Annotated in this window: 52 protein-coding genes and 1 pseudogene (2 of these 53 cut by a window edge); 30 read left to right on the plus strand and 23 right to left on the minus strand. The window is 46.1% G+C overall.

Annotation, left to right across the window (positions count from 1 at the left end):
- Both MHH89_RS00325 and MHH89_RS00330 read right to left on the minus strand, forming a co-directional pair.
- Nucleotides 1–665 carry the 5' portion of a carbohydrate ABC transporter permease gene (locus MHH89_RS00325; RefSeq protein WP_036684045.1) on the minus strand. Its footprint begins 169 nt before the window's first position, so 665 of the gene's 834 nt are visible here — the first part of the coding sequence; its start codon is at nt 663–665; its stop codon lies off the left edge, out of view.
- Nucleotides 665–1555 (minus strand): carbohydrate ABC transporter permease, encoded by an 891-nt coding sequence (locus tag MHH89_RS00330; protein ID WP_036684044.1) that lies wholly within the window; start codon nt 1553–1555, stop codon nt 665–667. The genes MHH89_RS00325 and MHH89_RS00330 overlap by 1 nt, the downstream gene beginning before the upstream one ends.
- Before the next feature lie 197 nt (nt 1556–1752).
- Here MHH89_RS00330 and MHH89_RS00335 point away from each other — a divergent pair, with 197 nt between their 5' ends.
- The 6 genes from MHH89_RS00335 to MHH89_RS00360 all read left to right on the plus strand — a co-directional run bounded on the left by MHH89_RS00335 (nt 1753) and on the right by MHH89_RS00360 (nt 10492).
- Nucleotides 1753–3615 (plus strand): cache domain-containing sensor histidine kinase, encoded by a 1863-nt coding sequence (locus tag MHH89_RS00335; protein ID WP_076278642.1) that lies wholly within the window; start codon nt 1753–1755, stop codon nt 3613–3615.
- Complete coding sequence (locus tag MHH89_RS00340) at nt 3608–5254, plus strand: response regulator (RefSeq protein ID WP_076124842.1); 1647 nt, start codon at nt 3608–3610, stop codon at nt 5252–5254. Before MHH89_RS00335 ends, MHH89_RS00340 begins: the two co-directional genes overlap by 8 nt.
- Before the next feature lie 122 nt (nt 5255–5376).
- Entirely contained in the window at nt 5377–6687 is a 1311-nt protein-coding gene (locus tag MHH89_RS00345; RefSeq protein ID WP_076124844.1) for an ABC transporter substrate-binding protein, read from the plus strand.
- A gap of 130 nt (nt 6688–6817) precedes the next feature.
- Nucleotides 6818–8899: a glycoside hydrolase family 36 protein gene (locus tag MHH89_RS00350; protein ID WP_312150883.1), complete on the plus strand. Its 2082-nt coding sequence runs from the start codon at nt 6818–6820 to the stop codon at nt 8897–8899.
- Between the two features lie 190 nt (nt 8900–9089).
- Nucleotides 9090–9731: a DUF6033 family protein gene (locus tag MHH89_RS00355; protein WP_312150872.1), complete on the plus strand. Its 642-nt coding sequence runs from the start codon at nt 9090–9092 to the stop codon at nt 9729–9731.
- A 503-nt stretch (nt 9732–10234) separates the two neighbouring features.
- Entirely contained in the window at nt 10235–10492 is a 258-nt protein-coding gene (locus MHH89_RS00360) for an AbrB/MazE/SpoVT family DNA-binding domain-containing protein (RefSeq protein ID WP_036684015.1), read from the plus strand.
- A 104-nt stretch (nt 10493–10596) separates the two neighbouring features.
- On the opposite strand, the gene MHH89_RS00365 is transcribed toward MHH89_RS00360, so the two are convergent.
- Nucleotides 10597–11106 carry a PadR family transcriptional regulator gene (locus MHH89_RS00365; RefSeq protein ID WP_036684013.1) on the minus strand — a complete coding sequence of 170 codons (510 nt, stop codon included), beginning with the start codon at nt 11104–11106 and terminating at the stop codon, nt 10597–10599.
- Nucleotides 11107–11202: 96 nt separating this feature from the next.
- Nucleotides 11203–12366: a YhgE/Pip domain-containing protein gene (locus tag MHH89_RS00370; protein WP_076304367.1), complete on the minus strand. Its 1164-nt coding sequence runs from the start codon at nt 12364–12366 to the stop codon at nt 11203–11205.
- A gap of 193 nt (nt 12367–12559) precedes the next feature.
- On the opposite strand from MHH89_RS00370, the gene MHH89_RS00375 reads away from it, so the two are divergent.
- Nucleotides 12560–13285, plus strand: coding sequence for an HAD family hydrolase (locus MHH89_RS00375; RefSeq protein ID WP_076184256.1), 726 nt, complete (start codon nt 12560–12562; stop codon nt 13283–13285).
- Nucleotides 13286–14010: 725 nt separating this feature from the next.
- Here the strand turns inward: MHH89_RS00375 and MHH89_RS00380 are convergent.
- From MHH89_RS00380 to MHH89_RS00400, 5 genes and pseudogenes are all read right to left on the minus strand, one after another.
- Nucleotides 14011–14457, minus strand: a pseudogene (locus MHH89_RS00380) (glutathione peroxidase); the annotation flags it as partial.
- Nucleotides 14458–14825: 368 nt separating this feature from the next.
- Nucleotides 14826–16358 carry a DUF3502 domain-containing protein gene (locus tag MHH89_RS00385; RefSeq protein WP_312150868.1) on the minus strand — a complete coding sequence of 511 codons (1533 nt, stop codon included), beginning with the start codon at nt 16356–16358 and terminating at the stop codon, nt 14826–14828.
- 141 nt (nt 16359–16499) lie between these two features.
- On the minus strand, nt 16500–17384 hold the full coding sequence (locus tag MHH89_RS00390; protein WP_038569639.1) for a carbohydrate ABC transporter permease: 885 nt from the start codon (nt 17382–17384) through the stop codon (nt 16500–16502).
- 12 nt (nt 17385–17396) lie between these two features.
- Nucleotides 17397–18377 carry an ABC transporter permease gene (locus MHH89_RS00395; protein ID WP_081383729.1) on the minus strand — a complete coding sequence of 327 codons (981 nt, stop codon included), beginning with the start codon at nt 18375–18377 and terminating at the stop codon, nt 17397–17399.
- Between the two features lie 320 nt (nt 18378–18697).
- Nucleotides 18698–20941, minus strand: coding sequence for an AraC family transcriptional regulator (locus MHH89_RS00400; protein WP_312150866.1), 2244 nt, complete (start codon nt 20939–20941; stop codon nt 18698–18700).
- Between the two features lie 202 nt (nt 20942–21143).
- Here MHH89_RS00400 and MHH89_RS00405 point away from each other — a divergent pair, with 202 nt between their 5' ends.
- Together MHH89_RS00405 and MHH89_RS00410 are read left to right on the plus strand one after the other, a co-directional pair.
- On the plus strand, nt 21144–22709 hold the full coding sequence (locus tag MHH89_RS00405; protein ID WP_076124862.1) for a glycoside hydrolase family 43 protein: 1566 nt from the start codon (nt 21144–21146) through the stop codon (nt 22707–22709).
- Between the two features lie 19 nt (nt 22710–22728).
- A complete protein-coding gene (locus MHH89_RS00410) occupies nt 22729–24183 on the plus strand; it encodes a glycoside hydrolase family 28 protein (protein WP_076281030.1) in 1455 nt (484 codons plus the stop codon).
- 7 nt (nt 24184–24190) lie between these two features.
- On the opposite strand, the gene MHH89_RS00415 is transcribed toward MHH89_RS00410, so the two are convergent.
- Nucleotides 24191–25072, minus strand: coding sequence for a helix-turn-helix transcriptional regulator (locus MHH89_RS00415; RefSeq protein WP_076281029.1), 882 nt, complete (start codon nt 25070–25072; stop codon nt 24191–24193).
- Nucleotides 25073–25145: 73 nt separating this feature from the next.
- On the opposite strand from MHH89_RS00415, the gene MHH89_RS00420 reads away from it, so the two are divergent.
- From MHH89_RS00420 to MHH89_RS00430, 3 genes are read left to right on the plus strand one after another with little or no spacing between them, the layout of a single operon-like run.
- The gene (locus MHH89_RS00420) at nt 25146–26036 is read left to right on the plus strand and encodes a pectinesterase family protein (protein ID WP_076191130.1); all 891 of its coding nucleotides are present in this window, start codon (nt 25146–25148) and stop codon (nt 26034–26036) included.
- The gene (locus tag MHH89_RS00425; protein WP_254848713.1) at nt 26011–27075 is read left to right on the plus strand and encodes an alpha/beta hydrolase family protein; all 1065 of its coding nucleotides are present in this window, start codon (nt 26011–26013) and stop codon (nt 27073–27075) included. The genes MHH89_RS00420 and MHH89_RS00425 overlap by 26 nt, the downstream gene beginning before the upstream one ends.
- Nucleotides 27076–27122: 47 nt before the next feature.
- On the plus strand, nt 27123–28250 hold the full coding sequence (locus MHH89_RS00430; RefSeq protein ID WP_076278570.1) for a glycoside hydrolase family 88/105 protein: 1128 nt from the start codon (nt 27123–27125) through the stop codon (nt 28248–28250).
- Between the two features lie 67 nt (nt 28251–28317).
- Here the strand turns inward: MHH89_RS00430 and MHH89_RS00435 are convergent, their stop codons facing one another.
- Nucleotides 28318–28638 (minus strand): cupin domain-containing protein, encoded by a 321-nt coding sequence (locus MHH89_RS00435; RefSeq protein WP_036683993.1) that lies wholly within the window; start codon nt 28636–28638, stop codon nt 28318–28320.
- 26 nt (nt 28639–28664) lie between these two features.
- Nucleotides 28665–31205: a heparinase II/III domain-containing protein gene (locus tag MHH89_RS00440; RefSeq protein WP_340034231.1), complete on the minus strand. Its 2541-nt coding sequence runs from the start codon at nt 31203–31205 to the stop codon at nt 28665–28667.
- A gap of 236 nt (nt 31206–31441) precedes the next feature.
- On the opposite strand from MHH89_RS00440, the gene MHH89_RS00445 reads away from it, so the two are divergent.
- From MHH89_RS00445 to MHH89_RS00465, 5 genes are all read left to right on the plus strand, one after another.
- Nucleotides 31442–32338: a carbohydrate ABC transporter permease gene (locus MHH89_RS00445; protein WP_038569654.1), complete on the plus strand. Its 897-nt coding sequence runs from the start codon at nt 31442–31444 to the stop codon at nt 32336–32338.
- 90 nt (nt 32339–32428) lie between these two features.
- Entirely contained in the window at nt 32429–33247 is an 819-nt protein-coding gene (locus MHH89_RS00450) for a carbohydrate ABC transporter permease (RefSeq protein ID WP_076125141.1), read from the plus strand.
- Nucleotides 33248–33292: 45 nt separating this feature from the next.
- Nucleotides 33293–35062 (plus strand): cache domain-containing sensor histidine kinase, encoded by a 1770-nt coding sequence (locus tag MHH89_RS00455; protein ID WP_340034232.1) that lies wholly within the window; start codon nt 33293–33295, stop codon nt 35060–35062.
- Nucleotides 35063–35069: 7 nt separating this feature from the next.
- Nucleotides 35070–36686 carry a response regulator gene (locus MHH89_RS00460; protein ID WP_256717495.1) on the plus strand — a complete coding sequence of 539 codons (1617 nt, stop codon included), beginning with the start codon at nt 35070–35072 and terminating at the stop codon, nt 36684–36686.
- Between the two features lie 93 nt (nt 36687–36779).
- On the plus strand, nt 36780–38165 hold the full coding sequence (locus tag MHH89_RS00465) for an ABC transporter substrate-binding protein (protein WP_038569657.1): 1386 nt from the start codon (nt 36780–36782) through the stop codon (nt 38163–38165).
- A gap of 78 nt (nt 38166–38243) precedes the next feature.
- On the opposite strand, the gene MHH89_RS00470 is transcribed toward MHH89_RS00465, so the two are convergent.
- From MHH89_RS00470 to MHH89_RS00495, 6 genes are read right to left on the minus strand one after another with little or no spacing between them, the layout of a single operon-like run.
- A complete protein-coding gene (locus MHH89_RS00470; RefSeq protein ID WP_076124880.1) occupies nt 38244–39374 on the minus strand; it encodes a YheC/YheD family endospore coat-associated protein in 1131 nt (376 codons plus the stop codon).
- Entirely contained in the window at nt 39356–39874 is a 519-nt protein-coding gene (locus MHH89_RS00475) for an N-acetyltransferase (protein ID WP_341086006.1), read from the minus strand. The genes MHH89_RS00470 and MHH89_RS00475 overlap by 19 nt, the downstream gene beginning before the upstream one ends.
- Before the next feature lie 26 nt (nt 39875–39900).
- Nucleotides 39901–41013 (minus strand): YheC/YheD family endospore coat-associated protein, encoded by a 1113-nt coding sequence (locus MHH89_RS00480; RefSeq protein WP_076124884.1) that lies wholly within the window; start codon nt 41011–41013, stop codon nt 39901–39903.
- A complete protein-coding gene (locus MHH89_RS00485) occupies nt 41010–42383 on the minus strand; it encodes a YheC/YheD family endospore coat-associated protein (protein ID WP_036683976.1) in 1374 nt (457 codons plus the stop codon). Before MHH89_RS00485 ends, MHH89_RS00480 begins: the two co-directional genes overlap by 4 nt.
- Nucleotides 42384–43550: a YheC/YheD family endospore coat-associated protein gene (locus MHH89_RS00490; protein WP_076278574.1), complete on the minus strand. Its 1167-nt coding sequence runs from the start codon at nt 43548–43550 to the stop codon at nt 42384–42386. It lies immediately after the preceding gene.
- A 10-nt stretch (nt 43551–43560) separates the two neighbouring features.
- A complete protein-coding gene (locus MHH89_RS00495; protein ID WP_076124889.1) occupies nt 43561–44928 on the minus strand; it encodes a YheC/YheD family endospore coat-associated protein in 1368 nt (455 codons plus the stop codon).
- A 435-nt stretch (nt 44929–45363) separates the two neighbouring features.
- Here MHH89_RS00495 and MHH89_RS00500 point away from each other — a divergent pair, with 435 nt between their 5' ends.
- Nucleotides 45364–45702: a YlbF family regulator gene (locus MHH89_RS00500; protein ID WP_036683973.1), complete on the plus strand. Its 339-nt coding sequence runs from the start codon at nt 45364–45366 to the stop codon at nt 45700–45702.
- 146 nt (nt 45703–45848) lie between these two features.
- On the opposite strand, the gene MHH89_RS00505 is transcribed toward MHH89_RS00500, so the two are convergent.
- Complete coding sequence (locus MHH89_RS00505; RefSeq protein ID WP_076124891.1) at nt 45849–46424, minus strand: hypothetical protein; 576 nt, start codon at nt 46422–46424, stop codon at nt 45849–45851.
- Nucleotides 46425–46619: 195 nt separating this feature from the next.
- On the opposite strand from MHH89_RS00505, the gene MHH89_RS00510 reads away from it, so the two are divergent.
- A complete protein-coding gene (locus tag MHH89_RS00510; RefSeq protein ID WP_076281023.1) occupies nt 46620–46901 on the plus strand; it encodes a hypothetical protein in 282 nt (93 codons plus the stop codon).
- A 1202-nt stretch (nt 46902–48103) separates the two neighbouring features.
- Here MHH89_RS00510 and MHH89_RS00515 read toward each other — a convergent pair.
- The 4 genes from MHH89_RS00515 to MHH89_RS00530 all read right to left on the minus strand — a co-directional run bounded on the left by MHH89_RS00515 (nt 48104) and on the right by MHH89_RS00530 (nt 51902).
- Nucleotides 48104–48934, minus strand: coding sequence for a hypothetical protein (locus MHH89_RS00515; RefSeq protein ID WP_076309826.1), 831 nt, complete (start codon nt 48932–48934; stop codon nt 48104–48106).
- A gap of 373 nt (nt 48935–49307) precedes the next feature.
- Nucleotides 49308–50507, minus strand: a complete 1200-nt coding sequence (locus MHH89_RS00520) for a tyrosine-type recombinase/integrase (RefSeq protein ID WP_341086007.1) — start codon at nt 50505–50507, stop codon at nt 49308–49310.
- Between the two features lie 18 nt (nt 50508–50525).
- Nucleotides 50526–51413, minus strand: coding sequence for an ImmA/IrrE family metallo-endopeptidase (locus MHH89_RS00525; protein WP_341086008.1), 888 nt, complete (start codon nt 51411–51413; stop codon nt 50526–50528).
- A gap of 78 nt (nt 51414–51491) precedes the next feature.
- Nucleotides 51492–51902 (minus strand): helix-turn-helix domain-containing protein, encoded by a 411-nt coding sequence (locus MHH89_RS00530; RefSeq protein WP_341086010.1) that lies wholly within the window; start codon nt 51900–51902, stop codon nt 51492–51494.
- Nucleotides 51903–52067: 165 nt separating this feature from the next.
- Between MHH89_RS00530 and MHH89_RS00535 the strand changes: the two genes are divergently transcribed.
- The 11 genes from MHH89_RS00535 to MHH89_RS00585 form a co-directional block, all read left to right on the plus strand.
- On the plus strand, nt 52068–52322 hold the full coding sequence (locus MHH89_RS00535; RefSeq protein ID WP_076316753.1) for a helix-turn-helix domain-containing protein: 255 nt from the start codon (nt 52068–52070) through the stop codon (nt 52320–52322).
- A complete protein-coding gene (locus tag MHH89_RS00540; RefSeq protein ID WP_081384393.1) occupies nt 52323–52622 on the plus strand; it encodes a hypothetical protein in 300 nt (99 codons plus the stop codon). It abuts the gene before it with no gap.
- Between the two features lie 129 nt (nt 52623–52751).
- Nucleotides 52752–53267: a helix-turn-helix domain-containing protein gene (locus MHH89_RS00545; RefSeq protein ID WP_076316754.1), complete on the plus strand. Its 516-nt coding sequence runs from the start codon at nt 52752–52754 to the stop codon at nt 53265–53267.
- A 9-nt stretch (nt 53268–53276) separates the two neighbouring features.
- Nucleotides 53277–53567 (plus strand): hypothetical protein, encoded by a 291-nt coding sequence (locus MHH89_RS00550; RefSeq protein WP_341086013.1) that lies wholly within the window; start codon nt 53277–53279, stop codon nt 53565–53567.
- The gene (locus MHH89_RS00555) at nt 53564–53836 is read left to right on the plus strand and encodes a hypothetical protein (RefSeq protein ID WP_076316756.1); all 273 of its coding nucleotides are present in this window, start codon (nt 53564–53566) and stop codon (nt 53834–53836) included. The genes MHH89_RS00550 and MHH89_RS00555 overlap by 4 nt, the downstream gene beginning before the upstream one ends.
- 115 nt (nt 53837–53951) lie before the next feature.
- Nucleotides 53952–54257, plus strand: coding sequence for a hypothetical protein (locus MHH89_RS00560; RefSeq protein WP_036679401.1), 306 nt, complete (start codon nt 53952–53954; stop codon nt 54255–54257).
- 13 nt (nt 54258–54270) lie between these two features.
- Nucleotides 54271–54459, plus strand: coding sequence for a hypothetical protein (locus tag MHH89_RS00565; RefSeq protein WP_036679404.1), 189 nt, complete (start codon nt 54271–54273; stop codon nt 54457–54459).
- 19 nt (nt 54460–54478) lie between these two features.
- On the plus strand, nt 54479–55504 hold the full coding sequence (locus MHH89_RS00570) for a hypothetical protein (protein ID WP_341086017.1): 1026 nt from the start codon (nt 54479–54481) through the stop codon (nt 55502–55504).
- On the plus strand, nt 55482–55835 hold the full coding sequence (locus tag MHH89_RS00575) for a hypothetical protein (RefSeq protein WP_340395275.1): 354 nt from the start codon (nt 55482–55484) through the stop codon (nt 55833–55835). Before MHH89_RS00570 ends, MHH89_RS00575 begins: the two co-directional genes overlap by 23 nt.
- Nucleotides 55798–57168 (plus strand): replicative DNA helicase, encoded by a 1371-nt coding sequence (gene dnaB / locus MHH89_RS00580; protein ID WP_341086019.1) that lies wholly within the window; start codon nt 55798–55800, stop codon nt 57166–57168. The genes MHH89_RS00575 and dnaB overlap by 38 nt, the downstream gene beginning before the upstream one ends.
- Before the next feature lie 67 nt (nt 57169–57235).
- A protein-coding gene (locus tag MHH89_RS00585) for a DNA cytosine methyltransferase (RefSeq protein WP_341086020.1) crosses the window boundary here: on the plus strand, nt 57236–57671 show its 5' portion. It continues 647 nt past the right edge of the window; only the first 436 of its 1083 coding nucleotides appear in the window; it begins with the start codon at nt 57236–57238; its stop codon lies beyond the right edge, outside the window.

Raw genomic sequence — 57671 nt, forward strand, 5'->3', positions numbered from 1 at the left:
TCTGGGGAGCCGTTGACCATGAGCAGCGGGAGCAGGAAGTCATTCCAGATCCACATTACGTCGATAATGACAATGGTTGTTGTGACCGATTTCAACAGTGGGAAGATGACACTGAAGAACAGGCGGAAGCCGGATGCTCCATCAATCGTGGCACTCTCATCAATTTCAACCGGAATACCCTTGACGAATCCATGGTAGATAAACACGGCGAGTGGAGCACCGAAACCCCAATATAACAACCCAAGTCCCCAAGTACTCTCAGAGAGATTTAAGGTTTTAGCGGTTTGCAGAACGGTCAGCATGATCGATTGGAACGGAATCAGCATCGGCATAATGCAGAGGAAATAAATCACCCCGCTCAGTCTGGATTTCGTCCGTGCCAGCTTGTAGGCTGCTATGGATGAAATGAACACAATACCCAGAAGACCTACACCGGTAATGACAAAGTTGTTCAGGAACAGCTTCGGATAGTTGATAAACTTCCACACGTAGGAATAGTTGCCGAAGACCAGATGTTTCGGCAGGGCGATGACATCCGTCATGACTTCGCTAAAGCTTTTTAACGAGTTGATAATCGTCAGAAATAGCGGATATAGAAACAGAAGAGAGAGGATGACCATAACAACCTCTAGAATAATTCGGCCTGCTTTGCGGTTTGTATTCATTATGCCTCAACCTCTCTTCGTTTGAAGAATGCTAACTGGAGAATGGTTACCACCAAGACGGCTAGGAACAGGATAAGCGCTTTCGCTGTACCGTATCCATACAGATTGTTCTGGAAGGTATCCCGGTAGATATCGTAAGCGATACTGTAGGTAGTTCCGCCAGGTCCGCCCCCGGTTAATGACAGGATGACATCGAACACCTTGATCGAATTGGTCAGTGCCATGAACACAGAAATCGTAATGGATGGAGCGAGCAGTGGCAGTGTAATACTGAAGAATTTTCTCATGGGACCAGCGCCGTCAACTGTGGCTGCTTCTTTGAGGTCCTCAGGTACAGATTGCAGACCAGCAATATAAATGACCAGATAAAAACCAATCGACTGCCAGATGGAGACGGCCAGTATGGAGACGAAAGCAAGTCCCGGCGTCCCTAGCCAACTTAGACCAAATATGGACCAGCCTGTACTTTCTCCGAGTGAGTTGAAACCTTGCATAAAGATAAATTTCCAGATAAAACCGACAATGACAAGACTGAGGATATAAGGAATAAAGAAAGCGGCTCTCAGCCAAGGAGTACTCTTCAGCTTCATGTCCAGAACCAGTGCGAGCAGAATGGCTAGCACGTTAACGAGAACAATGTACAGAATCGCATACTTTATGGTGAACCAGGCTGAATTGGCGAAGTTGGTGTCGCCCATAAAGATTTGTTTGAAATTATCAAGTCCGACAAACTTAGGGTGTTTCGAAATACCGTTCCATTTGGTCATCGAATAGCGGATAGTCATGGCAAACGGAATGTAGAATGCTACAGCGATACAGATTAGGACTGGGAGAGTGAATAATCCGAATTCTGTTTTCTCGCGCCATCTTTTGCCGAGTGATTTTAACATGGATGCACCTCTTCTTGATTTGTTGGGTGGTAATATCGACTAGGCTTGCCACACATAACCATTCCGGTTAGTCTATATTGTGTATTATAGAGCAGTACCCTATACTCAAAAATGGATTTAAGAGTACAGTTAGGGGTAAAAAGGTGAACTGAAATATTTATAATTAAGCCTGTAAATCGTGGAGGAGGTTGCCGGTCATTATTAAAAAGTGGATCATAAAGCGGTTTGAACCCGTGCTGGAGCTTGTCTCACGCAGGTTGGCGAACAAGCTTATTTTGCTGTTTACAATCATCATTATTTTGGTGGTGACCTCACTGACGTTCATTTCATACGGCATGCTGCGAAAAGAATCGGTGGATAACAGCATCGCCAGTACGAGCAACAATCTGTTGCTTGTCGGCCGGAATCTGGAGAGTTATTTGGACGGCATCGAGCAATTATCCCTGCCGCAAATATCGTATGACGAGATCACCTATGCGATTTTGCATGAATCGGAGGATTATGCCTCGAAGATGTATGTGGAGGACTACTTGAAGAACCTGTACTTCTCCCGCAATGATCTGGAAGCTATCTACCTGTATGTGATCAAGGAGCACAAGTATTATTATGTCACCAAAGAGAACTACAATATTACCGTGCGGGTCGCCGAGCATCCGTCGATTGAGAATCTTTCCTGGTATAAAAAAGCGCTGGCCAGCCCGTTTAACCGTTCTTACCAGTCTTTTGTAAAAAACCAAACCTCGATGATCAATAGCTCCGACTACCCTATAAATAAGGATAAAAGCTTCATGGGCTACCATCGATTGCTGCGCTCCATAGTCTCCAGGGAACCGCAGGCGGTGCTCTCCCTTTATTTCAACTCCTCGGTTACGGACGAGATTATGAAGGATATTCCCTTCAGTAAAGGGCAGCACCTAATGTACGTCAGTCCCGATAATGAACCTTTTGTGGTGGATGACCCCGGGTTTTATCAACAGAGTGAACAAGCGGGACTGCTTAAGGAGCTGACACCAGCCTCAGGAGGACGCGTGACGTGGTCGGATAAAGAAGAGAAGTATCTAGTGATTTATGACATCAGCAAAAAAGAAGGCTGGAAGCTGATTAAGCCGATTCCCTACAAAGAAATTTATGAAGCGGCCACGACAACACGCAAATTGAACTATTTCATAGGACTGTTATTTTTAATCGTTTCGGTCATCTTGGTCAGCTTTATTTCGAACAAAATAACAAACCCGCTAAAGAATCTGTCGCTGCAGATGAAACGGTTCAGTACAGGCAGCTTTGACGCTGAAGCACAGGTTGAAGGAAAGGATGAAATTGCCTATCTGTCTCGCCACTTCAATAAGATGGTGGAAAAGACGAATGAGCTGATCAATGAACGGTACAAAATGAAAATTGTCGAGAAAAATGCTGTACTCAAAGCACTGGAAGCTGAGATCAATCCGCATTTCTTATATAATGCCCTGCAAGCCATTTCCACCAAGGCGCTGAAAAACAACAATGATGATATTGTTGATATGGTCGATAATCTTGCTATGACGCTGAGATACTGCATTAGCGGTAAAGATGTGGTCCATGCCAGAGAGGAATTAAAGCATATTGAACGTTATTTAGCGCTGCAGAAGGCCCGTTTCGGAAACAGAATGCAGGTGGCCTACCAGTGGGAAGACCCTTTGCTGGAGCTGGAAATTCCGAAGCTGTCCATTCAGACCTTGGTAGAAAATTGCATCAAACATGCGCTGGAAAAAGTATCCACAACGATCACAATTACCATTGAAGCGCATGTGACGCCTAGCCATACTGTTATTTCAGTGACGGATGATGGGCCGGGGTTTAGCGGGGAGCGGCTGGAGCAAGTGAGAAGTTCTCTTCAAATCCAGTGGGAAGATCAGGGCGGAGAGAACGCTGCTGAAAGTGACACGGAAAGCATCGGACTGAAAAATTTGAACACGCGGCTGAAGCTTTTGTATGGTGAGGCTGCGGGTTTGGCCATTACCAGTGATGCTGGCGGAACAAAGATGGACATGCGGTTACCGCGGGGAGGGATTAACCATGTATAAAGTACTGATTATAGATGATGAGGAACCGTTGCGTGAGGCGATCAACATCCTGGGAGACTGGAAAGGACTAGGTGTCGATCAGGTACTGGAGGCTACGGATGGAAGTATGGGCCTAGCCATGCTGCGGGAGCAAAAGATCGATCTCGTATTGGTCGACATGAAGATGCCGGAGCTGAACGGAAGTGAGCTGCTGCAGATCGTGGAGAAGGAGTTCCCGGAACTGCTGACGATTGTAATCAGCGGCTACAATGATTTTGAATATACCCGCCAGGCTATCCGTTCTAAGGTAGTTGATTATTTATTAAAGCCGGTCAACCGGGGGGATTTGAATGCGGCCTTACGTAAAGCTATCGATGTGCTGGAGGCTAAACGCAAGAAAGAAAGCGAGTTCATCAACAGGAACATTACGCTCAACATGTCTCTGCCGAAGCTAAAGGAGAAAATCTATCTGTCGATCATTGAGCGGAGCTTCAAAAATCAGTCCAACGAGGCTTTTCTGCCGTTGATCGGCGCCGATACAGCTGGGAATTATTTTGCTGCGGGTGTACTGCGGGTGCTCAATTTGGAACAAGTGCGTCGTAATCGCTTCCATGAGGACCGGGATTTGCTGCATTTTGCCGTCACAAATGTGATTAATGAGAATAGCGATGAGCATTTTCAGGCTTTCAGCTTCGCCAGCCATAAGGGAGAACGCGAGTTTATCGCCATCTTCACGATGAAAGGCGGCTATGAGGAGGACGCAACTTTCCGCTCTTTACATCATATGAAGAAGTTAGTCTCGACGCTGAAAGAGCTATTCGGAATTGTTGTTGCCGGAGGAATCGGACAGCCCTATGGTGACATCATGGCGCTTGCTCAATCCTATGAGACTGCCAAAGCCTCTCTCGACGGGATTGACCTCCTGACGCTGAAGGGAGCGATTGTCACAAATAGCAGCAACGATACTTCCCAGGGGAAAGATAATCCTTCCTTGACAGGGCGCATGCCCTTGATTCGCAACGCACTGGAGAGCGGGAATATCAATCATGCCAAAAGTATTTTAAGCGAATTCACGAAGAAATGGGAGGCTTCCGGACGTTTTAATCTGGGCGAGGCTGACCGGCAGATAGAGGAGTTTATTATTTTGCTGAACGATATTGCCACGGAGCTGGATGCGATCCCCGAACGTATTCGCGGCGGTAAAGATAAAGGATTGCGTGGGCTAGGCATCGGGAGCGATTTTGCTTCCTTTGGCGAATTTGAGCGGGTGCTGAGCGGAATTCTAGATTGCTATGGCAATGAAATCAGCAAAAGCCTTGCTGGCAATCGCCCCAGCGTACTGGAAAATATTAAAGCATACATTGATAATCACTATTTTGAGAATATTAAAATATCGATGTTCACGGATAAATATTTCCTGAGCAGAGAATACTTGATGAAACTTTTTAAAGGGCAATATGGTTATGGCATACATGAGTATGTACAAAAGGTAAGAATGGACAAGGCAAAGGAGCTGCTATCCACCCCCGACTTGAAAATCCAAGACATTTCCGAGATGTTGGGGTACAAGGACAAAAATTATTTCAGCAAGGCGTTCCGGAATTATTATGACTGTTCACCTTCTGAATATCGGGTTCTGCTATTGAACGGGGAGGAGTGAAGCGGTTACATGAACACACTTTTTTACCCTAATAAGTTCACTTATGTACATTCTTATCCTTTTTCTTTTTCTTTAGAATTGTCTCAAGACCACTAGATGCATGAGGAAAAGGGGGCAACATCATGTTAAAAAGATTTATGGCTTTATCTGCGAGTCTGCTGCTCGTCGGCGGATTACTGGCGGGCTGCGGCGGAAACAACAATGCCGCTAACAATAGCGGAACAGGGAATACTCCTGCCACAGATTCTGGCAAGCCGGTCACGATTAATATGTTCACCGCATCACCCGAGTACACTGATGCTTTTAACGCTTATATTGCCGAGTACAAGAAAGTTAAACCGAATGTGACGATTAATCTGGAGATTATGCAGGCTGACTACAATACGGTGCTCAAATCGAAGATTGCTGCGGGAAGTACACCTGACGTATTCCAGACCACAGCGGGCGGAGATATTGATACTTTTGCGGAGTATAGTGCTGACCTAACTAATGAGCCACTGGCTGCGGCGATGACCGATGCAGTGCGTTCTAACATGAGTTCTTCGGACGGTAAAGTGCTCGGTCTTCCGGTAAAAGGAAATCTATTCGTCCTGATGTACAATAAGAAACTGTTGGCTGACGCTGGGATTACAGAAGTTCCTAAGACAACAGCCCAAATGGACGATGCGATTACTAAGCTTGAAGCTAAAGGCATTACTCCTTTTGCCAACGCTTATAAAGAGTGGTGGGTATGGAAACACATCTTCCAACACTTCGTAGATGCGGCAGCCCAAGATGCAGGTACGGATGCTAAGACACTAGTAAATGATTTTATTGCCGGAAAAACTACGATCAAGGATCACCCGGTGCTGTACAATAACTTCTTCAGCTTCGTTGATACTACTGTTAAACATGGCACAGACAAACCGCTTGAACGGGACAGCAATGCTGAAGTCAGCGACTTTGCATCCGGCAAAACAGCGTTCATGACGGGTAAAGGCGCATGGGATGAAGAAGCCATTAAGAAAATTACACCGGACTTCGACCTGGGTATTATGGGTTACCCAGTCAGCGACAAGGCTGAACAGTCCCAGATCATTACTGGTGCGGATCAAGCCCTGCGTATCAATAAGGATTCTGCTGTAGCTGCTGAGACTATTGAATTCTTCAACTGGCTGTATACTTCTGAATACGGTAAGAACTGGTTCTCTACAGTAGCTAAGGTTATTCCTCCAATTAAGGATGCTCCTATGCCTGACCTGCAAATGCCAAAAGAAATGGAAGAAATCCTCAAAACAGAGAAATCCGGCGACCTGTCCGTGAACTACTCTCTGGATACCTTCCACCAAAAATTTGGTGAGCTCATGCAGGCTTACATCGGCGGCAGCAAAACTAAGGATCAAGCCATCGATGAAATTCAAAAAGCTTGGATTCAATTCGGATCGGCAGAATAATTAGGTTCAGATCAGGGGCGGGCTCCAAGGTAAGATTCACTTACTGGAGAACCGTCCCTTTTTTACATGTTATATAATCATAAGAAGATACTGAGACAAAGTCAGGAGGTACATTATTGTGAATAGCAAAATGATTGAAATCATTGAAAATGGACTATATCTTACGATTGAAGTTACGGAAGATCAGGATGTTCGGCTGTTGCATTTTGGAGCGGCACCTTTGGAAGCAGCCATAGCGGATAAGAACAAGCAAGGCTTCCGGCTGCTGGAGCTGCAATTATCGGGCGAAGACCGCGCCGAATATCACGGGCGCACACACCGAGCATCCTATCCGGGTCTTCGGATGGTATATGCGGGGCACAGCGATACAGTGAATGCGCTCGGACGTAAACTGGAGTTTAGCTTGGCTGATCCGATTTCGGGAATCCAGGCAATGCAGCATTTTCAGTTCTACAAGGGTGTGCAAATCGTTCGAAGCTGGACAGTGCTAAAGAATGCTGGAGAAGCTGAGGTGGCAGTGGAATACATCTCCTCCTTTGCTCTTACAGGTGTAGACAAAGAGGGGGGCGGGGAGCGCAATGATAAGATTGAAGTAACCCTTGCTCACAGCGGATGGCAGAGTGAACTTCAGTGGCGTACCTACCGCCTGCCTGAGCTTGGGATGTATCATTTGGCAGACCGTGGCTCCAAACGAATTGCCGCAAGCAATACAGGCTCTTGGTCAGCAGCGGAACTTCTGCCGATGGCAGTTTTGCATAATAAGGAGAGCGGGACAAGCCTGTTCTGGCAGATTGAGCATAACGGCTCTTGGCATTGGGAGCTGACGGATCAATACGATCAGCTTACACTGCTGGTCAGCGGACCTACAGAACATGACAACCATTGGTGGCTGAAGCTAGCTCCCGGTGAAGAGTTTACCTCGGTGCTGGTAGCCGTGGGTGCTGTGCAGGGAGGATTCCAGGGCGCGGCTGAACAGCTTACGTCATATCGCCGGATGATCCGCAGACCTAATGAGGATAATGAGCTGTTGCGGATTATTTTTAATGACTATATGAATTGCCTATGGGGAAGCCCAACGACTGAGAAGCTACTGCCTTTAATTGATGCTGCCGCAGAAGTAGGTTGTGAATATTTCTGTATTGATGCTGGCTGGTATGCACCCGGAGAGTGGTGGGATGGTGTAGGCCAGTGGGAGCCTTCCAGCGAACGGTTTCCGGAAGGAATTAAATATGTGCTCGACTATATCCGCAGCAAAGGGATGATTCCCGGACTATGGCTTGAGCTGGAGGTTATGGGCATCAACAGCCCGAAGCTTGCGGAGACTGATGACAGCTGGTTTTTCATGCGGCATGGTAAAAGGGTTAAGGACCGTAGCCGCTATCAGCTAGATTACCGCAACCCGAAAGTCATTGATCATGCAAACGGTGTTATTGCGCGTCTGGTTGAGCAGTACGGTGTAGGATACATTAAAATGGATTACAACATCAATGCAGGCATTGGGACAGAAACGAATGCGGACAGCTTCGGAGATGGGCTGCTACAGCATAACCGCGCTTATCTGGCTTGGTTGGACAGTATCTTTGTTCGTTATCCGAAGCTTGTTATCGAGAACTGTTCCAGCGGGGGAATGCGCATGGATTATGCGATGCTTAGCCGACACAGCATCCAGTCTACTAGCGACCAGGAGGATTATGTACAGTATGCGGCCATTGCTGCAGGTTCTCCGGCAGCACTGACACCGGAGCAGTCCGCAGTTTGGTCTTATCCGCTGCGCGAGGGGGACGATGAGGAAGTCATCTTCAATATGGTTAATGCGCTGTTGCTTCGTGTACACCAGAGCGGTCATTTGGCGGAGCTTGAACCCCACCGCAGAAGTCTAGTTAAAGAAGCGCTGGATTATTACAAAACCATTCGCAGTGATATCCCACACGCCACACCTTTCTGGCCACTCGGCCTGCCGGACAGTGAGGGCGAATGGGTCAGCCTTGGCCTGCGGCGCGGCGAACGACGGTATGTCGCGGTATGGCGGATTGCCGGAGAAGCTGCGAATGTCCAATTGCCGATGGTAGAGCTGAAGGGACTTGATCCGGCGATCACCTGTGCCTATCCTCAGCAGCATAGCTCAACCTGGAATTGGGATAAATCGGCAGGGGTTTTGACGGTGGCGCTCCCACCAGGAAAAACAGCGAGATTGTTTGAGATTACTTCGTAAAGCTTGCAGCGGGCCTGCTCCCCTAGTATCTAATAGTTGGGAGCGGGCTTCTTTGTATTTCAATTGGAGAAAACACTGTAAATACAAATTCAGGAATCCGATATATTAAATGGATGCTTCAACCGCCTAAATCGAACTAATACAATTTGCCGCATTCTACAGGAAAAAAGAAGAAGGGAGTTGGTTTAAGTTGTTGAATGTAGCTTCACTCAGTAGCCTGAATCGTGTGGAAACAACAAAAGTAAGCCCAAAAAATCAGAATTCAGAGATTTCTTTTCAAGATGTCTTATCGACAACCCATGCAGAAGCGGTTTTGACACATTTGGAAGAAAAATTCGACATTAAGATCAACGTGCAAGCTATACCCAAGAGCAAAGAAGCGGTAAAGGGTGTTTACTCCAATTGTGCAGGCAAAGGAAATGTAACCATTGCTCCAAATATACTGAATCAGTCGGCAACAGATCCACAACTGCAAAATAAAGTAGAAGCGATCATACAGGATCATTTTACTTCCAGTGCGAATGATAAACCCGGTGATGTCAGTGGTGTCGTTATACATCCGGATGGAACAGCTACATTTTGGGTGATTGGTGATTACTTGACACCTGCCGAGCGGGAAAAGATTCAAAAAGAAGTAGAGGCAGACAAAAAGAAGCGTGCAGACCAATTGGACTCGTTAAATAAAGTAAGCAGTAATGATCCCATATCACAATTTGGGTTACCCACAGAAATATCCAGTGGCAGCGAAGAAGAAGATAGCATGAATTTAAATAATATCCGTCAAGCTAGTCTAGATTCAATGCTGCGAAAAAAGAACCTGTTAATTAAATGATTAAGAACTTTTTATCATAATTACCGCCTGGGTCAATGCGTTGGTGACCTCTTAGGCGGTTTTTTTTTTCACCAAAAGTCCACATTTAAGTTTGACTTACTAAACATCTGGGTAAATGACGGAGTAGCGTTCTTGCTAGTTTTCGACAATTTCCTACTTACTGTGATTGCAGATAAGCGGAGTGACAAGATTTACAAATAGATTAACGAAGGTATTTTAGGGTAGAATTGTCATCAAGTAGGGTTACATTCTGGGTGAATTTCGACATTCCAGAGAATCCCCTATTTTTTTGTGTTCTGACACGGCTTCAAATCTTGGGGCTCAACAGATATCATACATTGTCGAAATTTTGTCGAATAATATCATATAATGTAGAAAAATAATTGACAGGAAATGAATAGAACTTTAGAATTAGGTAGTAGCGTAATCATTACTATCATATAGAAGCGTACATAGCTTTTAGCAAGAATGATTATAAATGTGACTTCAAGGGAGGATGTACGATGATGAAAGCAACAGGCATAGTAAGAAAAGTGGATGAATTGGGACGTATCGTAATTCCTATTGAACTGCGTAGAACAATGGGAATCGACATAAAAGACCCGCTCGAGATTTTTGTAGACGCTGAAAAGATTATCCTTAGAAAATATGAGCCAACTTGTATCTTCTCCGGAAGCTCAGAAAACCTGATCAATTTCAAAGGTAAAATGGTAAGCAAAGATGTTCTTGATGAACTTATTGCAAGCTTTGATAGAGCATAATCCATATACCACATATGATTTCAAAAAAAAGAACCGGTATTACAAGCACAAGATGTGCATGTAATACCGGTTCTTTTTTTATGGTGTACTTTCGAAAGCCGGTTTTATTTAGACTCTAGCACACTTTGGATTTTTTTGATAAAAGCATCATATTGTACGAGGCCTAGCTCCATGCACAACTTCTGGTAGGAAGATAACTTGTAATCTAGCTGGTTCAACTTCTGTTCCAGATCGTCGTACATTGCCTGCTTTTCTATCAATGCTTGCCGAAGCAGATTATCTATGTTCTCTTTGTCCGTCTTTTCCCCAAAATACAGGTGCATAAAAAAGTCAGAACGCAGAACATCTTTTTCGGCTGGTGATTGTAGATAAGCGTGGAACTGATCCAAGCCGGCAGAGGTAATGGTGAATACATTTTTGTCGGGTTTGCCTTCCTGTCGCACAGATTCTTTAGTGATCAGATTCAGCTTTTCCATCTTGCTTAGGGTAGGATAGATCGTGCCATAGCTGGCATCGAAGAAAAATGAGAAGTATTCCTCGAAATGTCGTTTTATCTCGTAACCAGAATGAGGTTTTTCGCTTAAAATCCCCAGAATAACATCTTGTATGTTCATAAATCATTGCCGCTCCTTTCTTTCACTTCCTACCATATCACAACTGCATATCGCTCTCAATTTGAAATGGCATAGCCGGAGTGGCAAACTGTATAATTACGCATTTACTGGCACGGGCTCTTGTTCTCGTGAGATCCGAGTTTCTTTACGGAGGAAAGTGACAAGTACGCTTAATACAGCAATTGTTGCCCCAATACAGAGTAAATAGAACATATCCTTCCATACCCCGTTACCCCCAATAACCAGGTCGAGCATACCACTAACTGCATAGTAAGCGGGCGAAAAGGGACCGATCCAGTTATAAAAAGGTGAAAGCACATCGCGTGGAATAGTTGCTCCGGACGCTAACATTTGCATGGAGAGAAGCGCAATATTTAGCCAGCCGCCAGCATCCCCGAGGAGCAGCAGACTAAACTGAGCAAGGATCATACAGGAGAGAATTACCGTGAACTCGAACAGCCACATAAGCAGAAAGCCACGATTAGAGTGGATACCGAGTGAGTTAACCATGATAGTTCCCACTAGTGAGATAAGCACAGCCGTTCCACCCATTATGACAAATCGGGCTGCAAAGCGATTCCATTTACTAAATTGTCCAGACAAGTTGGAGGAAGCTTTATGGAGATTCATCGCGAGTAACATAGCACCGGTAAATGAGGCGGTAACGATCATTAAGGGTACCATAGTTTGTGCAAAATTAGTTGTAGGGTTAATGATTTCGACGTTGGCGGAAATGCGGCTGCTTGCAGCACTTTTGATGATCTCCGCTTGTGCCTGCGGCAGATTCATAGCATCCAAGGTGTGGCTTAGTGCTGAATTACTGCTTTGAGTGTTCATTGCAGCCGTGACTTTAAGTGCTACCGACTGCATCACATTGCTGACCATCTGCGGATTAGATTCATTTAAGAAGTAGTGGAGTTCAGTCTTTGCAGATGGATTACTGATCTGTCCAGTGAACCCTTGGGGAATATTGATAATCATGCGGATTTCTCTATGCTCAAGTGCTTCTTTTGCATTTTCTAGTTGGAGATCCTGTCTGGTTACGAACTGAAGTGATCCTGCAATCCCATCGACTATAGGCTGGGCATTTGTACCATCCTCATTAACAATAGCAATGGGCAGCTGATCTACCCGATCCGTTACATGATCGTACCCTGTAATCCAAATTAAGCTGAAAAAAACTTGGAACAACAGTGCAGTTATAATTCCAATGATGGTAGCAGGCTGCTTGAGGAAGCGCATGATTAATTGATTTGACATGGTTATATCTCCTTTATATTTCAAGTTGTAATATTACAGATTGAAATATAGCATAACGAAATATAAACTGCAACAGAAAAAGTTAAGAGCATGGACATTACAAAGCGATTTCATATATCATAGGGCTTGTACTGGAAATATCGCACAGATGAATGTCTTACCTGAAGCTGAACAGAATGGGGAGGAACAACAGATGAGTAACGAAGTACATGGAACGGAACAAAACGTGGTTCATGCGAAACTGAACAAGCCAGAAGCGATTGTATTTGATATGGATGGAACATTGTTCCAGACTGAAAGTCTTTTATTGCCTGCATATCATAAAATGTTCGATATTTTGCGGGAAGAGGGACTATACGTAGGACCTACACCACCAGAAGAACGTATTCTAGGCTGCTTAGGGATGTTGCTGGCAGACATTTGGAAGAATGTTATGCCTGAAGCAGATGAAGCCGTGCACCGCCGGGCGGATGAATTGCTCCTGCAGCTGGAGATTGAAGGGCTTGAAGCCGGAGGCACGCTACTGTATCCACAGGTGGTTGAGACACTGACAGCGCTTAAAGAGCGCGGAGTGAAGCTGTTTGTGGCTAGCAACGGGCTGGAGGATTATATTCACAGCATCGTTGTGGTGCATGAGCTTAAGGCGTTGTTCGAAGGCTTGTATAGTGCGGGAGGTCAAGGCACTGCGACTAAGACCGAGCTGCTACGCATTCTTTTGGATAATCATGGTATCAGCAGTGCCTGGATGGTTGGGGATCGTTCTTCTGATGTTCAGGCAGGTAAAGGAAATGGCCAGACCGTAATCGGCTGCGCCTATGCAGGCTTCGGACGTCAGGATGAGCTGAAGGGCTCTGATGTCATTATTACCTCCTTCGATGAATTGGTTGACTTATACGATAACGCAGCGATTAGTGAATAAGAACTTACGATGGGGAGTTTGCTTAGCTTACAAGCAAGCGCTTGATCACACAAAAGACAACCTTCTTGAAGAAGGTTGTCTTTTTATTGAAGTCAAAAAGATGGTGCTTCAGTTGAAAGAAATCGGTATCGTCGTCAGGCAGCAAAGATATATACATAAATAAAGGGAGTAATCCGATAAAACATGGAGAGGGAAAATGTGGAAAACGAGAAGCGAGCCAAGGGAGCATAAATATGATAATGAGTTTCTTTTTTATTGCTTTAAGTGCTGCGATTGGAGTGGGAATGTGGTTTTTAGTTATAGGTATAGTCTTTTCTATTGGTGGAGGGGGCCTATTTGTAACTCATTATGATTCCTTGTTTTTTTATAGTGCTGTTCTTTTGTTGTGTATTGTAAGTTATCTATGGTTTATAAAACATCTATTTGAAAAAAATTTGGAGCTATTGCTCCTTATCTGTGTGGGTACCACAATGCTCTTTTTTTTCCTTACAGGTTGGCTTAACTAATCGTATGGGGGGAGGACAGGCAATTCTTTATGTACTACTGGTTATTGGCTTATATCTTATCTTATTAATATAATTTATTCTGACTTAATATTATTTAATCAAAGTAAGAAATGAAATTTAAATAACATAAAGGGTTCTAAATGTTTTGCATGCCTAATATGTAAACCCTTTATGTTAAACTATCGTTCTCTGTTTGTTAAAATTACCAATCGGATTCATTTACTTTAAAAGAAGTGATTCAATCAATGGCTCTATGTCAAAGGGTTCAGTCGTGGTTTCGTATCTACCGTATACATGACCGTTTCTATCAATTAAAAACTTTGAAAAATTCCACTTAACCCCATCTCCGGCATATATGTCGGGATACTTTTCCTGCAGAAAATCCTGCATCCATTTACCGCCTGATGTCTCAGTATCGAATCCTTGAAATGGTGCTTGCTGTGTTAGATATTGAAATAAAGGATGGGCAGACGGTCCCCTAACCTCAACTTTCTCAAATAATGGAAACTTAACTCCAAAGTTGCTCTCACAATATTCATGTACTTCTGAGTTGCTTTCTGGCTCCTTCTCGTTGAATTGGTTACAAGGAAAACCAAGTATTTCAAACCCTTGCTCATGGTGGATTTCGTAAAGTTTTTGAAGATCAGGTAATTGGCGAGAGTAATTATTATAAATAACATAATAGCGCTATAGGCATTTATTGGTCTAATATATAATAGAAATAATATTTATAGTATTAACCTATAACGAGTATATCTCCACTATAAAATGCCGCTTAAATTTTTATTTTTGCGCTTTTAACCAATGAGCAGTTTCCCTCTTATCCTTCAGGTTACTTTGAAAATAATTCTAAGAGTATCAGCAACGAAAATTCCCCAAACGTAATCATTTTGATTGAATTATCCTGCTCGCCGTCGTATTGATTCAAGGTTGGCCATTATACCGCTTTCATCACGGTGTTCGAAGGCCAAAAGAAGCGTGCTCCTTAATGGAGACACGCTTCTTGACCGGTATGATAATTGCCGCGGCGGTGCTTACTGCTGCTTAGCGTACCATTCGGAAAATTGTTTCTGGTATTCAGCGATATATTTGTCTATTCCCGCTGCTTTTAGTCTGTCTAGCGCTTTGGGAAAGGCGGTGTCATAATCACTGAAGCCGCTGCCGATCGGAGAGAGGTATTCAGTGAATACGCCGTTCAGCTTCGTTTCTTCATTCTTGACGGGTGTATTGTCAAAGTTGAAGCCGGCACCTTTGGAAATGATGGCTCCATCGTCCCAAGCTTTATATTCTGCAATAAACTCGTCCGGTACCGTGTTGTCGAAACGCATGAAGTTTTTGTTCATCAGCAGCCAGTCAGGGATCAGCGAATCAGTGGTTATTTTGGTCAAACGCCCGTTTTCATCCAGCGTATAGTCTGTTCCTTCTATCCCGTAGGCGAACAAGTCGTACAGCTCCTGGTTTTTTTGCAGCAGATTGAAGAACATAATATAACGTTCAGGGTCTTTAGCTGCGGTGGAGACAAAAAAGGCGGTGCTGTAAGTGCCGCGGCTGATTTTTGGACGGCCGCTGCCGAGGAAATAGTTGACCAGTTTGGCATCAGGCACTGCTTGTGAGATGGTTGCCGCACCTTCGAATGGGCGTGCTGCTGTGCCGGCCCAGAACATCGCTTTTCCGGAGTTCCAGTCAGACTGCAGCTGTGGGACATTGGTGGCGGCATATTTTGGAATGATTCCTTTTTCATACCAGCCGTGCATTAGGTTCGCATAACTCTTGAACTCTTCGGTTTCAAACCAGCTAATAATTTGATCATCCTTCACAGACTCATCCAGGGCAATAAAATCATTTTGCCAATAGAGGTTTTTGTCCGTGTAATCATATTGTAGGAGTCTGCGTGCATCGGTGTTAGCGTACCCGATCAGTTCGGGATGAATGGCATGGACCTTATCATAGAACTGCTCTAATTCTCCCAGTGAAGTGACCTGTGTCATGCCGGCTTCTTCAAGCAAATCCTGTCTAACTAGCGCACTGTAGAATTCCGCAGAATTCGGTTTGTTGCCGACGGGGATCGCATACTGCTTGCCTTCCAGCTGAAAGGCTTTGAAGGAGGCCTCGTCCACATTTTTACTCAAATCAGCGGCTGCATCGGCATACGGAGTGAGGTCGGCATAAAGCCCCTTTGCCACAGATTTTACCATGTAATTGGCATCTGTATAAGTTGCGAAGTCTTCTCCCGTAGACAGCATTAAATCAGTTTTACCGCCGCCATATTCGGTCCAAGGAAGAAACTGAAATTCAACCTCAGCATTGATTTCTTTCTTAATAGTGTCGTAGAACGATGTCTTCGCTAGTTCCTTCATCCGGTTGGACTCATCCCCGTACAGCACAATTTTCAATTTGGCAGGAGCCAAGGCGCTGCCGTCTTTACTACCGCTATCCGTAGAGGAAGAGGTACCTTCATTTCCAGTTCCAGAACTAGGGGGAGCGCTTTCATTGTCGCCCTGAGCACAGCCACTTACCAAGAACACCGCAGCGAGGAGCAAACTTAACCAACCTTTTTTCTTTTTCATGATGAACCCTCCTGAAATAGAATCATAATGTTTGAGGCATCTATTGCAAAGGCCGTGCTCCCTTAAGTCCCATTGTACATCAAGAAGTAGGGGAGCATAAACCCGGTGCAACCGAACATAATATGGCATCCTTGCTGGAAATTAGCCTTTGACTGAACCTACGATAATGCCTTTGACAAAAAAGCGCTGGAGAAAAGGATATAATATGGCGATTGGCAAAACGGTGAGACAGGTCATTGCCATTTTGGCTGTCTCCAGTGGCGGTGCGATGATAGCTCCACCAACTTGAGCAGCATTGCCGGAAGCCAGGAACTGAATGTTCGCCATCATGTTGTACATCAAATATTGGATCGTATAGAGATCCTGATCGGATACCAGCATTAGTGGCAAATAGAAGTCATTCCAGAATTGCAGTGCGTAAAAGAGCGAGATGGTGACCAGTCCGACGCGGCCCAGCGGAATCATAATGCTGAAGAAGATCCGCAGATGTCCGGCACCATCGATTTGCGCAGATTCCACGATTTCATGCGGGATGCTGCGGAAATAGTTAGCCATGAGAAACATCAGAAAGACGCTTAGCACATAAGGGATGAACAGGCCGATGAGCGTATCGCCCAAATGATAATATTTGGTGCTAAGCAGATACCATGGCAGCGTTCCTCCGCTGAACAGCATTGTAAAATAGGCGAAGAAGGCGAAGAAATTTTTGAGCCGGAAGCTTTTAACGGAAATGACATAAGCGTAAGCGGTGGTCACCAATACGGCCGATACGGTACCCAGCACCGTAACGATCACCGACATGGAATACGCCCGCAGAATCTGCTGTGCCTTCGAGCCAAACAGGAATTCATAGGTTTCAAAGGTAAAGCCTCTGGGCCAGAACGAATAGCCTTCCGCGGCGATTCTGGATTCGGTAGATAAGGAGCCGGATACTGCCAGAATAAACGGCGCTAGACAGATTACGGAAAATACGGCAATACAGATGTAAAAGAAAATGAGCAGGCCTTTGTTTTCGGTAGTTTGCATCTTATCAGTCTCCTAAAATAGTTTGCTGTCTTTGTCATACCAGCCGGCTAATTTGTTGGCCACCAGCACCAGAATGAAACCAAAGACGGATTGATAGAGCGTGATGGCTGAAGCAAAGCCGAATTCTCCGGAACGGATGGCTGTGCGGTATACATACACATCGATAATGTCGGTAGTCGGCAGAAGCAACGGATTCAGGAACGTTACCCCCATAATCATACTGAGGTCGCCTTTCAGCATGCCCCCGATGCCCAGCAGCGTCATCAGAATGATCGACGGAATCAGCATTGGCACCGTAATTTTGGTGATAATCTGCCATCTGGAGGCACCATCGATTCTTGCAGCTTCATAATAGGAAGTGTCGATGCCTTGCAGAACCGCATAATAGATGATGGCGCCGTAACCAGCGCTTTTCCAGATATTCGCTAGCACGAGAATGATTACGAACAGCCAAGGGCTGGAATACCAGTCAACCTGGGAGAAGCCGAATGTCTGGAGCAACTGGTTCATAATGCCTTTGTCGTAATCCAGCAGGGAGAACAGAATGGCTCCGATAATAATCCAGGAAATAAAATACGGGAAAAACATGACGCTCTGCGTGATTTTGATAAACCATTTGCTGCGCAGCTCATTTAGAATAATGGCGATGGCCACTGAAAAAAACGTGCCGGTTAGCATATACAGCGCATTTAACATCACCGTGTTGCGTGTAGCCCTAAGAGAATCTTCCATACTAGAGAAGAAAAACTCGAAATTAGAGAAGCCGGCCCACGGGCTGCCGAAGATTCCGTCGTTGAAGTTGTAATTTTTAAAGACGAGAATCAGACCACTCATCGGCAGATAAGCAAAAAGAATTAGAATGATGATTCCCGGAAGAGCGAGCAAATAAAGCGAGCTGTCCTTCCTTAGGGATTTACGGAAGCTCTTGGCTTTGGCCGTCCTGATTCCCGGACTTGGCATTCCTTGTGTCTCCGATGTAGCTTCTTGCATCATTAACAGTCCACTCCTTTATACTAGCGTTGTCATTTCCGTCCCTTGTTTTAGGAGAACGCTTTACATGAAAATCATAAATCCACCCGGAATGTAAACGCTATCATAATAAACGGGAAAAAGTTAAAAAAAGCGGAAAAGGGCAGCTTAAAAAAACGAAAAAGACAGAACTTTTTTGTTTTTAGGGTGCTCAAAAGCCTGATTTAAAGGGGGATTTCATAGTAAGGCCGGCGCGAGGGTTATTCATTGAAAGTCAAAAAGGGGATGTCTCCGGCTATGAAAATGCTGCCGGGACATCCCCTTTGTTCCTTACTTTTAGCGGGTCAATCAGGAAGATTCTGTTTCTGCAAAATATGATTCATTCTCCATTTAGAAGGTGTAACCCCATAACGCTTTTTGAACTGGGTTGTAAAATAGGTGCTGCTGTTGTAGCCCACTTTCTCGGCAATTTCCCGGATATCCAAGCCAAGCTCAGTGACTAATAACATCTGCGCCTGCTCCAGACGCAGCAGGTTAACGAAATCGGGAAAGCTGCAGTTTACTTCGTCGGCAATAAGTCTACTGAGATAAGCGGGACTTAGCGATAGCTTGTCAGCAAGGGCATTAAGGGAGAGCCTGGAGTCATCATAATGATCTCTGATATAACAAATGGCTTCACCAGCAATGCTCTTGGTCTGTACAGCGCTCATGCTGGCAATACGCTCGTGGGCGGTATAACAGCTGTCTACAATCCAATTCCATAGCTTGTCATAGCTTTGGATCTGCCAGATATGCTGGTAATTATCTAGAAAGCCGGAATGCTGGACGTCTGCATTAAGCTCAGCCGTGCGACTGAGCTCAAAGACCAGTCTCGATAAAGCGATGGTGGCAGGCTCGACGCGGTAACTGCAGGCTACTGCCAGCAATCTCTCCACTGCCTGCGGAATATGGTTCGAGAGTTCCGTCTGCTTAACGGCTTGCAGTACCGGTTCAAGGGCACTGTCGGGCATTGGGCTGCTGTTCAGGTGGATCGTATCATCGGCAAAGATGATGTTCTGCTGCACATGAAATTTAATATATTGCAGACTGTCCGCAGCCTCATTGTATTTAGCCCTCAGTAGGTTTAAATCATCCGTCAGCCCGCTGATTCCGAAGGCGCAGCAGGCTCCGGAAAGCTGTAGCTGCGCGGCGGTTTCTTCCCATTTGCCGCGGTACAAAGCGTAATCGCCGAAGCTGCCGCTGTGAAGCTCGCTCAGAATAAGTACAGCAGTGCCTTGATGTGGGCGGAAGGATTGAATGGCTGCAAGTTCACAGAAGGCATGTTCAATCTGTTGTATGTTTTCCTCAAAGGTATGCCGGAAGTCGGAGTCTTCAGGTTGTTCGGGCTCCAGAGTGGTCAGTACGCATACACAATATGCTCCCCCAGAAGCGGCTATGCTCATCAGGGGTGTCCCGCTGTTCTCCGGTGTTCTCTGCGGGGAAAGCAGCCACCGCATCAAGGCGCTATCATCGCTTTCTTTTTTTAGCTGCTCCAGCTTAACGCCAATCTGTTCGAGCTCCTGGCTTACGGTATCGAAATCGCCACCGGTTTTCAGCGCTTCTTCATTGCCAGATAGATGAGCGATATTGCCGAAGAGCCGGCCGATTGGCTTATACATCCGCCGCGAGATCAGGTTGGCGGTTATAGATGCGGCGGCAATCAAGGCCAAGCACAGGCCAGTCATCAGATTACGGGCATTGGAGATATCACGGATGCTATCCTTGTAGGAAGTCTCCGACACAAACCACAGCTTGTCCGCTGCAGAATATACATAGGTAATCAGCTGTGGCTCTTCACCCCCCTTATAGACAAAAGAGCCTCTTTCTGAGGTGGAGGACACCACCTGCTTTAACATGCCCTCTTCCAGAGGGATGTCAGATAATGCACTGTGCATGAGCACAGATGCTTTTCCGTCAAGCACAGCGTAACGGGTGGCTTCGCCTTCTTTTTGCGTAAACAGATTATTCTGCAGCTTTCCCAAATTGACGGTCAGTGCTACCGCACCATTATATTCGCTATTCGCAAACGCCCGGTCATTATAAAACACGGTGAGCAGGGTAATGGGGGTACCGTTATTCAAGGTTGCCTCCCACAGAAACGGTGATTCAACAATGATGTTATCCCGCATTCTCGAGAATAGCTCCAGCTTGGATTCAGGGCTTAGCGGAAGGTTTTCGAACATGGCAACAGGCTCATCCACTCCCATGATATAGGCGTTCTCCATATATTGGTTCACAACCAATGCTCCGCGGATTTGGCTTAAGGCACTGTACAACTGGTCGCTCCAGCTGGTATCGCCATTCATCATGAGCGCGTTGATGTTTGGATTCCTATAGAAGTCCATAGCGTAGTTCTGGACGATCTCTTCATAGTTTGTAAAAACGGTTTCAGTATTCACCAGTACATTTTGGTTCGCCTTGTTGACATTATCTATCGTAATATTCCGGTACCAATAAAAGATCACTACAGCCAGTACTAGAATACAGCAAACTGAAATCGCGGTTAGGCTCATAAAAAAGCGGGAGTACAATTTCTTTCTTTTTCCCAAGCTGCTCACCCCTTCAGGTAAATCCTATTACACCCATTCTAGAGGGAAAGGCTATTCGCTGACAAGGAGTGAAATATGGGCAATATAGCATGAAAGTATAAAAATGAAGAAATAGAACATAGAAAATACAAGAAAGTTAAACTTATACGAACTATAATTGGTGGTGCTTACATTTGAATTGTTTTGAGGAGGATTACTTTTAATGAGAACATTCCACAATCCAGTGCTGCCGGGATTTTATCCTGACCCTTCCGCTATCCGTGTTGGTGAAGATTATTATCTTGTGACTTCAAGCTTTGAATTTTTCCCAGGCGTTCCTATCTTCCACAGCAAGGATCTGGTCAATTGGCGCCAGCTTGGCCATGTACTGGACCGCCCGTCCCAGCTCAATCTGGATCACTCGATTCCCTCCATGGGTATTTGGGCACCGACGCTCCGCTATCATGAGGGAGTTTTCTATATGATTACCACTTTTATTGACAATGACAAGAACCAGCATAATTTTTATGTAACAACAACCGATCCGGCCGGAGACTGGTCTGACCCTGTATGGCTGGAGGATGCACCCGGTATTGACTCCTCTTTGTTCTTCGATGAAGACGGCAAGGTGTATTATACCGGCAACCGTGTTCCGCCGGAAGGGCAGGATTATCCGAAGCATATGGATATCTGGCTGCAGGAGATTGATCTCAGCCAAGGGAAGCTAATCGGTCCGAAGCATAGTATTTGGCAAGGCGCACTCAAGGTAGCTCATGCGCAAGAGGGACCGCATATTTATAAGATCGGCGCTTGGTATTACGTGCTGATTGCCGAGGGCGGAACCGGGCATACTCATGCGATTACGATTGCCAGAAGCAAGAGTGTGACCGGTCCTTATGAGGGCCATAAAGCCAATCCGATTCTGACGCATCGCCATCTTGGCAGAGCGTATCCTATTGTTAATGTGGGTCATGGAGAGCTTGTGGAGACTCAGCATGGTGACTGGTGGATGTTCTGCTTGGCTTCACGAACCAGCGGTGGTTATTACCGCAATCTGGGACGTGAAACCTTCCTGACACCGGTAATCTGGGAGAATGAATGGCCTGTGGTCAATCCCGGTAAAGGGGTGCTGGAATTTGAGACGGAGGCTCCGGATTTGCCAGAGACAAAATGGCCGGAATTGCCTGCGCGCGATGAGTTTATAGGTAATGAGCTGGCACCGATCTGGAATTTCCTGCGGACACCGCGGGGTGAATTCTGGAGTCTCACCGACAAGCCTGGAGTTCTACGGCTTCGCCTGAAGCCAGAACGGCTCTCGGAGATTGCCAATCCATCTTATATCGGTAGACGCCAGCAGCATTTGAGCTTCAGAGCGGCGACTGACATGACGTTTAGTCCCGCTGCAGAAGGGGAAGTAGCTGGTCTTGTTCTCCTCCAAAATGCGGATCACCACTTCCGTTATGAACTGGGGCTAGAGGCAGGCGAACGTGTATTACAGCTGATTCATCGGATGGGTGGCAGCGAGCAGCTGCTGGCGTCAGTGCCCTATCTACAGGATCAGGTACAGCTTAAGGTGGAAGCCAGAGGACAAGAGTATAGCTTCTATTACAGAGCTTCTGAAGCCGCCAAGTGGACAGCCTTCTGTGAACGGACGGATGGCAGAGTGCTCAGCACCGATCTGGCCGGAGGATTCACAGGAGCATACCTCGGGATGTACACAAGCTCTCAAGGCGCAAAGAGCGAAAGCTATGCCGATTTCGACTGGTTTAGCTATGAAGGACTTGAGTAATAGGAGGAGGTGAAATTCAATGAGCAGCAATCTTGTAACTAACACGTATCCGATTCCCGAGCTTCCCCAGATTCCCGAACGGACTTTTGCAATCACGGATTATGGGGCAGAAGAGGGGGGATTAACGCTATGTACCTCTGCTATTCAGGCTGCACTGGATGCCTGCGCTTCGGCGGGAGGCGGAAAGGTTGTTATTCCCGCTGGCATCTGGCGCACAGGACCCCTTACTTTACGTAGTCGAATTAATCTGTATGTAGACAAGGGAGCGTTGGTGCAGTTTGACCCTGATCATACCTTGTATCCGTTACTTTCTTCCCATTATGAGGGGAATGCCGGCTGGCGCTGTCAGGCTCCGCTCGATGGAGAAGCTTTAAGCGATGTGGCAATAACCGGTGAGGGGATATTCGACGGCAGTGGCGAAGGCTGGCGCCCAGTGAAGCGGTTTAAGATGACCGAGAAGCAATGGGAGCGTTTGATCGAATCTGGAGGAGTGCTTGATCCGCAGGGCGAAGTATGGTGGCCTTCCCGGGAAGCCATGGAAGGTGAGGACTTCTGCCGGAAGCTGTGGGACAAGGGAGAAACTAGTATGGAGGCTTATCTGCCTGCTCGTACGTATCTTCGTCCGACGTTGCTTAGCCTGCGCAATTGCCGGCGGGTGCTGCTGGAAGGGCCGACCTTCCAGAATTCACCTGCTTGGTGTCTTCATCCCATTGGCTGCGAGCAGATTACCGTACGAAATGTTCAGGTACGTAATCCTTGGTATTCGCAGAATGGGGATGGCCTTGATTTGGAATCCTGCACGCATGCTCTAGTTGAGCACAGCAGCTTTGATGTGGGTGATGACGCCATCTGTCTCAAGTCAGGCAAGGATGAGGAAGGCCGTAAGTGGGGAATGCCCTGTCAGTATATTACCATCCGGAATTGCACGGTATATCACGGACATGGAGGCGTTGTGATCGGCAGCGAGATGTCCGGAGGTGTCCATGCAGTTCGAGTTAGCGACTGCCTGTTCATCGGCACGGACATTGGCCTGCGGTTCAAAAGCACCCGGGGAAGAGGCGGTGTGGTGGAGGATATTGTAATGGAGAATATCAACATGACTGGCATCATCCATGAAGCTGTATCCTTTCATATGTTCTATGCAGGGGTTGAAGGATCGGAAGGGTATGACGAGCAGTTATTTTCGGTTACAGAGGAAACTCCGCAATTTCGGAAGATTACCCTGAAGAATATTGTGTGCCATGGTGCGGCAACCGCTCTACTGGTTAACGGGCTGCCGGAGATGCCGCTTGCTGATCTAACCATCGAAAAATTCCACGCAGTGAGTGATCGGGGAATTGTGCTGCGGCATGCCACGGGGCTCACGCTGGATCGTATCCGGTTGCAGACTTCGGAAATGCCGAAGATAACAGCGCATAGATGCAGCCACGTCACGCTCACTCATTCCGAAGATTTGACGATTACAGATAGATAAAAAAATTCTATGGATGATGGAAATCCGTCTTGAACTTCCGTGGGTGTGACCTTGCTTCTTTTCGGTATTGGAGCGGGGTCAAACCGGTTGATTTTTTGAATGTTTTATTGAAATGGGAAAGATGTTCAAATCCGACAGCGGAGGCGATCTCCTGGATTTTGCCTGTAGATCCGACAAGCAGCCGTTCGGCTTCCCTTACGCGGACATGAACGATGTATTCCCGAAAGTGAAAACCCGTCAATCGGTGAAATACACGGCTCAAGTATGAAGGACTAATGTAAAAATTACTCGCAGTCTCTTCCAGAGTAAGGGCCTCACGGTAGTGATCACGGATATAGGTGGCTACATCCGTTACTAGATGATGGAGCGGATGTTTCGTCCCTCCAGCTTGTGAGATACTCTCTGAACGCTGGAGGAGAATCATCAGCTCGGAGAATAAAGCGATTACGATGGTTTCGTAATACGGGCGCTGCAACCGGCATTCTTCCAGCATCCGGTTCATTAGAATTTCCGCTTCGTCCTGCTCGCGCAGGGTCAGCTTGAACAAGCGGTACCCGCGGTCATGAAACCAGATGGCTTCATTCTGCAGGGATGGCGGTAGAAGAGCAGGATCATAGTTGATCAGAATCCGCTCGAATTCGGCTACTTCCGAGCTTGCTGTGGAATGAAGCTCCCGGCCGGAGATAAGAATAAGCTCACCCTTATGAACCGTAATGACTCGGTCGTCCACAAAGTATACCCGCTCCCCTTGTATCAGATAGTACAGCTCGGCTAAGTCATGGCTGTGGGGACGTGGCATAGCAGTGATGCCTTTACGTTTCATATGCTGGATGCTGTAGCGGTCTTCTTCAATATGATATTTGTGATTGGGGCTAGTCAGGCTAGTCATAATTCTCCTCTTCTCTTACGAAGCGTTACGGTTATTATAGAATAAACTCAGGTTGATAGGAAAGGAGCCGCAGATGTTAATTACAGTCTCTAAGAGTGTCGACGAAGGATTCAGTAGTTTACAGGCAGCGTTGGATTCAATTCCACAGGAACACAAGGAAGAAGTGACGATTCGGATCAAACCCGGCATTTACGAGGAAAAAATTACAGTGAAACAGGGAACGCCTCCGGTTCTGCTACTGGGGGAAGACACGAATTCCACCATCATTACGTGGTCAGACAACGCGCACACTTTAGGTCCGGACGGAGAGCCGATTGGCACATTCAAATCCGGTACCCTGAATGTATTCGCTGAGCATTTCACCGCTGAAAATCTGACCATTCGAAATGCATCAGGTCCCGGCACTGGCCAGGCGGTGGCTGCTTTTGTTGATGCTGGTCATGCTGTATTCCGGCGTGTACGCCTGCTGGGTGATCAGGATACTTTGTATACAGGGCAAGGAAAGCAATATTATAACGAATGTTACATTGAAGGCGATGTGGATTATATTTTTGGCGCGGCTACGGCTTTGTTTGAACGTTGCCGGCTGCATAACAAACGTTCCAGAGGATATATTACAGCCGCATCAACGCCTGAAGGCGCACCGTTTGGTTATGTATTCCTCGATTGTGAAATTACTGGCGGTCAAGGTGTAAGTGAAGTGTATCTTGGCCGACCTTGGCGCCCTTATGCACATGTGGCTTTTATCCGCACGGTCATAGACAGTTCGATTATCGGCGAAGGCTGGCATAATTGGGGGCAGCCGGACAGGGAGGAAACTAGCCGCTATGAAGAATATGGCAGCAGTGGACCGGGAGCCAATCCCGAAGCCAGAGCTGCATGGTCACGGCAGCTGATTCCACAGGAAGCTGCGGAGTATAGGGTGCTGACCGTGCTTGATGGCTGGCATCCTGAAGGATATTAAGGAAGGAGCACTTCGGATGGAGCCTCTGGAACAATACATGAAAGAACTAGCTGGTTCAGCTCAACGCAACTCGGCTTTCAGCAAAGACATACCCTTTCAGCAATGGCGTGATGAGCTTAGCACAGCATTTACGAAGCGGTTAGGTGGCTTTCCAGAAATAGCTGAGGAGCTGCAACCGGTTCTGCTGGAACGAACCGTCTGCTCCGGGTATACCCGTGAACGTATAGAGATAACTACCTATGAAGGGTTGCGCATGCCGCTGTATCTTTTGATCCCGGATCAGCCGTTCTCTACCCCTGTTCCTGCCGTTCTTGCCATTCATGGACATGGCTATGGAAGCCGGGAGATCGTAGGCTTGAACCCGGACGGATCGGATCGGCAGGGAGATCCAGGGCTGCACAAAGACTTCGCTGTTTCACTGGTAAAACAGGGCTTTGTAGTGGCAGCCCCGGAGCTGCTCGGCTTTGGGGACAGACGATTGGAAGAAGACCTAACAAGCGGGGAGCCTGGACGTAATTCCTGCTTCCGCCTGTCATCCGCATTGTTGATGGTTGGGAAGACAATGGCCGGCTACCGTATCTACGAAACCATGCGGGCACTGGATTATTTGCAGACAAGAAAAGAAGTTAAGGATGAACGAATTGGAATTATGGGTATTTCCGGCGGGGGACTGGTGGCTGGCTTCACAGCTGCACTTGACGAACGAATCGCTTGTGCGGTCGTAAGCGGGTATGCCAATACTTTCGCAGACAGTATTCTGACACGCAATCATTGCCTTGATAATTATATTCCAGGGATTTTGCTGGAAGCGGAGATGCCTGACCTACTGGGCCTCATTGCCCCTCGTGGCCTGTTCCTCGAATCGGGAGATGCTGATCATCTGTTTGGCCCGCGCGGAACAAAATTAGCTTTAACCCAGTTGCAGACGATTTACAGGTCGGCGAATCATATCGGACAGGTAGAAGCGGACTTCTTCACCGGAGGTCATGAGATTCATGGTGAACCAGCCTTTGCCTGGCTGCGCAAGCAGCTCAACTGAGCATAAGATTAGACTTCATATGGATGACAAACGAAGGAGGAATAAGGATGTCTATAACTGAAGCAACAACCGTTCGCTTGTCCAGTAAAATCGCGAGTACGATTCTTGGAGGGTGCAACAAGCAGGGAGAGCATGAATATGTGCTGGAAAGATGGGCTTATGTTCCGGGCATGCTGCTGATGGCAATGGCCCGGGCGGGTGTTCAGCTCGACCAGCCTGAGTATGTCTCCTTTATGGAGCGGCATATGGACACATTTATTGGAGAGGATGGTTCCATCCGTACCTACAGGCTGGAAGAATACAATCTGGACCAGATTAACGAGGGGAAAAACCTGTTCTTGCTATACCAGAAAACCGGAGAAGAACGGTATGCTGAAGCAGCCCATTTGCTGGCCGCACAGCTTATTGGACATCCCCGCACCTCCGAAGGGGGATTCTGGCATAAGAAGGTATACCCTTTCCAGATGTGGCTGGACGGGCTGTACATGGCATCGCCATTCCTAGCGGAATACGGCAAGGTTTTTCAACGACCTGAACTGATTGACGAAGCGGCGCATCAGCTGCTGCTGGTTGAGCGGCGGACCCGTGATCCACGGACCGGTCTGCTCTATCATGGCTGGGATGAATCCAAAGAGCAGGAATGGGCTGACTCGTCTACCGGATTGTCCTCTCATTTTTGGAGCCGGGCGATGGGTTGGTATGCGATGGCTGTGGTTGATTGCCTGGAGCATTTTCCGCTCACTCATCCGCAGCGGGGGACGATCATTGGCATTTTCCAGCGGATGTGCGGCGCGCTTCTGGAGGTTCAAGACAAGGAGACTGGCCTCTGGTACCAGGTGTTAGATCAAGCGGGGAGAAAAGGCAATTATCTTGAAGCTTCCGGCTCGTGCATGTTTGTTTATGCGATGGCTAAGGGACTAAGATTAGGTTATCTGGAATCCTCTTTTATAGAGGCGATGTTGCAAGGGTATGAAGGCATTTTGACGCATTTGACTGAAGAGGATGAACAAGGTGTGCACCTGCACCAGATCTGTCATGGAGCGGGTCTGAGCAAAGACCGTAATGGCTCATACGATTACTATATCTCTGAGGACGTATTGTCGGATGTGCCTATGGGCGTCGCTCCATTGTTATTAGCATCACTTGAGGTGGAACGGTACCAAGCTGAAAAATAACAGAAGCCCAATCATTCCCTCTGAAATGGAATGATTGGGCCTTTTTTTGCTGCCAGATATATATTTATTAGCGTTTCAGCAGATCCTCGCGGATAGGTGTGAAGACATCGAGCAGCGCAGAGTCTGCTTCCAATGCGGTTACACCGTGCTTTGCATCTGGCGGTATGGCAATACTTTGCCCCGCGGTTACCTTATGCTTCTCGCCGTCAATACGAAATTCAAAGCTTCCACGCAGACAGTAGCTCATCTGCTCGTGAGGATGGCTATGCTCATAGCCCTCGGCTCCCTTTTCGAAATGAACCTCCATCATCATCAGACTGGCTGCAGCGTTCAAGATACAGCGTTTAACTCCCGGTTCTGCTGGTTCCCATACTCCAAGATTGCTCATGTTCTAATCTTCCTCCTTGTATATAGTTATCGGGGCATGGCGATGTGAATTCTGCCTGCCTCAATTCTTAATTGGGTTGCTTCAGGTTGCCCGGATGTTGACTCAGATTCTCCGAGCAGCCTAAGCGGTCCGGGACCCGGAACAGTAACAAGGTGTTCCTCCTTGGTGCCGTTGATGGCGGCGATAAACCATTTTCCATCCGTACGGGATATCCTGTACAAGCGTACTCCTTCGACAGCCTCTTCATAATCAAGCTGTTCAAGCTGTAGTGAAGAAGCATCTTCTGTCCGGGGATGAAGCAGAATGACGTAATCGCTTGTACCACCATAAACACGGAAATGTTGCTGCTCTGCCAGCGGATAATTCCCGGCGACAGCGCCTTCTCCCACTGTAATCACTGGAAGTTCTGGTTCGGCGATATAAGCGCTTAGGTGCTTGCCGTTCAGGCAAGCTGCATCAATGGATTGCTCCATTATACTTGCATCAGTACTGAGTGTATGCAGATTCCAGACGCTGTTCGATGCTCCCTCAATTCGATCCCATATCAAGTAGACGTTAAAGCCTGCTTTAATGAACAAGAAATTCCGCTCATATTCTCTGGCGTTAGCCTCTGGAATAAGACTGCTGGCATGATCTAACTCTTCTGAAAAGCGTACTTCCTTGCATGTGCTTTGCAGTGGGCCATTGGCAAAATTTCCGAATGAATCGGTAAATTGAACAACATTATGAGCTGCGCTGGACACATACCAATGCCGATCTCCGTTATAGTAACCTCCCGTTCCAGAATCAAGGGTTACTGGAACACCATCTGCCCAGATGGAGAAGTGCCCTTCATCATGATGAGCGTGATAAGTCAGCGGAGACGCCTCGTAGATTGCATAATGCTGAAGGTTCTGTTCTCCGTTGCGGAAGATGACATAACCGATATCGGGATAATGTACGGAGTCGAGTGCAGGCCTTTGTTCTGTTAAGTCGGGCTGTGGATATAACAGCGCGACCAGAGGCAGAGGAAAAGCGCCGCTATCCTCAATCGGTTCTCCGCCGTGCTTCCACGTCCAGAGCATTTCCCCGGCAAGCTGGGGGTCTTCGTCCATATAGAATGGGGCCGCATATCCAAGCAGGCGAAACCATTTTTCCTGCACATTGGCATCGCCGACCGCTGGTGTAAGCAGGATGGGGGAGCCAGAAGAGCCGCCTTGAATAATATCTGGTGCAGTCACTGTGCCGATTAGGAAACGGTACATGCCCTTTACCTTCTCATGCTTGAAATAATCAATGCCCTTCAAACGCTTTAATAGGACGAAGAAAAGAAAATAGCGATGCAATACTGCGCCATGGTAGCGAATATTTTCTGGCCACGCGCCGTCTGAATCCACCACTTCTGCCAGCTGCCAGTTGATGACAGAGAGGGCATGATCAAGATATGCCTCACTTTGTTTTTCATTGGGAAAGAGGAGGGCATATACACCCAGTCCGGTTGCCCGGTCGGCATTCCAATTACTGCGTTTTCCCCCCTTTTCATCTGGGAAGGTCTCCAGATCAAACCGGTAGTAGTGGGTATCCATCATCATGTCTGCGATATAGCGGAAATGAGCGAGAAGTTCGGTTTCTTCTCCAGTGAGGAATACACTGCTGCCAGCAATCTGATCGTAGATTACCGAAGCAGCAGCGAGCCCCCTCCCGATATGCACCGCGCCGTAAGTATCATCGTCATGCCAGCCGTCTCTACGGAAAATATCCATGCCTACCCGCATATCGGCAAGCATGTACTGGAGCTTTTGCTTGGCTCGAACCGCAAATTCACTTTCACCCGTGATCATATACATATTGGCGTCCGCTCCCGTAGCCTCCAGCAGGTAGGCCCAATTGGTAAGTGTCAGCCGATTAAAAAGCGGGGAGAGCAGCTCAGTTCCTAACGGCTGCCCCGCAGCATTTAGAAAATGGACCCCGATGCAGATTCCTTCGCCCAGAGGAGCTTCCAGACTGAGCGCCGTCTGCACGCTGTAATGATCACCTTCGTATACAGGTATGGTCTCTCCATAATGAAGGATTGTCAATCCTTTCACTTCCTCATTACTGATGCAGATACATTGCAAATCGTCTGCCAGACTAGCGCCAGATGGGGTTACACCAGATGGCTGGAGACCCTGCTGCCAGCTGGCCAATTTCTCTAGATATACTGTGCTTCCGTTTTCTCGGTCTTGACTCCACCCCAGCATCCCAGATTCTAGACCGCCATTCGCTAGTTCAACCGGCAAGCCAAGCTGCGAATGAGTCAGACGCAAGCCCCCGATGCGCGCCGTGCCCTTTCCCCGAATCTGTACAGAAAGCTTGAGGAAGGCCGTTCTGGGAGGGGTTTTAAAAACAAAGGGTTCTACCCGGAACACGCCGAGTTTATGGAGGGGCGCAGCAGCTTCTCGGCTGGCAAATTGTTCAGACAGCTGTTGTTGTCTTTCGTACTCTTGCTGGACCTTGGGAAGCTGTTCGATTCTAAGGCGTATGCCCTCCAGCTCTCCTTCGGTATAACATCCGAAGGGGCGTGTACCGCCACCATATGCTGAAATCATCGGTAGTTCTAACCTCCTTGTAAAGTAGTCATGGTTCGTGGGTGAGCTTTCTCTTAATTAGTATAAACGTGGCTTTACGAAGGACGGGATAGATAAACAAATGAAGGAAAGGGGACAAAGCAACTGAAAAAGTGAAATTCTCCCCCAAGCGCAGTCGCTTTCTCCCTAACCGTTACGAACGGATAGAATTATCATTAAGGACATAAGCTTAGTCCAATGGACAGGAGGAACAATAAATGAATTTATCAAAACGTCAAATTAACGCCTGGACCTTCGTTGCTCCCAGTTTGATTCTGACGCTGGTTTTTGGAGTATATCCGATCTTTTGGGCTCTGAAGTACATGTTCTATGATTACCAGGGTTTCGGCGAACCCTTGTTTATCGGGCTGGAGAATTTCGAGCGCTTATTAAGGGATCAGGAATTCTGGAAGTCAGTGGTCAACACCTTTATCTACGCTGGAGGCAAGCTGCTCATCACCTTGCCATTATCATTTTTACTGGCGGTTGTCCTCAATCGTGCTTTGAAAGGGCGGCAGCTGCTAAGAGCGATTTACTTTATGCCGACCGTAATCAGTGCTTCGGTTATGGCCATCGTATTCTACGTTATCTTTAATTCATACAATGGGATGGTTAACCAGCTATTGGTCGGCTCTGGAATTATTTCCGCTCCGATAGATTGGCTAGGGCCGAAATATGCCTTACTAACAGCTATTATGATTGCGATATGGGGGGCTATCGGTAACTATATGCTGCTCTTTATCGCTGGTTTACAGAACATTCCTGAGGATCTCTATGAGGCGGCATCTATAGATGGAGCTGGACCTTTCAGAAAAATGTGGAACATCACCGTTCCCATGCTCGGACCTGTATTGCAAATGATCATTATGCTCGCTATTACCGCCTCCCTAAAAGGCTACGAGAGTATTATGGTGCTTACCGAAGGCGGTCCTTATGGCAAGACGGAAGTTATGTACCTGTACCTGTATAAGCTGTTCTTCCCTGTATCCAGTGGGGGTACAAGCATTCAGCAATTTGGCTACGGTAGTGCGGTTGGTTTTGCCACAGCAGTTATTGTAGGTCTGATTACCTTAGTCTACTTTTATGTATCTAAAAAGCTAAATGATATCTATTAAAAGAGAGGAGAATGAACAGTGAGTACATTACATGCGGAGACGAAGAACACTTCGGTCCAGCCTGTCCGGTCCTTCAAGACCCGAGCGGTGCTGTCCCGGACCTTGCTGTGGATTTTTCTACTTATAGTGGCGGCTTTTGCGTTGTTTCCGATTATTCTGGCTTTTTTTGGATCCCTTAAGACCAATCTGGAGTTGACGACAGGAACCACCTTGCTGCCTAAGTCATGGCAGATTGGAAACTACGCGCAGGCTTGGAATTCGGCTAACTTTGCCCGCTTTACATGGAACAGTGTGTTTATCAGTATCTTTACCACCTTAGGCACTCTATTCATTGGAACGATGGCCGCATATGCGGTAGCGAGAGTAGATTTTTACGGGAAACGTATATATGTTGTAATTCAGTCCTGCACGCTGTTTATCTCGATCGGTGCTGTGGTGCTTCGGCCGCAATTTGACCTTATGGTAGCGCTTAATCTACAGAAATCGTTATGGGGTGTCATTATTATTCTGATTAGTGCGCATGCCACGGCATTTTTTATGTTGATTGGTTTTGTACGAGCGATTCCGAAGGATCTGGATGAGGCTGCTTTTATTGACGGCTGTAATTTCTATAGCGTATACTTTCGAGTTATCTTACCGCTTCTGACACCCGCCCTTGGAGTCACGGCGCTCTGGACCTTCCGCGGAGCATGGAACGAATATATTCTGCCGCTGGTTTTTACCATGACACAGCCAAAATTACAGACACTCACCGTAGGATTGGCGGGGCTAAAATATGGTATCGGCGATGCGGCGCAACCTCAATTGATGCTCGCGGGTGCATGTCTGTCCATGTTGCCAATGATTGTTGTCTATATTTTCGCTAACAAATCGTTCATGCAGATGACAGCTGGCTCTGTAAAGGGCTAAATTCGGGGCGGGCTTCGGACAGCTATTCAAGAAGGATGTGAATACATGCTGAAGGCCTGGGTTTATCGTACCTCTTTGAAGAAAAGAATATGGCTATCTTTTACCGCACTGACGGTATTCTGTATTTCTGTCACCGGTTTATTGGCTTACTCCATCGCTTCTCGGGCGATGGAGCGTAACTCTGTCGAGTTAAATCAAAATGTGCTGACTCAGTCAATCAATGTCCTGGACCAGAAGTTAAAGCAAATCATTGTGGCTTCCTCCACGATGATGTTGAGCGAAGCTTATCAGCAGACCATCCGGGATATTAAAGCTCATAATATGGAACGTTTTTTTGCCAATTTTTCTATGCTGCAAGCGCCCTTCACGCAGGTAGAGTTGACGGAAAACTCCATTGAATCTATCTTGATCAGTACGCCGGACGGGGATTTCTACTCTACCAGCAATCAGCGCAGAACTTTGACCCCATTTCTAGAATCTTCGCTGTACCAACGGATTAAGGAGAAACCTGAATCCAATTGGGTGGAGAGTCATCGGGACGAGCTATTTGCCGGGAAACACCATGTTATTTCCCTAGTCTTGCAGCCGCTTACAGACAATTATGTCCCTGATCTATTTTTGATTGTTAATGTAAAAGAGGACATTCTTGAAGATACTGTAAGTGGAGGCGGGAGTCTTGGCTCCGCGCGTTTTTTACTGATCAATAAAGAGGGAACAAGCGTCTTCGGAGACGGGAGACGTCCGGAATGGTCTCGGGACTCTGTGTTTTTGGACAAACTGAGGGAAGCGGACCGGGGTAATTTTGAATATTCTGCTGGGGATGGGCCAATGCTGCTCAGCTATGCCAGTTCAGGGTACGCAAAAGACTGGGTGTTGGTCAGCTACCTGTCCAAAAAGGAACTGCTGCAACCTGTTCGGAGTATTCAATGGCTGGTGTTGATGATCATGGCGGCATGTATCGTCATCGCGCTTTTCCTTGCAAGGTATCTGTCCGCTTTGCTACTGGGACCGCTGCTGAAACTGCAACGGACGATGTCTCGTGTTGAGCAAGAGGATCTCAGTGCACGCTTCCAGAGTCCTTTCCAGGATGAGATTGGGGAGGCGGGACGCAAATTTAACCAGATGTTAGACCGGATTGGTGAGTTGATTGTTGAAGTCAAGGATACAGAAAAAGAAAAGAGAAAAGCGGAGATCAAGGCGCTTCAGGCGCAGATCGAGCCTCATTTTTTATATAACACATTAAACACGATTTTCTGGAAATGTGAGATGGATGAATATGAAGATGTGAAACAGATGGTCATTTCGCTGTCTGCACTGTTTCAGCTGGGACTGAACAACGGGCAGGAAATTACGACCTTAGGCAAGGAACTGGAACATGTCCGCCAGTATCTAAACCTTCAGCAGCAATGTTACGAAGGGTTGTTTGACTATACAATTGATGCCGGAGTGGAACTGCTGGAGCTTCCTGTGTTGAAAATTATTATTCAGCCCTTGGTGGAGAACTCAATCCTGCACGGCCTTAAGGAATTAAGGGGAGGGGGAGTGATCCGGATCTCTGTAGAAGTAGCCAAAAACACACTGCTCATCCGGGTTACCGATAACGGAACCGGCATGAATGCGGAGAAACTCAATGCCTGGCTGAAGGAGCCGAACGGCAGTGGAGGTTACGCTCTGTCTAATATATGTAGCCGACTGCAGCTGTACTACGGCAAAGAAGCCGGATTGGTCTTTCGAAGCAGTCCGCGTGTTGAAACCGAAGCTGTTCTATCCATTCCTGTGGAAGGGGGAATAAATCCTGAGCACCCATTCAATTAAAATATGTATTGTTGATGATATTCCTGCAGTGGTCCGCGGATTGTCGCAGCGGATTCCTTGGGAGGAACATGGGATTGTGATCGCGGCCACCGCGGCAGACGGGGAAGAAGGTCTGGAGCAGATCCGCAAGCATCGTCCTGACATCGTATTGACGGATATCCGAATGCCTTTTAAGGATGGTTTAGAGATGATGCGGAGCATCCAAGCCGAGCAGCCAGGCATCAAACTGATTTTTTTGACGGGTTATTCTGATTTCACCTATGCCCAGGAAGCAGTTAAGCTGGGTGCCTTTGATCTGATTGTAAAACCGTATACCAAGGTTCAAGTGCTTGAATCCGTGTTGAAGGCCAAAGAAGTGTTGGAGCGGGAACGCAGTCAAGCTGAGCAGATGATGGGCATGGAACAAAAGCTGCGCGAGAGCTTACCTTATTTGCGTCAGGAATATATGCGTCTGCTCATCCGTTACGGAACTAGGCAGCAGCACTTGAGCCAGCAGTGGGATTTTTACAATATCGAGATGAATAACCATAACTTTTGCGTGATGGTAGCGGAAGTGGATTTTTTTGTGGAACGTACATCAGAACTTACGGTTTCCGAGGTGGAATTAATCCGCTTTGCCGTACAGAATATTTTGGAAAATACAATATCCGAATACACTCGGGGCATTGTGTTCCGGGAAAATGTGAATCAGTTCGTTATTGTGATGAACCCTCTGGCGGAGCCAAATATGGAGCAACTTGCAGAGAAATGCCGGGAAAATGTACATCGGTATACGTACCAGACGGTATCCATTGGACTGGGTGGAGAGGTGGAGGAGGTAGGGCAGCTTTCTGCTTCCTATGCGCAGGCGCTGTCTGCACTTGCGAACACCTTCCTGAACGGTGGGAACAGCGTGTACACCTATGTTGAAGATGCAGTCGTGAATGCCGTGCTACCCAGATACTCATATGACAAGGAGAAAGAATTGCTTTATTGTCTGCGCTCGGCGAATTTGTCCAAAGCAGAGGAGCAGCTGGATCATATTTGGCATGATTGGATTACTGCACCGGCAACGCCTAACCCGTCCATCGTTAAGACGTTATGTCTTGAACTGGCTCATTCTATCCATCGGATTTTTTCGGAAAAAGCAACGGATTCGGAAGTTAAAACTCTGGAAAATAAGCTTGCAGACATGAGCAGTGCAGTCTCTTTTGAAGATCTTAGCCGCCAGATTCGGGAATTTTGCCGTTTGGGCTGTACGTATTTGCAACAACGCCAATGCAGTGACGCGCGTATGCTTGTGGATCGGGCCATCACTCATATCAATGGAAATCTGCAGCGAAATCTATCCGTCGCGGACTGTGCACGGGAGGTGCATCTTAGTCCTAGCTACTTCTCCAATCTTTTTAAAAAGGAGACGGGAATGACACTCGCCCAATATATTATCGGGAGACGAATGGACAAAGCCAAGGAGCTGGTGCTGGAAGGCATACAGGTTCAGGATATTGCCATCTCTTTGGGCTATGAGGATCGACCCTATTTTACAGAGCAGTTCAAAAAATACACCGGAATGACGCCGACTGACTTTCGTGCAAAATATACCTTGCCCAAAGTGGAGGGAAACAGTGATTTCGTCTCCCATTGACAGTTGTTTTCTCCTTCACTGATAAAAGGGCAGTGGAATTATAATTTTCTTAAGAAATGAATGCGATTTCAAAAGAAAAGGGAGGCATTTTAGATGAAAAGAAATAAATGGATATTAGCTGGGGTTTCGCTGATGCTGGCTGGCTCGTTGGCCGCCTGTTCATCATCCGAATCTAATACGGAGGTAAGCAGCAGCAATACAAACTCCGAAAAAACAAAATTGGTCTACTGGACCATTGATCGTCATGATTCTGATTTTATTGAGCAAAAGATCAGTGAGTATGAAGGTCTTAATCCCAATATCGAGATTGAAATGAAGGTTATGGCAGAGAACTATACCCAGTCGGTGGATATTGCCTTCTCCAGCATGCAGGCGCCTGATATTCTCCGGGTGGATACTTATAACGTGCCAACATGGGTCAAAAGAGGGTATCTGGAATCTTTTGATAGCTACATTTCACCAGAGATGAAGAGCCGGTTCGAGAACGTACTTATCAACGAGAAAAATACCGTTGACGGCAAAATATATAGCCTTCCCAATATCGGTCAGTTCTGGCGCCTCATTTATAACGTAGATTTGTTCGAGAAGGCTGGCATTACAGAGCCGCCTACCACACTCGCAGAGATGGTCGAGGATGCCAAGAAAATTACGGCAGCAGGAAAAGACATAGGCGCTTACGGCTTCGCGGGTAATTTCAAAAGTACCAGCGGATTTGAGCGTATCGCTTATCCAATAACAACACTTAGCAAGACTAAGGGCACAGAGGGCTTCGACTTCCAGACCGGGCAATTTGATTTTAGCGTATATAAAGAGGTTGCTGAGGCGCTGCGGCAGATTAAGGTGGATGGAAGCATGATGCCAGGATCGGAATCGCTTGATATCGACCCGCTGCGTGCGCAATTCGCTCAAGGCAAGATCGGCATGTATTTCAACCATTCCGTTGAGCCGACGGTCTACAAAACCCAATTCCCAACTGAAATTCGCTGGGCAGCTGCGATTCCTCCAACCATTGACGGGGAGCAGAAGGGTGTCAGCCAAGTTATTGCAGGAAGTTATTTGGCTATGAGCAAGGATTCTAAGCATAAGGAAGAAGCTTGGAAGTTTATTGAATGGATGTACAGTGATGATGTGCAGATTGCTTACCAGGAAGCAGGGTATGGGGTTTCGGTTATTCCATCGGTTGCTACTGTTGCCAAGGCACCAGACATTGCAGGAATTGAAGATTTTCTGCCTACGAAGTTAGACGGAATTTATCCAGCGACTCCGATGGTCATTAGTGAAGGACGTCTGGAAGGACTAAAGAAGGTTGATGTCTTCAATAGATATATTTTTGGTGGTGGAGATTTAGATAAAGAGCTTCAGGACTTGAATACTCGCTATAATGCGGCACTTGAAAAAGCCAAAGCCGCAGGTGACACCGATATCGAAGCACAGCCGGACTTCGATGCAGGTTCCCTGCAGGGATCACTGGCCAAATAAATCGAAAAAGACGCCCCTTCGGCTTCGTATTAATACGAGTTAGGGGCGTCTTTTTTTTGATGACTATTAAGATAATTTTTATTCCTCAGTCGTTTTAGCTGTGCTGGGGGTTCCTTTGTTATTGTAGAGCCACAGCGCGTATTCCAGAGGGCGAATCAGGGCTTTGCGGTAAGTGGTTCCGTCACCTGATCTTGCGAACACTTCACGGGCGGGCTTTGGATTAACCTCCAGCACGTAAATTTTACCTTCGCGATCAATGGCGAGGTCCAATGCAAGCTCACATAAGGCTCCGTAACTTTCTTCCAAGAAGGCTGCGGCATCAAGACCTAACCTCTCGGCAGTCTTCATGACTTTATCGGTTTTATCCTGACTACCCAGCCATTCCTTCAGCAGCGTTTCCGCTCGAACGGCATGACCACCGCCATGAAGATTGGAGGTTACACTCCGCGCTGCACCGACCCGTGCTGCCATACCTGTGAGTTCCCAGACACCTTGCCCATTCTTTTGAACGAGCATCCGGTAATCATGGAAACGTCCGCCCGGCAGACGTAATGGGATCCCCTGTTGGATAAGGAAACGTCCGCCGATACACCATTGCCGTACGATGGAATCCAGCCGAGTAGAAGAGACTTTACGGGTGGGAATGATTCGGCGATCCTGGCGACGGCCTTGAATATCATATACCCCACGCCCATCCTTCATTTTCTCAATTCTGAGAATGCCACGTCCGCCTGTGCCGTTTGCCGGCTTGATATAGACTACTGAATTGGTTTTCAGCATCCGGCGCAGGTCGGCAGAGGACTGATAGAGTAAAGTTTCTGGCATATGTTGCCGGAAACGGCTTTTTTGTGAGAATGTTTGGTGAATGGTCCATTTGTTGCGCAGTGGACGATTCAGAAATAACAGATGATTGTAGCGTTCTCGGAAACGAAGCAGTTGCTGAAAGCGTGAGCTGCGCTGAATACGGCAACGGTCATAAATCATGTTCGGAAAAGAACGCCATTTGCGTGACCATTTTCCGCTCTTGGGATCAAAGACAAGGGCATGGATCTGCTCTTTGCTGGGATGAACATCCATGGGGGTAAACACAAAGACATCCAAGCCAATTCGTTTGCCCTCGACGATCATTCTCCGGTACACGGCCTTTTCTTCAAGCTGCTTGGCTTCGTTAATATATAAAGTAAGAATGCCTAAGACGGGCTCTGGCACAGGAGTTCACCTTCTTGTGGAGAAATAGTAGTGCTGCCGGTATGATGGAGTGACCGGAGCAGTAATGTTGGCTTGCCGGTAGGACCAGTGGTAAGTGTGTCGGCAGCAAGGCCGATATTGAAGCACATCTTTAGGCTAGCAGTATTGTCGCAGGCAACACTGCATTGCAGATGCCCGAGGCGTTTCAGCTGGACAGCCATTAAGGCAGTGCCGGTATGTCTATTCCGGTAGAAGGGGTGCACAGCGACAAGACAGGCTTCTGCACCGAAACCGGATACGAAGCTGACTCCTGCGAGCTGGCGCCCATTCTGACCGCGTACGGTAGCGACAAGCAGCGAGATACCCGGCTCTGACAACTGATCCGGTGTTAATCGGGCCAGTACTTTGCAAGCTTGGTTTGTGATTCGCTTCTCCCCATGCGCTCTTATAAACTCAAGCAGTCCAGCCAGCCGTGATTTCCACTGCTTGGCATTTGTGTCATAGATGGAGGATATCTGCATGCTGTGTCACATCCTTTTAATGATTTCTATTTAAACTGGCGCGCTAAATGCTGGCCGTAGTGAAAGATTCGCTCTAGGGACAGCTTGCGGATCGCGGGTTCATCAAATTTCATCGGCCGGGAGTTGGCCTCAAAGAACCAGAGTCCCCCATTCTCATCTACACCCAGATCCATCGACATCTCTCCGAGCATAGAATCAGAAGCTCTTTCAATTTGTCTAGCGATAAGAAGGGCGGTTGTAGGCACGCTCTTCAGGATCATGGCTGCTCTTTCGGTTCCAAATGTACTTTCCAGCATGCTGGCAGGCTCTTCAATACTACCGCCGCGTGGTACATGTGTCGTTATACTTCGGGCACCGGCGAGGCGTGCACCTATGCCAGTGACTCCCCAGCCGCCTCTGCTGTTTTTTTGCAGAAGCACCCTCAGATCAAACGGTCTTCCCCGATGAGTCGCCAGTTCAATAGCCTGCTGCACAATATAACGAGAGATTCCTTTTTCTTTTCCGATTCTTGCCCAGAGCCGGTCCATGGAAGCTGCTTTGTACGTCACATTTTTTTTGCCGCTTTGAATTTGGAGCCGGTAAGGCAAAGCGGTATCTGCACGATATTTTAAGCGCATAATTCCTTTTCCTGCTTTGCCATTCTCTGGTTTAAGGTAGAGGCTGGTATGCTGGTTCAGCATGGCAGTAAGGGTGTTTGCACTGCGTAATCGTCTCGTTTTTGGAACATGCTTTGAGGTGGAGTGCGAACCCCGTAACCATTCGAACAGACTCCATTTATTGAAAAAATATGGATTATATAGCTTAATGCCTGGATGTTCCAGGCATTGAGCTATTTTACGTACCACAGCAGGTTTTTCCTCATCCTCACGGGTGGGAATTCGGTTATAAATGATTTGTGGAAGAGGTACAGGAATGCTGTACCAGATTTTACCGCTGGACGATGGGACATATCCGTTCACCATCCGTTCCTCAAGTTTGAGGTCACGGACAGTGATGACGTAGACAAGAAATCCCATTTCTTTGCCTGTGCGAATAATGTCCCGGAAGTTGCTGCGGTTGCCATTAAATTGCCGTACTTTATCGCTGGTTGTCAGTATGGCAATAACAGGTTTTGTATCTTCCGGATTATGGGTGCTCACATCTCATCCCTCCTGCGGAATTTGCTGAGGTATAGACAATGCTCCAGAATGTGCTCGATGGAAGCTTTGCCCTCAGCGCGCAGGGAAGGGTGACGGAAGATGGAACGACCTGGTTTGGCGTTGGCCTCGAACATCCAGATGTCTTCATCCTGATCAATTCCGAGATCAAAGCCAATTTCACCGAGCAAATGACGATGCTGGACTTCTAGTGATTCTGCCAGCTTGATGGCTGTAGTCTTTGCACGCTGCAGTACTTCATCAGCTCTTGCGCCGAATACACGTCCGAGTGCTTGCTGAGGTGTAAGCAATGCTCCTCCATTTTTAAGGTGAGTGGTGACACTGCCACGGCCGGCTTTTTTAGCGCCTATGCCGACTACAATCCACTGATTACTGCCGTTTTTATGCATATGGAACCGGAAATCAATCGGGCAGCCATCTATTTCAATGAGACGTATTCCCTGCTGAACTATATAATTTTGCAGATTTTGACCGTGACGCGAACGAAGCATACGCATAAGGGCTTCAAAGGTGGTAAAGCGTAAAAGAACGTTTTTTCCACCGCGGCGGTAGCGGGCAAAATACCCCTTTTTCGGGAGATAGGTAAGCCGATAAATGCCGTGACCCAGACTTCCCGCAGAAGGTTTATAGTATACAAAATGATGGTGATCCAGCATTTCTCTCATTTTTTCCGTGGACGGATTGCTGTGGGTTTCAGGTACATATCGATTTGCCGCCCCATCATTTTCTAAAAGCTTATAGATATCGGATTTATTGAAAAAGCTCCAGTTAAAGTATGGAATTCTTTTCCGCATAAATCGTTCGCGAAGTTGGTTGATATAGGGTGAGGTCTCAGCTCTCCGACTGGGCAATCGATTATAGACAACATCAGGCAGAGGGACCATTTTTCGTTCAAACTTACCGCTTGAAGTCAAAAAATATCCATAGACCTGTTCCTGTTGCCAGTTGATGTCACGCGGCATAAAGGCAAATATATAACATTTGTTGCTGCCTTCCCGCAGTAATTGCTTGATGAACCCTGTGCGAGAACCGAAGGGCTGAGACGAGGAAGCAGGACCATCGGACAATATGCCAACTAAAGGTCCTAGCTGCACCTCGTCATTCTGTAGATTGCGTAAATAGACACCACCTGATTTCGGAACCTTGATAGCGCTTTTTACGCCTGAGGCGAGATATAGGTGATTTCCGGCGCGCTTGATGGGCTTGATCATGGTCGGGGTGGCATCTTTACCGAGCCTTAAGCGTATATTTTTTTTCCCCGTTAACTTCAAGCTTTTCATCAGTGCACCTGATACATATACAACTCTTTGGGGCTGCTTAGTGAAATGCACATTGCAAAAAGTGAGACTCATTTATGAATCCTCCTTAGGAACCATTGTTATCATTCTCCCGTTTGTAACGGAGCTGCCCGTAGATAGGGATGGTATCCGTCGTTGTGTGAGCAGTAGATGGCGCGCATAAGACAGTGGATTCTCGGCGGCGAGCTTAGCAGCCCGGCGGTCGCCCGTCAGCCGGAATACCGTGCGCCCTGGCTTGGAATTTGCTTCTAGTAAATGAATCCGACCGCTCGAATCAATACCGAAATCAAGGCCGAGTTCTCCAAGCCTGCCGCATGCAGCCTCCAGTAGGGGAGGCAAGTATGCACCTTCTGCAGCAAGCTCACGCATGATGTCTTTTCCACCCTGACCATATTCAGCAAGCAAAAAAGGCAGGGGAGAAACAGCTGTTCCGCCGCCATGCAGGTTCGAAGTCAGCGAACCTTGGTTACCCAGCCGTACGGCCATGCCGGTAAGAGTCCAGCGGCCAAGGCCATTCTTTTGCATCAATACACGCACATCGAACGGTTGCCCCTTACTATTCGTTAGGTGCAGGAAAGGCTGTATAATATAGCGGCGTGAGCCGATAAATTCATGAATCCAGTTCAGTCCTTCAGCCTGTGAGTCGAAAACATATTGAAAGGGTGTATTTGTTCCGTCACGCCCTCGTACTCTCATCCCTCTGTTCTGCAGTATGGCATGTAATGTACGTTTGCCATGGGTGCCGGCCTTGGGCTTTAGAAAGACTCCATATTCTCTTTCAGCAAGCATTGTACTTAACCTGCGGGTACCGGTATAGAGTACAGTTTCCGGCAGTATTGCCGCTGCTCTCCGGTCGCGCTTCAATATCTCATGTACACCCCATTTATCTGGCAAACCTCGAGACCAAGGCAGGGAACGATGAAGAGTAGAGAGAGCAGCGGAAGCTTCTTTTCTTTCTTTAGGACCTTCGTAAAAGCAGCGATTATAGACAATATCTGGCGGTGAAGAAGTAGTATTCTGCCAGCTTCCATCTTTCCAGGTATAGCCGGTAATGGAGGAACCGTCTGCCGCTACTCCGTCTGGATGAAATACGAGGACTTTTAGGCTGTATAGAGGAGCTGCCCGGCATAAATGACTGCAAAACTCTGGCTCGGCGATCGGTGGATTCCCGTTGCGGCGGCCTGTCATAATGCCGAGGAACCCCACTTCTGTTTCAGTCATCGTGTCCTCCTTATAAACCGGCCAAGTAGCGGCAATATAAAATCATTTGCTTGACGGACGGTCTTATTTTTTGATCGTTTAACGGTGTATTATCGTTCTTGGAGGGCTTGGAGTTAACCTCTAAGAGCCATATTCGTCCTGATTGATCCAGTGCCAGATCGATTCCGAGCTCTCCGAAATGAGCGGGGATAAAGGTTTCGACCCCTCTTGCAATGGCAAGTGCTGCTCTGGGCAGCTGAAGCTGAACGTTTTCTTTTGCGCCCGGAGGAAGACTGCTCTTGCTAACCGCTTCTTTTACAGTGCTGAGACTGCCACCTCTAGCTAAATTAGACACGAAGTGATTGCTTCCGGCGGTGCGGGCGACAATGGAGGTAACCCCCCATTTTCCGCTGCCATTCTTCTGAACAAGTGCCCGGAAATCTACAGGCCGCCTTCCTAGCTCCATCAAAGGCAATCCCTGCTGAATCTGGTATCGAGTAGTCTTCATTTTGGGAGCGATGGACTGGTACAATTTAGCGAGAGTGGTGTAGCTTTGCTTGCGTGTACCTATGGAGGTAGTAGACAACAGACGGTAACCTCCGCCTTCTTCTTTAGAGATACGAAGTATGCCTTTGCCGAGACTGCCTCGTACAGGTTTCAAAAATACACTTGGGTAATGGCTGCACATCTTCTTCATTACGGCAAAGCCGTTCAACGCATGCGACTCAGGTAAATACCGCTGCAGGGAAGGGTCTTGCGCTAAAGCTTCAAATACCTCTGTCTTGTCAAGAAATTTTTCGTTGAAGAAATGCGTTCCATATCGTGATTTTACATCCGCCAAAAAATGCTGTACGCTAGGTTTATTCTCCACCTTTCGCGTCGTTAACCGATTGTTGATTACATCGGCAATGGGCAGACTCATTTTTCTCCAACCCTCGTTGTATACCCAGCCCTGAATGGAAGAACTGCGTGTTTCCAGCGCTTCCGGGGTAAAGAAATATACATAGGCGCCTTGTGTGTGGCAGGCATTTGTCAATTCCCGGCAGAACATGGTAATGGGTCCAAACAACCTGTCGAGATTATCTGGATGGTCACGACTGACGAGCACGCCGATCAACGGTCCAAGCCGCAAGGTGCGGCTTACAGAGCTGTAAGAAACGTTGAGGGTTTGTCGGTGTTTCCATCCGGTCCGCTGCGCCAGTCCTTCGCTTACACGCAGGATGTCGGATTTGGGAGCCGAGATAATGGTAACCTCCTGCCGGAAAGAGCCGAATGCCAGCTGGAGTGTTCCGTGAGACGGGATTTTGAGTCTTTTCATGGATTTTTCGCCAAGCATTATAGCGTTTTCCTGCAGGATGCCCGAGTTGACCGTATGGACCGGGATCTTGAATTGGGACATCGTGGATCTCCTTCCGGTAGGCAGCATGATGCCGGCAATTTGGTAGCTAAGGGTTACATATCATTCATCATATGGAGACAGATGACCCTTGGTGATTGACCTAATCGCTAAAAACCTTGCCCAGTCATTTCATAAGCTCGGCCCAAGAAGCGAAACAAGTATGGAATGAGCGAATATTGGAAACTAAAGCAGCGTGAATTCAGGAAGCGGCTGCTAACAAAACTTAAGCGTATGTTTTCGGAGTGAGTTTTTAGAGCAGAGTAGATTCAGGAAGCGGCTGTTAACAAAACCTAAGCGTAAGCTTTCGAAGTGAGTTCTGTAAGAAGACGATAGGAAGTGTACGCTAACAAAACTTAAGCGTAAGCTTTCGAAGTGAGTTTTGTACGAAGACGATCTGAGGAGTGTACGCTAACAAAACTTTTAGGAGGAATCATAATGAGCATTCACGACAAAGCACATGAACTGGCGAAAGCCATTAAAGAGAGCAGCGAGGTATCGGATATCAGAAATGCCATGAAGGTCGTAGAAACAGATCCTGAAGCGAAAGCGATGCTGGACAATTTCCGCCAAGGTCAGATGGAGCTGCAACAACGGATGATGAGCGGAGAAATGCCTCCACAGGAAGAAATGGAAAAGATGGAGAAGCTGTTCGAGGTGCTTAACTTGAATCTTGGCATTCGTCGTCTGTTCGATGCGGAACGCCGTCTGAGCGTTGTAATCGAGGATGTAAATAAAATTATCACCGAGAGTTTGTCTCAATTGTACGGCGAATAAATTTCAACAATGAAAATCAAAAGAGGGTGTTCCCGAAGCCGGTGGCTCTGGAAACACCCTCTTTCTTGTGGCTGTGACTATAGGGCTAGCCTAAGTTCAAGCTCGACCCAATCTCAACCCAACCCCAACCCAACCCCAACCTCAACCTAATCTTGTTTACCTTCGACTGCGCAGAGAAGAATACCAGCTGCCAAACCTAAGCGGCGATCAAGCTTGCCTTTTCGATCCTCCGAGAAGTCAGCCATAATTTTGGTGACAAATGGATTGAAATTTTGCTTGAATGCAGGGATCGTAGTATCATCCATCTCGATATTATATTTCTGCGGAATAATAGCGATGAAGCGGCGCAGTAGAGCCATCGCGGTGCTGTCTTCCTTGATTTTTCCGATTTCCTGATCATGACGGTCAAGAATAATCCATTCATCCTTCAAAATAGATTTGAGACCCTTACGTCGAAAAGCACCAATATGCTCACCGGACTCTGTATCGTGTACATCATAAGTAGCACTAAAATCGACCACGTTGCGGGCTTTTATGCGCAGAAGCTCCTTCTGCATGGACTCATCCGTATAAAGTGCAATGTCTTCTTTAAGCTTGAACGCTTTCATTTGCGAATAGAGCACAAGCTGCTCAGAGCTATCAAAAATATGAAGTTTCGCACCCATGATCGAAAATACTTTTTTGCGAATTATGTATTCGGTATGATTATAAGCTGCATTCAATTCAAAAACGCCTCCCTAAATGAAATCATCATCTCATATATAAGCATCTCTTGCTATATAAATGCTAACCTTTTATACAAAATTTTGAAAAGGTATATATTTTTTAATGGACTTGTCTCATATTACGGGCCTCATGTTCATAGAGTAGAGATATAGATTCAATCGAATATCCTGTCTACGAAGGAGCTGTTATTAATGAGAAAAAGAAACAAGTTCAAACACGGTGTCTATTTGTTGCTGGCGTTGGCCATGCTTTTGTATGCACTGCCGAAGCTTTCGCTTGCGAATGGACCGAGCTGGGTGTTTGGTTTTGGAGTCGTCTGGTCACTTTTTGCGTTTATGGTCATTGCGGCACATTTGCATTTTATTATCGGGGTTGATGAAGAAAAGTCCAAACGTTTGGAAGCTGTGCGAAAAGCAAAGCTGGAGCAATGGCAGACAAAGTGGAATGAAGAAACTAGAGTTTCGCAAAGATAATAGAGTTGGCATCGGATACTAAAAAGCTAGATTAGCTTCAGGTCTCTCGAATAAGCGCGGCAATCGTGCGAAGAGAGGCAAAAATGCCTTAGAATGCTGCGGAAAGCGTAGGAGTGGCGCGAAGAGAGGCAAAAATGCCTCAGAATGCCGCGAAAAGCGCAGAAGTAGCGAAAAGAGAGGCATAAGTGCCTCAGAATGCCGCCGAAAGCGTAGAAGTCGCGAAAAGAGAGGTAAAAATGCCTTAGAATGCCGCGGAAAGCGTAAAAGTGGGGAAAAGAGAAGTATAAATACCGTAGAATGCCGCACAAAACACCAAAGTAGCCAAAAGAAAGGTATAAATACCGTAGAATGCCGCACAAAACGCGCAAGTAGCCAAAAGAAAGGTATAAATACCGTAGAATGCCGCGCAAAACACCAAAGTAGCCAAAAGAAAGGTATAAATACCGTAGAATGTCGCACAAAACGCGCAAGTAGCCAAAAGAGAGGCATAAATACCGTAGAATGCCGCGCAAAACGCGCAAGTAGCCAAAAGAGAGGCATAAGTGCCTCAGAAAGTTGCGGAAAGCGCGGCAATGGTGCGAAGAGAGGCAAAAATGCCTTAGAATGCTGCGGAAAGCGCGGCAATGGTGCGAAGAGAGGCAAAAATGCCTTAGAATGCTGCGGAAAGCGTAGGAGTGGCGCGAAGAGAGGCAAAAATGCCTCAGAATGCCGCGAAAAGCGCAGAAGTAGCGAAAAGAGAGGCATAAGTGCCTCAGAATGTTGCGGAAAGCGCGGCAATGGTGCGAAGAGAGGCAAAAATGCTTTAGAATGCTGCGGAAAAGCACAGAAGTGGCGAAAAGAGAGACACAAATACCGTAGACTGCCGCGCCAAAAGACACACTCATACGAAAAAGCCCACTAGCCTAAGCCAGTGGGCTTTAATATGCCCCTGCATTGCTAGCAGGGGGCTAAATGTTATTTTCCACCCGTAAAAGGATTGATCTCATTCGTGAGATCTCTTCCAGTCCTTCTTTTCTTCTGCAGATATCCGTTTACCGAGAGCCGCGTAATACCACACTGCAGGAACGAGAACCGCGAGTATAACAAGAAATTGCATAAGCTCAGCTCCTTTCACGTCGATATTATAAACTTTTTTTCTGATCGTAGAGAGGATGGATATGATCCTACCATCATCCCACCCACTTGTTGCAAAAACAATCCGACTACTTTTTACTGACCGAGCATTCTACTTCAAATACATAACTGGCGCTTCCCTGAGGCCATCTTGCATGGATGATATACAGATGTCTGCCGCTACCTGCTGCGAGTTGAAAACTATTTTTGTCCACGGAAAGGGCTTCGTCCGGTCGTTCCTCACGGGGAAATGAAGCCATAACCTCTATCTCTTTGGGTGCATATGAGAACTCGAGTTCTACCCGATCACCGCTGATGGCTTTAGGATGTACCTTTTGTTTGGAAACCAATTCATCGTAAGAAGCCATATCCACACATACGCCTTTGCCATTGTCGTTCCAGCAATAAGAGCCTTGAATAGCCTCGAACCGCTCACCGCCAACAGTAACTTGAACACTTGGGGGCTGTGGGTTAGCAGTGTCTTCTGATGAAATCTTATCTTTAAAAGTTGATTGAAACAAGTCCAATAGATCTTTTTTGCTGGTATCTGACAGACGATAGTGGCCCATTTGTCCGGATTTAATGAGTAACCCACTGTTACTTCCGCCGATCCAAAAAGAGAACTCATAACTTATGCCATCCTTCATGTTCACAGTGGTGCTGTAATCGCTGGGAGCAATATCTAGTTGTCCTCTATCATATTCAGCAGTAGTTATGGCTTGAACAAAACGTTCAAACGAGGATGGATCCGGAATAGTGGCCATGGGCTGTTTTTTTTCAATTAAGTTGATAGAAACTATATTATTTGCATCCAACTCAATCTGGCCTGCTTGTTTTACTTCGTTTCCCGTATTTCCACAGCCGACCAGTCCTATAAAAAGCAAAGTAATAGTAAGTAGTAATAAAGCGGTCTTGTTCATCTCTTCAATGCTCCTTTACACATTCTTTAATTCTCAGACTATAAAAAAGAGGAAAAGGTTGCTAAATAAAGGCAGCGAATGTTTAAGGTCAGCTTAAAACGCATCAGAGATATTCAGTTTCAAAAAATTCGATTTTAAGGTGGTTTTCAAACTTACTATGTGGCAATACCTACCTTAATCGTAGATTGTGTAAGGAGAGTGAAATTCGAATTCGAAGCTTATGAATCGGTTGTACTGAGCCATTCTATCCGTGTATAATAGGTACAATTATACACGAAGGATTAATAAATCCTTTAAGATACTGGTATTTCTAACTATTTTATAAATGAAATCATGTGATGAATAACGGATAAATAACATTTCTTGCAAAAAATTAAAAGTCCAGAACATTCCCGAACTTTATCTTTACCTTTTCTCCAGCACTCTGCTTCATTTTACTGGTGATATGAGTATATATCTTTAATGTCGTCTTTGGACTTTCATGACCGACTCTTTTCATAATGGTAGGCAAATCTACTCCGGCTTCAGTCAACATGCTAATGTGTGTGTGTCGAAATATATGAGGTGTAGCTGGCTTGGTGATGCTAGTCATTCTTAGTAATGTTTTCATTCTATCTAAGAAGGCTTTTTGAGTATAAGGATATCCGTTAGAACGACAAAAAATAAAATCTCCATTATGAAAATCTGAATAATGCTTTTTATATTCTCTGTGAATTTCATTTTGCTTTACTTTAAATTTTAATAACATGTTAATAATGGATGGGTCTAAATCTATAGTCCGAACTGATCCTTTTGTTTTGGGAGGGGTTAATCGGTAATCTAGCATATTGTTATGAGGATTGTATAACGTTTTTGTGACTCTGATTTCATTTGTATCTTTGTTAAGATCACTCCACTTCAATACACTTGCCTCCCCTGGACGTAGACCGCTAAAAGCCATCAGATAGAAAAACTCCTTATCTCGTTCCTTTCCATGTTCACGAGCAGCCTTTAAAAATTCTTCCAGTTCATGTATTTCTAAATATTTATCTTCTAATTTATTTTTCTCTATATCCTCCACCGTTTGAACTTTGGACGGTATTACAACTCCCGTGCAAGGATTGTCCAATCTAAGTTTATTTTTGATCGCGTACTTCATAATCTGATTAGCAGTACTATGTACACCTTCTATAGTGCTTCTTGTATAATTTTCATTAAATATTTTCTTAATCACTTTCTGGTAATAGGCATGAGTTACCTTTTCGACTACCAAATTAGCCATGTACTTATTCAGAATAGCTATCTGACTCTCTCGAATTCTAACGGTGCTTTCTTTAACCTCACCTAAAGCATATGTCTCCAGCCAGTCAAGAGCTATTGTCATAAATTTGGCTGATTTTGCTTTCTTTGCGTCTAGTCCAAACTTCAACGCCTCTACAGCGTCTTGAGCGCGCTTTGATGCTTCTCCTTTAGTGTCCGCACGGCGAGAAACTTGTCGTCGCTCACCAGTAGACGGGTCTGCTGGTCCCTCCATGACACACAGCCATTTGTATCCTTGTTTATTTTTTGCGGGTATTTTCTTTAAGTACGCCAAAAAAAAACGCCTCCTTTACTAAAAATTTATAGCATCTTCTATAGCTTCCATAGGTAGATACAAACGCGAAACTGCTGTTCCGTGGCGCCAAGCTACCCTAGACAGGTTAATGGTTACATATCCTCTGCGGCTAGGAATGGAGAGATCTCCAGTGAGCACAGTTGCAAATTCTCGGGAGGTGTGTGAAGGTAAGTCGCAGCTTTCATAATTTCTATCAACCTCAACGTCTAGTGGTTTGTCCCAGTCGAATCCCTCAGGATGTTCGATGATGAGTATTTCTGGACGGGAACAATCTCCATCCCAATTGTAATATGCTTGGATGCGAGTTTCTGATCCAAATCCATAAGTTGAGTTATTAGAACCTTCAGTTGATTCACAGATAGTTTCTTCAGATGCAGAAATATATTTGAATGTGGACAAATATAGCCCCTGCCTTATTCGATCCTCAATTTGTTCAAATCTCTTCTTCGCAAAATTTAGTGGAACTTTAAATTCACGAGATAAATATCCAATTGCTTCGGCTCTATTTGAAGGAAGGCTTATTTTTTCGATCATAAAGAAAGGAATAGCAGCGTAAAAAATAAAACGATCTGCTTCAATCTCTTGTGCTTTTGTAAATTGTTCTGGCATCAATAATTGGTTTCCAGCATGTCGGAGTAAGTGACAGAGTTCATGAAAAAACTCAAGACGTTGTGATTCTTCCGAAAGGCGATTGTCAAGAAACATACTGTACACCCCATTAGAAACCTCGATTCCTTTGCTCTTCTTATTATGATAATGAATCCAAACATTGAATTTTTTTGCTAACAATTCAATAGATAAATGTGATGGCTCCATGATGTTATGGCTCTGATATAATTCAGAAATCTTTTTTTCAAGTGGGGGAGTTTGGTAGTTTTTAATCATGTTATTCTCCTTGTATGCGATCATATGTTCTGATTTATATTAAAAAGAAAAGCCATTTCTGGCTAAAATTTCTTTTGGTCATTTTTCTCCTTGGACATCTCCAGGCTTACGGCCTTTCTCTTTATCCTGGAGTATCTTAAATATTTCCCGCATTTCTTCGCGTCGTTCTTCGGGGGCGCTTAAATAATCTCTAAAAAAGATACCATGTTCAGGGTTGTTAATGAAATCCTCAAACTTGGCTTGTTCTTTTTTTTCTAAATCACCCTTATCCAGAGAAGATCCTTTATTGTTTGTTCTTCCAAGGATGTAATCGCCCGAAACATCAAAGAAATCTGCAAAGGAGTTTATTTCACTGTCTGCTACAGGACGTCTACCGGATTCTATTCTCGAAAGAACACTGTTGTTAATGCCGATTCGATTAGCAAGTTCGATTTGGCTTAAATTTCTTTCTTCTCTCAATTGTCTAATGCGATCTCCTGAAATCGACATCCCAGCCACCGCCCTTTATTTCTGTTTTAGCAATATGATATTAACACTTTTCTAAAATAGAAAAAACATTTTTGCTAAAACAACAAAATATTATTGACATTGCTATTTTAGCAATGTATATTTAATGCAAGGCTTTGCTAAATCAGCAAAGAACGGAGGTGCAAGATGGGACATCTAAATCTATTATTTATAAAAAAACGCCGTCTAGAATTAAACTTATCACTTCAAGAAATGGCGGAGTCACTAGGTTTTAAAAATGCTTCAACATATATGAAATATGAGGAAGGTACTTACTCCTTTAAAGCCAACCACTTGCCGATTTTAGCAAATAAACTCGATGGAAAAATTGAAAATTTTTTTATTGATAACTTTGCTGAAATAGCAAAATTAGAACATTCCGCAACTAAGGAGGTTGTCTAAGTGGCCATTGTTCTTATTGAAACCAATGAACTTGAAAAAATCATTAACAAAGCTATCTCTACTGCTTTAGAAGGCCAAAGTAGCAATAACTTACCTCCACTTCTAACCAGACAACAATTCATGGAATTGCTTGAGATAGGAGCAACGAAAGCCGCAGAACTTTTCAATCGGCCCGGATTCCCTGTCACACGGGAATTTGGTAATCCCCGAGTAATCACCCGCCTGCTTCTTCTGTGGGCAGAGGAAAACAGTGAATGGATGAGCCAGCATGCCAATGTAAGCTGGAAGTCAGCGATTTAAAACCCGCCGCGACATAACGGTTGCGGCGGTTGAGGGAATGTGGGCAAGGGGAATTGCTTAATAAAAGCATACATCATTCCCTTGTCCAATAGCACCTAACTAATTTGGACAAATAAGGGGGCAATAAGTGTGGCAGTTGGACATTTTCCAGGAGCACTTCAAGAAGTGCTTAAAAGAACAGGCGATTCATATCAAAAGGCTGGACGAGCTGCACATGTTGACGGTTCGCAGATAGGGAAAATCATAAATGGTACTCGCAAGCCATCTAAACCAGTAATGCAGGCTGCGGTTAGACACTACGATGATATTCGGTTGATTATTGGCGCAGCAGAAGAGGTTACGGGTGGGGCATGTGTACCTTACTTAGATGGCGCTGACTTACATCCAAGTTCAACATACATAAAAACAATCGAGGAAATCCAAGAAGCATTACTGGCTTTACAGTCAATTCCAATCACTAAGAGATTAGACCAGTTGACGCCTGCTGATCATGAGAACGTCAAAAATGGACTAATGGAGCAAATCGAAGCCATAACGGCACTTACACATAATGCAGCAGTCCTTTGTCGGAAATATGATATTTCTTACCTTGGATTATGGGCGGATCATCGGAATGAACTGAGACAAAAAAAATATATGAATTGAGGTTTTTTTATGAGAATCGAAGATTTGGAAGATCAAGCGCGGTTTGAAGCTAAGAACGCTAAGCGTAATCTGAAAATGATAAAACGCCAAGCAGAACATATTGATCCGATCAAGTTAAAACGAAATATTCGTTGGCTAGAAATGCTGATCTGGTTGCATGAATGTGAAATGCATCATGCTAAAGAACAGCATAAAAAAGCCCGCCTGGCACGGCGGACCTCATTGAGAACCCGATTAAAGTTTCTCGTTGCGTCTATTTTACGCGATGCCCCTAGTAAAAGCAAGGAGGGAACAGCTTGAGTGAACAAGACGAAATTCAATTTGCTAAAGCTCTTGCTGAATTGTATGTGAAACGCAGAAACGAGTGGTCATCTGCTATAGACCACGTACTGAAAACGGAGATTACCGCTGCAAACAATCAGGTCATGAGTTCTGTAGAAAATTTTTATCTTGCAGACAGGCAACAACAAAAAGCTTCGGGCAGGTGGAATCAGATTGTTGAAGTCGTAGAGTTTCTACCAATGAACATCAAAACACTCGTAATGCAAGAAATAGACAGGATCAAATGATGAAGGGCTTCGGCCCCTGTCTTGGAATGTCGGACCTTAGAAATAACCTTCCTCCGTCCGGGATTCCAAGATGCGGCTGACGCATCACAATTTAATTTGAAAGGGGAATGGCATTATGATACCTGATCACTTACTTCAGGATCGTTACTGGCGGGGGCTGCTTCATATCTTTATGAATCATAACAAGCTTAAACAATTATTGTCGAAACCGGAATTTGTTGATTTTGAAGAACTTACTGTCCACGTGGATGAATTGATTAAAGCTTCAAAAGGTTGGAGTCCTTCCGAGAGATTTATGCTCACATGTGCTCTTCATTTATTCAATGGCATCAACAAAATTGATCTTTCACAGGCAGACCGTTTAGATGACAAGAGTACAGCAATCCTGCGAGAAGCTCTGCAACTTCGCTTAGCGAGATAAGGAGGCGATTGATATGCTTCTTGTTCTCAAGGGTGATACAGTCCTAACAAGCTGTGGCCTGTCCGGTGAGGTACTGGATATATGGGGCATTGCCCGACCTTGGGCTAAGCTTCGAAAGGACAATGGAGAATTAGCATTCATCCTGCGTACGAATGTCACAGAAATTATAAATCGCCCCAAACCGAAGAAGGGAAAACGATGATTATAACAGAGGTGAGCTTATGCCAACAGATAGCTTTCCTTTTCCGATCTTCTCCGGGTTATTTTCGCCGCAACACTATGAAAAAATAGGATCGGCGATATGGCTATTTGCTTGGTGTGTTAGCTCCACGACTAAGGAAGTCGAAGAGGACGGAACAGTTTGGGGACTTGTCCTGGGTGGCAAGCCGATGAAGCTTTCTGAAATCGGTGAGAACTTTGGGGTTACCGATAAAAGCATCAGCAGATGGATAAATGATCTCCAGAACCACGGTTACATCCATATCACTAGAGCGCCCCGGGGTTTGATCATAAAGGTTAGAAAGTCCAAGAAAGGCATATTGAAGAGATCAGACAAAAATGTCCGTTCGCAGGATAATGATCAGACAGAAATGTCCGTTCACAGCGAAAGTGATCAGACAATTTTGTTCGATCAGCCCGACAGTGATCAGACATATTTGTCCATTCACAATGACAGTGATCAGACATATTTGTCCGTTCACAATGACAGTGATCAGACAAAAATGTCCGATCATGAAGCGATTTTAACGAGTGATCAGACAATATTGTCCGATGCAAAAGATATTAAAGATCTTATTACTACTACTACTATTTTAGAAAATGAGTTTTCAGAAGAAATTAGCCCAGATCCTAAAACGGACGGGATGATCGCAATTTTAAATGCTTATTGCAAATTGCATGATAAGTTCGACATTCACGTCTCCACAAACGATCGCGAAGCCATGGGTAAGATGGTCGCCGCAGGGATGCCAGTACCCTTTACCATCACAACTATGGAGAGCCAATACAAGGCAAAGCGAAAACGCGAGGGAGAAGATTTCGAGCAGCCAAACAGTTTTACTTATTACGTGAAAGGCTTGAAATCAGCATGGCGGAACGCTAACAAGACTACGAAGCCTAAAGGGTCAATAACCCAAACACCAATGCCAGCACCGCCGCAGCGACTAACCAAGCAGCAGCAAGAGCTTGCAGACCTTAAACGTCGAGCAAAGGAGGCAAAGCAGCTTGAAGAGAGCACAAGTTATTGATCTACTCATTAAGCTCAAGGAAGAATACGCACATCAGATTGATACCAGTGACACAGAAATAGACCGGCTCCACGAGAACCTTAAAGATTTCCCATTTGACGTAGCCTGTAAAAACGTGGAGCAGCACATGCTTACAAATCCGTGGCCGCCGAAGATTGCACAGATCCGTGGAGGTTTGGGTGATTTACGAGATCAGCGAAAAGCCAAGGATCAGACAGCGGAGTATTTTGCAGAAAGGGACAAGGCTCAAGCTGCTGCTAAACCTATGCCCGCCGGATGGAAGGAGGAACTTTATGCGCGACTTAAATCGGGAACAGCCGCACGACATTGAAGCCGAATGGTCTATCCTTGGAGCGATCTTGATTGATAACACGGGAGAAGCGATAGATAAGGCGATTTCTGTTGCACCGGAAGTATTCTATGATCCGATGAATCGGACAATCTTCTCAGGAATGGTGGATCTTCACAATGCCGGTGAAGAAATTGATATTCGCTCTCTTACAGGGATAATGCTTCAGCGTAAGAGCCTAGATAAGGTTGGCGGCGTTCATCATCTTACCCGTATAGCCCGTTCTTCTCCAACAGCAGCGAATATCGAATATTTTATTGGCATCATAAATAGCAAATTCACCTTACGTCAAGCCCTGAAGGATGCTCATGCACTCATTGATATGGTGTATGAAAGCGAGGATGCCGATAGTGTCGTGTCCTACGCTCTCACCAAGTCAGCCGCACTTTCTGATCAGTCTGTCTCAAAGCAAGATTTTAAATCCACCAGAGTAATCGGAATGGCGCTGATTGATACGATCGAGCAGCGTGTCAGCAACCGACTCAGTGGAACCATTAGCGGGAGAGAGACCGGATTTGTGGATTTGGATAAGCTGACAGGTGGATTTCAAAAGCAGGATCTAATTATAGTGGCAGCTCGTCCATCCGTTGGTAAAACGGCATTTGCCTTAAATATTGCTCAAAATGCGGCTGCGATATCGGATGATCCGATTGCAGTATTCAGCTTAGAAATGTCAGAGCAGCAGCTCATGCAGCGCATGGTCTGTGCTGAGGTTAACCTCGACGCTAATGATCTGAGAATGGGCGATATCACTAGTGACGATGATTGGGGCAAGTTGACGCTTGGTATTTCTTCACTTGCAGACAAGAACATTTTTATTGCTGATGATCCAGTTGTCACTGTACATGATATTCGAGCCAAGTGTCGGCGTTTGAAAAGAGAACAAGGTCTTGGAATGATCATCATTGATTACCTGCAGCTGATCCAGGGAAGTAGTGGAAAGCGTGGCGAGAACCGACAACAAGAGGTTTCTGAAATTTCCCGAGTGTTGAAGCAGATTGCCCGTGAATTGGATGTGCCGGTTATCGCTTTGTCCCAGCTCAGTCGCAAAGTTGAAGAACGTCAGGACAAACGTCCGATGATGAGTGACCTTCGTGAATCAGGTTCAATCGAACAGGATGCTGATATTGTTGCTTTCCTTTATCGGGATGATTATTACAACCAGGAGTCCGATAAGAAAAACATTATCGAAATTATCATATCTAAGCAGCGTAATGGTCCTACTGGAACGGTTGAACTTGTGTTCCTCAAGAATTTTAATAAGTTCGTGAATTACGAACGGGCGCATGCCAATAACTTGCCGCAGCCAGCCTGAAAATATTGAAAGCCGGGCATTGGTGCAGAGTAGACACTTACCGTTTATCAGGAAGGGAAAACAGCAAATGAGAAAACTCAGCCTATTTAGTGGTATCGGCGGAATTGATTTAGCAGCTCACTGGGCTGGAATGGAGACAGTGGCATTTTGTGAAAGAGAATCGTACCCAGTTAAGGTGCTGCAGAAAAACTTCCCAGATATCCCCGTATACGATGATGTATGCACGTTGACGAAAGTGAGGTTGATAGAAGATGGAATCATTGGAGATGGGAGAACAATTGACATTATTTCCGCCGGATACCCTTGCCAGCCTTTTAGTAATGCCGGGAAGCGAGAAGGCAAAAATGATGACCGCCACCTCTGGCCAGAGGTTAAGCGCCTACTGGAAGAGATCAGACCCCGTTGGTTTGTTGGCGAAAATGTTGCTGGGCACGTCACATTGGGGCTCGACACTGTGCTTTTTGACTTGGGAGACATCGGGTACACCTGCCAATCGTTTGTTA

The sequence above is a fragment of the Paenibacillus sp. FSL H7-0323 genome, from assembly GCF_038002725.1.
Classification (GTDB): domain Bacteria; phylum Bacillota; class Bacilli; order Paenibacillales; family Paenibacillaceae; genus Paenibacillus_AQ; species Paenibacillus_AQ odorifer.

Coding starts and splice junctions, on each gene's coding strand:
- MHH89_RS00405 (WP_076124862.1), top strand. CDS start 21,144: ATGAGAACATTCCACAATCCAGTGCTGCCGGGATTTTATCCTGACCCT.
- MHH89_RS00385 (WP_312150868.1), bottom strand. CDS start 16,358: ATGAAAAAGAAAAAAGGTTGGTTAAGTTTGCTCCTCGCTGCGGTGTTC.
- MHH89_RS00570 (WP_341086017.1), top strand. CDS start 54,479: ATGCCAACAGATAGCTTTCCTTTTCCGATCTTCTCCGGGTTATTTTCG.
- MHH89_RS00375 (WP_076184256.1), top strand. CDS start 12,560: ATGAGTAACGAAGTACATGGAACGGAACAAAACGTGGTTCATGCGAAA.
- MHH89_RS00560 (WP_036679401.1), top strand. CDS start 53,952: ATGATACCTGATCACTTACTTCAGGATCGTTACTGGCGGGGGCTGCTT.
- MHH89_RS00445 (WP_038569654.1), top strand. CDS start 31,442: ATGAATTTATCAAAACGTCAAATTAACGCCTGGACCTTCGTTGCTCCC.
- MHH89_RS00420 (WP_076191130.1), top strand. CDS start 25,146: ATGTTAATTACAGTCTCTAAGAGTGTCGACGAAGGATTCAGTAGTTTA.
- MHH89_RS00340 (WP_076124842.1), top strand. CDS start 3,608: ATGTATAAAGTACTGATTATAGATGATGAGGAACCGTTGCGTGAGGCG.
- MHH89_RS00410 (WP_076281030.1), top strand. CDS start 22,729: ATGAGCAGCAATCTTGTAACTAACACGTATCCGATTCCCGAGCTTCCC.
- MHH89_RS00565 (WP_036679404.1), top strand. CDS start 54,271: ATGCTTCTTGTTCTCAAGGGTGATACAGTCCTAACAAGCTGTGGCCTG.
- MHH89_RS00330 (WP_036684044.1), bottom strand. CDS start 1,555: ATGTTAAAATCACTCGGCAAAAGATGGCGCGAGAAAACAGAATTCGGA.
- MHH89_RS00475 (WP_341086006.1), bottom strand. CDS start 39,874: ATGCAGATATCCTCCATCTATGACACAAATGCCAAGCAGTGGAAATCA.
- MHH89_RS00440 (WP_340034231.1), bottom strand. CDS start 31,205: ATGATTTCAGCATATGGTGGCGGTACACGCCCCTTCGGATGTTATACC.
- MHH89_RS00415 (WP_076281029.1), bottom strand. CDS start 25,072: ATGACTAGCCTGACTAGCCCCAATCACAAATATCATATTGAAGAAGAC.
- MHH89_RS00430 (WP_076278570.1), top strand. CDS start 27,123: ATGTCTATAACTGAAGCAACAACCGTTCGCTTGTCCAGTAAAATCGCG.
- MHH89_RS00550 (WP_341086013.1), top strand. CDS start 53,277: ATGAGAATCGAAGATTTGGAAGATCAAGCGCGGTTTGAAGCTAAGAAC.
- MHH89_RS00370 (WP_076304367.1), bottom strand. CDS start 12,366: ATGTCAAATCAATTAATCATGCGCTTCCTCAAGCAGCCTGCTACCATC.
- MHH89_RS00530 (WP_341086010.1), bottom strand. CDS start 51,902: ATGTCGATTTCAGGAGATCGCATTAGACAATTGAGAGAAGAAAGAAAT.
- MHH89_RS00390 (WP_038569639.1), bottom strand. CDS start 17,384: ATGCAAACTACCGAAAACAAAGGCCTGCTCATTTTCTTTTACATCTGT.
- MHH89_RS00350 (WP_312150883.1), top strand. CDS start 6,818: ATGATTGAAATCATTGAAAATGGACTATATCTTACGATTGAAGTTACG.
- MHH89_RS00515 (WP_076309826.1), bottom strand. CDS start 48,934: ATGAACAAGACCGCTTTATTACTACTTACTATTACTTTGCTTTTTATA.
- MHH89_RS00465 (WP_038569657.1), top strand. CDS start 36,780: ATGAAAAGAAATAAATGGATATTAGCTGGGGTTTCGCTGATGCTGGCT.
- MHH89_RS00360 (WP_036684015.1), top strand. CDS start 10,235: ATGATGAAAGCAACAGGCATAGTAAGAAAAGTGGATGAATTGGGACGT.
- MHH89_RS00345 (WP_076124844.1), top strand. CDS start 5,377: ATGTTAAAAAGATTTATGGCTTTATCTGCGAGTCTGCTGCTCGTCGGC.
- MHH89_RS00395 (WP_081383729.1), bottom strand. CDS start 18,377: ATGATGCAAGAAGCTACATCGGAGACACAAGGAATGCCAAGTCCGGGA.
- MHH89_RS00435 (WP_036683993.1), bottom strand. CDS start 28,638: ATGAGCAATCTTGGAGTATGGGAACCAGCAGAACCGGGAGTTAAACGC.
- MHH89_RS00365 (WP_036684013.1), bottom strand. CDS start 11,106: ATGAACATACAAGATGTTATTCTGGGGATTTTAAGCGAAAAACCTCAT.
- MHH89_RS00490 (WP_076278574.1), bottom strand. CDS start 43,550: ATGACTGAAACAGAAGTGGGGTTCCTCGGCATTATGACAGGCCGCCGC.
- dnaB (WP_341086019.1), top strand. CDS start 55,798: ATGCGCGACTTAAATCGGGAACAGCCGCACGACATTGAAGCCGAATGG.
- MHH89_RS00500 (WP_036683973.1), top strand. CDS start 45,364: ATGAGCATTCACGACAAAGCACATGAACTGGCGAAAGCCATTAAAGAG.
- MHH89_RS00455 (WP_340034232.1), top strand. CDS start 33,293: ATGCTGAAGGCCTGGGTTTATCGTACCTCTTTGAAGAAAAGAATATGG.
- MHH89_RS00485 (WP_036683976.1), bottom strand. CDS start 42,383: ATGAGTCTCACTTTTTGCAATGTGCATTTCACTAAGCAGCCCCAAAGA.
- MHH89_RS00495 (WP_076124889.1), bottom strand. CDS start 44,928: ATGTCCCAATTCAAGATCCCGGTCCATACGGTCAACTCGGGCATCCTG.
- MHH89_RS00425 (WP_254848713.1), top strand. CDS start 26,011: ATGGCTGGCATCCTGAAGGATATTAAGGAAGGAGCACTTCGGATGGAG.
- MHH89_RS00510 (WP_076281023.1), top strand. CDS start 46,620: ATGAGAAAAAGAAACAAGTTCAAACACGGTGTCTATTTGTTGCTGGCG.
- MHH89_RS00535 (WP_076316753.1), top strand. CDS start 52,068: ATGGGACATCTAAATCTATTATTTATAAAAAAACGCCGTCTAGAATTA.
- MHH89_RS00525 (WP_341086008.1), bottom strand. CDS start 51,413: ATGATTAAAAACTACCAAACTCCCCCACTTGAAAAAAAGATTTCTGAA.